At 32.7% G+C, this 57,671-nt stretch carries 48 protein-coding genes, 1 tRNA gene, 4 pseudogenes and 2 riboswitches (1 of these 55 only partly in view); of the genes and pseudogenes, 28 read left to right on the plus strand and 25 right to left on the minus strand.

What is annotated here, in order from left to right; translation table 11 throughout:
* Positions 1-256: 256 nt before the first annotated feature.
* From BST83_RS00395 to metK, 3 genes are all read right to left on the minus strand, one after another.
* The gene (locus BST83_RS00395) at positions 257-2,737 is read right to left on the minus strand and encodes a zinc-dependent metalloprotease (protein ID WP_437438447.1); all 2,481 of its coding nucleotides are present in this window, start codon (positions 2,735-2,737) and stop codon (positions 257-259) included.
* A 218-nt stretch (positions 2,738-2,955) separates the two neighbouring features.
* Complete coding sequence (locus tag BST83_RS19505) at positions 2,956-3,183, minus strand: hypothetical protein (RefSeq protein ID WP_146092075.1); 228 nt, start codon at positions 3,181-3,183, stop codon at positions 2,956-2,958.
* 234 nt (positions 3,184-3,417) lie between these two features.
* The gene (metK, locus tag BST83_RS00400; protein WP_104808089.1) at positions 3,418-4,707 is read right to left on the minus strand and encodes a methionine adenosyltransferase; all 1,290 of its coding nucleotides are present in this window, start codon (positions 4,705-4,707) and stop codon (positions 3,418-3,420) included.
* 356 nt (positions 4,708-5,063) lie between these two features.
* Positions 5,064-5,197: riboswitch (SAM riboswitch) on the plus strand.
* A gap of 120 nt (positions 5,198-5,317) precedes the next feature.
* On the opposite strand from metK, the gene BST83_RS00405 reads away from it, so the two are divergent.
* The 23 genes and pseudogenes from BST83_RS00405 (at position 5,318) to BST83_RS00520 (ending at position 30,725) form a co-directional block, all read left to right on the plus strand.
* Positions 5,318-6,592, plus strand: a complete 1,275-nt coding sequence (locus tag BST83_RS00405) for an O-acetylhomoserine aminocarboxypropyltransferase/cysteine synthase family protein (protein ID WP_104808090.1) — start codon at positions 5,318-5,320, stop codon at positions 6,590-6,592.
* Between the two features lie 108 nt (positions 6,593-6,700).
* The gene (thrA, locus tag BST83_RS00410) at positions 6,701-10,102 is read left to right on the plus strand and encodes a bifunctional aspartate kinase/homoserine dehydrogenase I (RefSeq protein ID WP_104808091.1); all 3,402 of its coding nucleotides are present in this window, start codon (positions 6,701-6,703) and stop codon (positions 10,100-10,102) included.
* A 74-nt stretch (positions 10,103-10,176) separates the two neighbouring features.
* Positions 10,177-11,346: a trans-sulfuration enzyme family protein gene (locus BST83_RS00415; protein ID WP_104808092.1), complete on the plus strand. Its 1,170-nt coding sequence runs from the start codon at positions 10,177-10,179 to the stop codon at positions 11,344-11,346.
* Positions 11,347-11,373: 27 nt separating this feature from the next.
* Positions 11,374-11,793 (plus strand): RrF2 family transcriptional regulator, encoded by a 420-nt coding sequence (locus BST83_RS00420; protein ID WP_104808093.1) that lies wholly within the window; start codon positions 11,374-11,376, stop codon positions 11,791-11,793.
* A 114-nt stretch (positions 11,794-11,907) separates the two neighbouring features.
* A complete protein-coding gene (locus BST83_RS20225; RefSeq protein ID WP_240614577.1) occupies positions 11,908-13,044 on the plus strand; it encodes an acyloxyacyl hydrolase in 1,137 nt (378 codons plus the stop codon).
* A 215-nt stretch (positions 13,045-13,259) separates the two neighbouring features.
* Positions 13,260-13,523, plus strand: a complete 264-nt coding sequence (locus BST83_RS00435; RefSeq protein ID WP_104808094.1) for a DUF2061 domain-containing protein — start codon at positions 13,260-13,262, stop codon at positions 13,521-13,523.
* A complete protein-coding gene (locus tag BST83_RS00440; RefSeq protein ID WP_205853526.1) occupies positions 13,523-14,137 on the plus strand; it encodes a phosphoadenosine phosphosulfate reductase domain-containing protein in 615 nt (204 codons plus the stop codon). The genes BST83_RS00435 and BST83_RS00440 overlap by 1 nt, the downstream gene beginning before the upstream one ends.
* Positions 14,138-14,148: 11 nt before the next feature.
* Positions 14,149-15,054: a sulfate adenylyltransferase subunit CysD gene (cysD, locus tag BST83_RS00445; protein ID WP_104808288.1), complete on the plus strand. Its 906-nt coding sequence runs from the start codon at positions 14,149-14,151 to the stop codon at positions 15,052-15,054.
* 84 nt (positions 15,055-15,138) lie between these two features.
* Positions 15,139-16,386, plus strand: coding sequence for a sulfate adenylyltransferase subunit 1 (locus BST83_RS00450; RefSeq protein WP_104808290.1), 1,248 nt, complete (start codon positions 15,139-15,141; stop codon positions 16,384-16,386).
* Positions 16,387-16,543: 157 nt separating this feature from the next.
* The gene (locus tag BST83_RS00455; protein WP_104808095.1) at positions 16,544-18,646 is read left to right on the plus strand and encodes a ferredoxin-like domain-containing protein; all 2,103 of its coding nucleotides are present in this window, start codon (positions 16,544-16,546) and stop codon (positions 18,644-18,646) included.
* A gap of 7 nt (positions 18,647-18,653) precedes the next feature.
* Positions 18,654-19,424, plus strand: a complete 771-nt coding sequence (gene cobA, locus BST83_RS00460) for a uroporphyrinogen-III C-methyltransferase (RefSeq protein WP_104808096.1) — start codon at positions 18,654-18,656, stop codon at positions 19,422-19,424.
* 6 nt (positions 19,425-19,430) lie between these two features.
* A complete protein-coding gene (locus tag BST83_RS00465; protein ID WP_104808097.1) occupies positions 19,431-20,006 on the plus strand; it encodes a precorrin-2 dehydrogenase/sirohydrochlorin ferrochelatase family protein in 576 nt (191 codons plus the stop codon).
* A 93-nt stretch (positions 20,007-20,099) separates the two neighbouring features.
* Positions 20,100-21,155, plus strand: coding sequence for an NAD(P)/FAD-dependent oxidoreductase (locus BST83_RS00470; protein ID WP_104808098.1), 1,056 nt, complete (start codon positions 20,100-20,102; stop codon positions 21,153-21,155).
* A 161-nt stretch (positions 21,156-21,316) separates the two neighbouring features.
* On the plus strand, positions 21,317-21,649 hold the full coding sequence (locus tag BST83_RS00475) for a 2Fe-2S iron-sulfur cluster-binding protein (protein ID WP_104808099.1): 333 nt from the start codon (positions 21,317-21,319) through the stop codon (positions 21,647-21,649).
* A gap of 8 nt (positions 21,650-21,657) precedes the next feature.
* Positions 21,658-22,416 carry a serine O-acetyltransferase EpsC gene (gene epsC, locus BST83_RS00480; RefSeq protein ID WP_104808100.1) on the plus strand — a complete coding sequence of 253 codons (759 nt, stop codon included), beginning with the start codon at positions 21,658-21,660 and terminating at the stop codon, positions 22,414-22,416.
* 1 nt (position 22,417) lies between these two features.
* Entirely contained in the window at positions 22,418-23,311 is an 894-nt protein-coding gene (gene cysM / locus BST83_RS00485) for a cysteine synthase CysM (protein WP_104808101.1), read from the plus strand.
* 254 nt (positions 23,312-23,565) lie between these two features.
* Positions 23,566-23,689: riboswitch (SAM riboswitch) on the plus strand.
* Positions 23,690-23,740: 51 nt separating this feature from the next.
* Entirely contained in the window at positions 23,741-24,739 is a 999-nt protein-coding gene (locus BST83_RS00490) for a homocysteine S-methyltransferase family protein (RefSeq protein WP_104808102.1), read from the plus strand.
* Between the two features lie 101 nt (positions 24,740-24,840).
* Positions 24,841-25,161, plus strand: a complete 321-nt coding sequence (locus tag BST83_RS00495; RefSeq protein ID WP_240614578.1) for a four helix bundle protein — start codon at positions 24,841-24,843, stop codon at positions 25,159-25,161.
* 28 nt (positions 25,162-25,189) lie between these two features.
* Positions 25,190-27,892 carry a methionine synthase gene (gene metH, locus BST83_RS00500; protein ID WP_104808103.1) on the plus strand — a complete coding sequence of 901 codons (2,703 nt, stop codon included), beginning with the start codon at positions 25,190-25,192 and terminating at the stop codon, positions 27,890-27,892.
* A gap of 270 nt (positions 27,893-28,162) precedes the next feature.
* A complete protein-coding gene (gene metF / locus BST83_RS00505; protein WP_104808104.1) occupies positions 28,163-29,119 on the plus strand; it encodes a methylenetetrahydrofolate reductase [NAD(P)H] in 957 nt (318 codons plus the stop codon).
* Positions 29,120-29,294: 175 nt separating this feature from the next.
* Positions 29,295-29,612 (plus strand): thioredoxin, encoded by a 318-nt coding sequence (gene trxA / locus BST83_RS00510; protein ID WP_104808105.1) that lies wholly within the window; start codon positions 29,295-29,297, stop codon positions 29,610-29,612.
* Positions 29,613-29,677: 65 nt separating this feature from the next.
* Positions 29,678-30,594, plus strand: a pseudogene (locus tag BST83_RS00515) (DUF58 domain-containing protein).
* A gap of 57 nt (positions 30,595-30,651) precedes the next feature.
* Positions 30,652-30,725, plus strand: a tRNA-Asp gene (locus BST83_RS00520).
* A 1,668-nt stretch (positions 30,726-32,393) separates the two neighbouring features.
* On the opposite strand, the gene BST83_RS00525 is transcribed toward BST83_RS00520, so the two are convergent.
* The 15 genes and pseudogenes from BST83_RS00525 to BST83_RS00580 form a co-directional block, all read right to left on the minus strand.
* The gene (locus tag BST83_RS00525) at positions 32,394-33,815 is read right to left on the minus strand and encodes a T9SS type A sorting domain-containing protein (protein WP_104808106.1); all 1,422 of its coding nucleotides are present in this window, start codon (positions 33,813-33,815) and stop codon (positions 32,394-32,396) included.
* A 135-nt stretch (positions 33,816-33,950) separates the two neighbouring features.
* Positions 33,951-34,295: a hypothetical protein gene (locus BST83_RS00530; RefSeq protein ID WP_146092076.1), complete on the minus strand. Its 345-nt coding sequence runs from the start codon at positions 34,293-34,295 to the stop codon at positions 33,951-33,953.
* A 589-nt stretch (positions 34,296-34,884) separates the two neighbouring features.
* The gene (locus tag BST83_RS20230) at positions 34,885-36,189 is read right to left on the minus strand and encodes a phage tail-like protein (protein ID WP_240614579.1); all 1,305 of its coding nucleotides are present in this window, start codon (positions 36,187-36,189) and stop codon (positions 34,885-34,887) included.
* A complete protein-coding gene (locus tag BST83_RS00540; RefSeq protein ID WP_104808108.1) occupies positions 36,186-36,902 on the minus strand; it encodes a T9SS type A sorting domain-containing protein in 717 nt (238 codons plus the stop codon). The genes BST83_RS20230 and BST83_RS00540 overlap by 4 nt, the downstream gene beginning before the upstream one ends.
* Positions 36,903-37,328: 426 nt before the next feature.
* Positions 37,329-37,601 carry an integrase core domain-containing protein gene (locus BST83_RS00545; RefSeq protein WP_170062696.1) on the minus strand — a complete coding sequence of 91 codons (273 nt, stop codon included), beginning with the start codon at positions 37,599-37,601 and terminating at the stop codon, positions 37,329-37,331.
* Positions 37,602-38,399: 798 nt separating this feature from the next.
* Positions 38,400-38,561 (minus strand): hypothetical protein, encoded by a 162-nt coding sequence (locus BST83_RS20075; RefSeq protein ID WP_205853527.1) that lies wholly within the window; start codon positions 38,559-38,561, stop codon positions 38,400-38,402.
* Positions 38,562-38,567: 6 nt separating this feature from the next.
* Positions 38,568-39,515, minus strand: a pseudogene (locus tag BST83_RS00550) (alpha/beta hydrolase); the annotation flags it as partial.
* A 12-nt stretch (positions 39,516-39,527) separates the two neighbouring features.
* Positions 39,528-39,692, minus strand: coding sequence for a hypothetical protein (locus BST83_RS20080; protein WP_205853528.1), 165 nt, complete (start codon positions 39,690-39,692; stop codon positions 39,528-39,530).
* Positions 39,693-39,963: 271 nt separating this feature from the next.
* A complete protein-coding gene (locus BST83_RS00555; protein WP_104808110.1) occupies positions 39,964-41,481 on the minus strand; it encodes an amidohydrolase family protein in 1,518 nt (505 codons plus the stop codon).
* A 2-nt stretch (positions 41,482-41,483) separates the two neighbouring features.
* Positions 41,484-41,921 (minus strand): MarR family winged helix-turn-helix transcriptional regulator, encoded by a 438-nt coding sequence (locus BST83_RS00560; RefSeq protein ID WP_104808111.1) that lies wholly within the window; start codon positions 41,919-41,921, stop codon positions 41,484-41,486.
* 822 nt (positions 41,922-42,743) lie between these two features.
* A complete protein-coding gene (locus BST83_RS00565) occupies positions 42,744-43,937 on the minus strand; it encodes an alpha/beta hydrolase-fold protein (protein WP_104808112.1) in 1,194 nt (397 codons plus the stop codon).
* A 109-nt stretch (positions 43,938-44,046) separates the two neighbouring features.
* Positions 44,047-44,181 (minus strand): hypothetical protein, encoded by a 135-nt coding sequence (locus tag BST83_RS21120; RefSeq protein WP_302849436.1) that lies wholly within the window; start codon positions 44,179-44,181, stop codon positions 44,047-44,049.
* 46 nt (positions 44,182-44,227) lie between these two features.
* Positions 44,228-44,530, minus strand: a pseudogene (locus BST83_RS00570) (transposase); the annotation flags it as partial.
* Between the two features lie 133 nt (positions 44,531-44,663).
* Positions 44,664-45,707, minus strand: a complete 1,044-nt coding sequence (locus BST83_RS00575; protein ID WP_104808113.1) for an IS5 family transposase — start codon at positions 45,705-45,707, stop codon at positions 44,664-44,666.
* Positions 45,708-46,169: 462 nt separating this feature from the next.
* Positions 46,170-47,207 carry a LacI family DNA-binding transcriptional regulator gene (locus BST83_RS00580; RefSeq protein ID WP_104808292.1) on the minus strand — a complete coding sequence of 346 codons (1,038 nt, stop codon included), beginning with the start codon at positions 47,205-47,207 and terminating at the stop codon, positions 46,170-46,172.
* 153 nt (positions 47,208-47,360) lie between these two features.
* Between BST83_RS00580 and BST83_RS00585 the strand changes: the two genes are divergently transcribed.
* From BST83_RS00585 to BST83_RS00605, 5 genes are all read left to right on the plus strand, one after another.
* Positions 47,361-48,407 (plus strand): sugar kinase, encoded by a 1,047-nt coding sequence (locus BST83_RS00585; RefSeq protein ID WP_104808114.1) that lies wholly within the window; start codon positions 47,361-47,363, stop codon positions 48,405-48,407.
* Between the two features lie 63 nt (positions 48,408-48,470).
* Positions 48,471-49,688, plus strand: a complete 1,218-nt coding sequence (locus BST83_RS00590) for a 6-phosphofructokinase (RefSeq protein ID WP_104808115.1) — start codon at positions 48,471-48,473, stop codon at positions 49,686-49,688.
* Between the two features lie 18 nt (positions 49,689-49,706).
* Positions 49,707-50,375, plus strand: a complete 669-nt coding sequence (locus BST83_RS00595; protein WP_104808116.1) for a bifunctional 4-hydroxy-2-oxoglutarate aldolase/2-dehydro-3-deoxy-phosphogluconate aldolase — start codon at positions 49,707-49,709, stop codon at positions 50,373-50,375.
* Between the two features lie 128 nt (positions 50,376-50,503).
* Positions 50,504-51,907: a glucuronate isomerase gene (gene uxaC, locus BST83_RS00600; RefSeq protein WP_104808117.1), complete on the plus strand. Its 1,404-nt coding sequence runs from the start codon at positions 50,504-50,506 to the stop codon at positions 51,905-51,907.
* A gap of 9 nt (positions 51,908-51,916) precedes the next feature.
* On the plus strand, positions 51,917-52,150 hold the full coding sequence (locus tag BST83_RS00605; RefSeq protein WP_205853529.1) for a Gfo/Idh/MocA family oxidoreductase: 234 nt from the start codon (positions 51,917-51,919) through the stop codon (positions 52,148-52,150).
* Here BST83_RS00605 and BST83_RS21750 read toward each other — a convergent pair.
* The 7 genes and pseudogenes from BST83_RS21750 to aldA form a co-directional block, all read right to left on the minus strand.
* A pseudogene (locus tag BST83_RS21750) lies at positions 52,095-52,238 on the minus strand (hypothetical protein); the annotation flags it as partial. The gene BST83_RS00605 and the pseudogene BST83_RS21750 overlap by 56 nt on opposite strands.
* Before the next feature lie 56 nt (positions 52,239-52,294).
* Positions 52,295-52,615, minus strand: coding sequence for a glycoside hydrolase family 97 N-terminal domain-containing protein (locus BST83_RS20235; RefSeq protein WP_104808118.1), 321 nt, complete (start codon positions 52,613-52,615; stop codon positions 52,295-52,297).
* A gap of 450 nt (positions 52,616-53,065) precedes the next feature.
* Entirely contained in the window at positions 53,066-54,262 is a 1,197-nt protein-coding gene (locus BST83_RS00615; RefSeq protein WP_104808119.1) for an IS4 family transposase, read from the minus strand.
* A gap of 344 nt (positions 54,263-54,606) precedes the next feature.
* Positions 54,607-55,773: an alpha-hydroxy acid oxidase gene (locus tag BST83_RS00620; RefSeq protein ID WP_104808120.1), complete on the minus strand. Its 1,167-nt coding sequence runs from the start codon at positions 55,771-55,773 to the stop codon at positions 54,607-54,609.
* Between the two features lie 136 nt (positions 55,774-55,909).
* Positions 55,910-56,020: a hypothetical protein gene (locus BST83_RS21755; RefSeq protein WP_496559615.1), complete on the minus strand. Its 111-nt coding sequence runs from the start codon at positions 56,018-56,020 to the stop codon at positions 55,910-55,912.
* 94 nt (positions 56,021-56,114) lie between these two features.
* Positions 56,115-57,413 (minus strand): L-fucose:H+ symporter permease, encoded by a 1,299-nt coding sequence (gene fucP, locus BST83_RS00630; protein WP_104808121.1) that lies wholly within the window; start codon positions 57,411-57,413, stop codon positions 56,115-56,117.
* A gap of 118 nt (positions 57,414-57,531) precedes the next feature.
* Positions 57,532-57,671: the final stretch of an aldehyde dehydrogenase gene (gene aldA, locus BST83_RS00635; RefSeq protein WP_104808122.1), read on the minus strand. It continues 1,300 nt past the right edge of the window; only the last 140 of its 1,440 coding nucleotides appear in the window; its start codon lies beyond the right edge, outside the window — the gene reads right to left on this strand; it ends in the stop codon at positions 57,532-57,534.

Here is a 57,671-nt window from a genome sequence, read left to right on the forward strand (position 1 = left end):
CTTCATTCCATATACAGGTCTAAAGAAGGAATCAATTTCTAAATATATCGATAACTTAGGTTTTCTAAAAGTCTTTCTAGTTTTACGTAATATTAACTCTGTCTTTGTCATAAAAAGTGTGTAAATTATGTCTATTCTGTTTTTTAAGGGCATAGATAACTTTAATTATATGGCAATTTTTAATTTTCGATATAAGACAAAAAAAACCTCATCAATTAAGACGAGGTTTTATTATATAGTAAAATAAGATTTCTAATTATTTAGGATCTAAAGCAACATTAATTCTAGCTACAACATCCTCCAAATGATAACGAGAAGTAGTATCCGAAGTTCTCGAAGCTGCAGATTTTACATCACTTCTCAATTTGTTTAACTCTCCTCGTGCAAAAGACTTAATATCAGACTGACCAACGTTTACAGAAGCAGAACCATAACGACCCGCTTGATCTGGCGCCTTGTTTAATAAGTAATCTAAACGCTCAATATGCGCTTTCTGTAAATTTCTTCTATAGGTGTCAATACTCTTTCTAGTGTATAGTTCAGACCAAACACCTTTTCTTAATTCAGAAAACATAGAAACTAAAGTGTAGGCATTCGAACCATTTAAAGTTTCATTTTCAATCATTCTTGCCATTCTATCTGTACTTAAAACGCCGTATAAAGTTCTAACTTGTAGTGCTCTAATATCTTCAATTGCACCACTAGATTGCACTTTAGAGAAAAGATCTTTATCTAACATCCAAGTTGGTGTTACAAACAATTGTTCAATTACAAACTGTAAAGATTCTTTTTGACGCTCTTTATCTACATGCGTATAAACAGCTCCTTCTTGATCTGTTGTTTTGTAATTTTCGTAAATACCACCAACATTAGAAGAAACATGTCCCATATATCTTGCAAACTGAGTTGTAATTTGTCCATACATTGTTGCTAAATCATCATAAGTTTCCCCTTTTTCTGATGTCCATTTTTCTAAGTTTGGTAAAATTCTTTGTAAGTTTTTAATTCCGTACATAGAAGCCTTTACGGCATCATCACCTAAATCTTCTGTTTGAGAACTAGGGTCTATAACACCTCTTTGTTGGCGACCAAAACGATAAACTGGGTCACCAGCTTTTGCTAAAATCCAAGAATCTAAAGTTTCTTTTTCTTCTTTAGCGTCTTTATCTAAAATAGGACGATAACCCCAAGAGATCGCGTACATATCATATACCCCAATGTTTGGCATTAATGCAACACCCTTATCTTCTGGTTGCGCAACATAATTAAAACGAGCATAATCCATAATAGAAGGTGCCGTTCCGTATTTTTTAGTAAAACTTGCCGAACGCAAAGAATCTACAGGAATTGCTGATGAACTACCCATATTATGAGGCAATCCTAAGGTATGACCAAGCTCATGAGAAGACACAAACTTGATTAACGCTCCCATCGTTTCTGTTTTAAAGTTGTTTCCTCTTGCATCAGGGTTAATAGCGGCCGTTTGTATAAAAAACCAGTTATGCAATAAAGACATTACGTTGTGATACCAGTTAATATCCGACTCTAAGATTTCTCCAGAACGTGGATCGCTAACATGAGGTCCGTTTGCATTAGGGATCGGCGACGCTAAATAACGAATTACCGAATAACGTATATCTTCTGGGCTATAATCTGGGTCTTCTTCTGCAGTTGGCGCTCTTTTACCAACAATTGCATTCTTAAATCCTGCTGCTTCAAAAGCAACTTGCCAATCATTTACACCTTGTATAATATAAGGCACCCATTCTTCTGGCGTAGCTCTGTCTACATAGTACACAATTTGTTCTTTAGGTTCAACCAATTCTCCCGCATTAAATTTTGCAATGTCTTCGTCTTTTACTTCTAAACGGTATCTATCTAAATATGCAACGGTTTTACTCTTTTGCGCATCTAAACCATAATCTGTTTGTCTGCTTGTAAACCAACCAACTCTTTCATCAAAATATCGACGCTTCATCGGTATTTTAGGCAATAAAACCATAGAGTTGCTCATTTCTAAAGTAATAGATCCTAAATCAGTATTAGACGGTGCTTTGCTTGCAAAATAGGTTTTTACATGTCTAATTTCTATGTTCTTAGGATAACTATTAATTCGGTCTATATACGAACGGTCTGCATCTATTCTTGTAACTTGATATTCTTTTCTGTAATATTCAGGAAAACCTAAAGGTTTTATATCAGTCGCAAATAAAGCACTGGCATCGATTACTGTTGCAGTAGAATCTTTGCTAAACGCTTTTATCGGGAATGAAAATAGAATAGGCTCTAAGTTAGAGTTTAGCACCGCTTCATGAACTGGTAAAAGAGTATCAGCAACAATATTATGAGAAACAATACGTACTAAAATTTGTTTGTTCTTCTTTTCCCATCGCAGTACTTGTTCGTTGGTTTTTCCTCCTCCAAAGCCAATTCCGCTTGCAGTTTTGGCAATTCTTGTTACCATTAACATTTCTCTTTTTAAAAGAGAATCCGGAATTTCAAATAAAAAGGTGTCTTCATTCTGATGTACTTTAAACAAACCTTCATCTGTTTTAAATTCTTTTGTAACCACTTTACCATAAGGCAGAATTTCGTCCTTTTTAGATTTTGCTGGTGGTTTAGGGGTTTCTTTAGAAGCTGGTTTCTTCTTTTTCCAGAATTGCGCATCGGCTTCTAAAGAAAAACCAAAAATGAAGGCAACTACAAACAGCTGCAAAAGTGTTTTTTTAGTGATCATAAATATTTGATTTGAATTTTTCCGAAATTACATATTGTATAAAAGATGAACTCTTAATTTTTTGTTAAAGAGAAGCAATGCATATCCTTTTTAAGGAGCTCCTGATAAAAAAGCGGTTTATCCTTCTTTTTGGTCGGTAACTGTAAACAATTCTTATAGAAAAGTTAGCAATAAGACACTTATGATCTTAATTTTCTTCGAATGTTGAAACGGATAAACTAAAAAATCTCATACTTTACATAAGGTGTCGCATCAACAATTGTTAATGTTACGGCTCTTTCTGTTTCAAAATTAAAGTTATTTGGTATGGATATGATCTCTAAAACTTTTATTGCGTCTATTGGGACCTTTCCTGTTTCCGGTTGTTGTAAATCGCCCTCTCTTGGCACACAGGAACTAAAAATTACAAAGAAAATTACTGGAAAGTATCGGTTAAAAGTTTTCATCTTATAGGGATCAATGTATTATTTAAACTGCTTTAAAGATATGCGCATAAACATGCTCATTGTTAAAATAAAGATGAATACAGTTTTAGTTGCAATACATAGCAAATAGGTGACGATAAGCGGTATTTGCAAGCATAAACGTGACCGTAATTGATGCTTTCATAAAAGGAAACGACAAAAAAAAAGACTGTCTTTTCAAACAGTCTTATAGCGGTAATTATCTTGTAAGGTTTCTTATAATTTAAAAGCCTTTTTTATAGCATCCACATAATCCAACTTCTCCCAAGTAAATGTTTCTACTTCTTCGGTCGCAGTCTGACCCATCGGGTTTGTAAAGGTTACTGTTTTTATTTCCGGCGTTCTTCCCATGTGACCATAGGCAGCAGTTTCAGAATAAATTGGCGCTCTTAGCTTTAAACGTTTCTCAATAAAATACGGACGCATATCAAACAGCGTTTCTACAACTTTACTGATCTCTCCATCCGTTAAATTTACGGTGGATGTTCTATACGTATCCACATTAATACTTGTTGGTTTAGCAACACCAATGGCATACGAAACTTGCACTAAAACCTCTTTACAAAGACCTGCAGCAACTAAGTTTTTAGCAATGTGTCTGGTTGCGTAGGCTCCAGATCTGTCTACTTTACTTGGGTCTTTTCCAGAAAATGCGCCTCCACCATGTGCGCCTTTTCCTCCGTACGTGTCTACAATAATTTTACGTCCTGTTAAACCCGTATCCCCATGAGGACCACCAATTACAAAAACCCCTGTTGGGTTTATGTGATACGTAATGTCATCCGTAAATAACTTCTTAATATTAGCAGGCAAATCGGCAACAACTCTCGATATTAAAATAGATTTCATGTCAGAAGCAATTCTATCTAACATTGCATCATTGGCAATCTTCTTATCTTCTTTACTTGCGGATGAAGGTTTTATAAAATCATCATGTTGCGTAGAGATTACAATTGCATCAATTCTTTGCGGCACATTGTCATCAGAATACTCGATAGTCACTTGACTTTTTGCATCGGGTCTTAAATACGTAATCTCTTTATGTTCTCTTCGTATTTTAGCCAACTCGATCAACAATCTGTGCGAAATTTCTAAAGCCAAAGGCATATAGTTGTCCGTTTCATCCGTTGCGTAGCCAAACATCATTCCTTGGTCTCCAGCACCTTGATCTTCGGGGTTTGCTCTGTCAACTCCTTGGTTAATGTCTGGTGATTGCTCGTGAATTGCAGATAAAATTCCGCAAGAGTTGCCATCAAACATATAGGCGCTTTGGTTGTAACCAATTTTATTGATCACTTCTCTTGCAATCTGTTGCACGTCTAAATACGTGTTCGATTTTACTTCTCCAGCCAAAATAACTTGACCCGTAGTTACTAAAGTTTCACAAGCAACTTTACTGTTTTTATCAAAAGCTAAAAAATTATCTATTAAAGCATCAGAAATTTGATCTGCAACTTTATCTGGATGTCCTTCAGAAACACTTTCTGAGGTAAATAAATATGACATATAAATCTTCTTTTTATGGATTAATGAAAAATGAAAAGAGATTGCTTGGTCGCTAAAAGTAGTATATTATTACTGCTTTAGCTTTTTTTAATGAGGTTGCAATCAGTTCAAATTTTTCCTCTAAATTCTAATGCAAAGTTACGTTTTAAATCGAGAAAACATAATTTATACGAATAATATTTGATTATAGTATCATTAGTAAAAACAAAACTGTCCAATTTTATATTTCACGATTCTAAAAAATACAACTGTAAAAATGTGATATGTATAATAAATAAAAATAAATCTATTTTTATTTGGTTATTAAATTTTTCTAAGCATATCTTTGCACTCACAAAGTTCAATAATTTATTGAAATGTTATCAAGAAAGGTGGAGGGATTAGACCCTTTGAAACCTTAGCAACCCTTTAGTAATAAAGAAGGTGCTACATTCTACCCTTGTGCTGAACCAGTTTCAGTTCGTCAGAAATGAAAAAGGATAGATAACAAAAAAAGAATTTTCCTTTCTGGATTATTTAATTTTTCTTAATAACATTTTTCTAATAGGAGCATCAATAAAGAATTGATGCACTTGAATTAATTAATTATTAACTCAAAAAAAATAGAAAAATGAGTACACACAAATTCGCAACAAACGCATTACATGCAGGGCATGATGTAAAAGCAAATGGAGGAACAAGAGCCGTTCCTATTTATCAAACAACTTCGTATGTTTTTAACAGTGCAGATCATGCTGCTAATCTTTTTTCATTAAAAGAATTAGGGTTTATTTACACACGTTTAAACAATCCTACGAATCAAATTTTACAAGACCGTTTGGCGGCTATTGAAGGCGGAATCGGAGCAGTCGTTTTTGCTTCTGGAACGGGAGCAATTGCTACAGGTTTATTGACACTTTTAAAAGCAGGCGATCACATTGTGGCTTCAAGTAGTTTGTATGGTGGTACTTACAACTTATTAAGCGTTACTTTGCCTAGATTAGGCATTACAACAACGTTTGTGGATGCTTCAAATCCTGATAATTTTGCTGCTGCTGTGCAGGATAATACAAGAGCCTTTTTTGTAGAATCTTTAGGAAACCCTAAGTTAGATGTGTTAGATTTAGACGCAATTTCTGTACATTCAAGAGCTGCGGAAGTTCCTTTTATTGTTGATAATACAGTAGCAACACCTGCGTTGTTAAATCCTATAAAGCATGGTGCAAATATTGTAATTCATTCACTTACCAAATATATTGGTGGTCAAGGAAACTCTTTAGGAGGCGCAATTATTGATGCTGGAACCTTTAACTGGGCAAACGGGAAATTTCCTGAATTTACAGAACCTTCTGCGGGGTATCATGGTTTAGTATATCATGAAGCTTTAGGCGCAGCGGCGTTTACCTTTAAGTTAATTTTAGAAGGATTGCGTGATTTTGGAGCTGCAATCAGTCCAACAAACGCGTTTAATATTATTCAAGGTCTAGAAACGTTATCAATCCGAATTAAACAACATTCAGAAAATGCATTGGCATTGGCAAAATGGTTGGAGCAACAAGAAGAGGTTGCCTGGGTAAATTATCCTGGTTTAGAAAGTAGTGAATATAAAAAGTTAGCAGATAAATACTTGCCAAAAGGGCAAAGTGGAATCGTTACTTTCGGCGCAAAAGGCGGATTTGAAGCTGCAAAAACAGTATCAAACGAAACAAAGATTTTCTCATTATTGGCGAATATTGGCGATACAAAATCATTAATTATTCATCCTGCAAGTACTACACATCAGCAATTAAATGACGAACAACAGGCGAGCGCTGGTGTTACTCAAGATTTAATTAGATTGTCTGTTGGTATTGAAGATTTAGAAGATTTAAAAGCCGATTTAAAAGCAGCTTTTTCTAAAATATAATAACAATGTGTCATTGAGCGCAGTCGAAAGGTTCTTTTTACCTTTTAAGTTTATGAGTTCTCGACTGCGCTCAAACAGACATACATTTTTTAATAAAATATTTTATACTTGAAAAACCAATTAAAACATATTATCATAAACAATTTCACTACAGAAAGTGGTGTACAATTTAATGACATTCAATTAAGTTATCAATTGTTTGGACAAGAATTAGGCGCTGCACCTATTGTTTTGGTTAATCATGCGTTAACAGGAAATAGCGATGTTGCAGGTGAAAATGGTTGGTGGAAAGATATTATTGGTACTAAAAAAACCATTGATACAAACAATTACACCATTTTAGCCTTTAACATTCCGGGAAATGGTTTCGACGGATTTGTAATTGAGAATTACAAAAGTTTTATTGCAAGAGATGTTGCAAACCTGTTTTTAATCGGATTAAAAGAATTAAAAATTGATGCTATTTTTGCATTCATTGGTGGTTCATTAGGAGGCGGAATTGCCTGGGAAATGATGTTGTTAAACACAAAATTAACCCAACATTTTATCCCGGTTGCAACCGATTGGAAATCTACAGATTGGTTGATTGCCAATTGCCAAATTCAAGAACAATTTTTGGTAAATTCTAGCAATCCTGTGCACGACGCGCGCATGCATGCGATGTTGTGCTACAGAACTCCGGAATCTTTTAAAGAACGTTTTCATCGCTCTAAAAAAGATAATTCAGATATTTTTGATGTAGAAAGTTGGTTGTTGCACCACGGAAATAAATTGCAAGAACGCTATCAATTATCGTCTTATAAATTGATGAATCAGTTACTTAAGACAATTGATGTTACAAATAACGGTAAGAAAAATATAGAAATTTTAGATTCAATTACTGCGGATATTCACATTATTGGCGTCAATTCTGATTTGTTTTTTACTGCGGAAGAAAACAGACAAACGCATAAAAAATTAGCATTAACGAAAGAAAATGTCACCTATAATGAAATAAATTCTGTGCACGGTCATGATGCGTTTTTAATTGAATATGAACAATTACAAACTATTATTGAACCGATTTTCAATAAAGATTATAGAAAGAAAAAAATGAAAGTAGTTAAGTTTGGAGGAAAATCTTTAGCTAACGGAAAAGGAATAAAGAATGCCATTGAAATTATTTTAGATAAATATAACAATGACGAAAAAATTACGGTTGTTGCTTCTGCAAGAGGAAATTCGACAAATGATTTAGAATTGATTTTACAAAAATCAGCCGCTAAAAAGGAGTATAAATCGAAGTTTAAAAAATTTAAAGAATATCAATTAGAACCTAATAGTTCAGTTGATTTTTCTCAAGAATTTTCAAAACTAGAAACCATTTTTGAAGGCGTTTCCTTGTTAGGCGATTATAGTCAGAAAATTAAAGATGAGGTTTTAGCCCAAGGCGAATTGTTGTCCGTAAAATTACTGGCAAGTTTACTAGAAAAAGAAAACATTTCTGCAAATGCAACAGACGCAAGAACGCTAATTATTACGGATGAAAATTTTGGAAATGCACATCCAATCACATCGATTTCTAAAGAGAATGTAATCAATTATTACAAGAAAAATAAAGATACAATTAACATTGTAACTGGTTTTATATCTTCAAACAAAAAAGGAGAAACAACCACTTTAGGCAGAAATGGAAGTAATTACACGGCAGCTTTATTGGCGAATTTTTTAGATGCGGATGAGTTACAAAATTACACACACGTTAGCGGAATTTTCACTGCAAATCCTGATTTAGTAGCAGACGCAAAAAAAATTGAACAATTGTCCTATTCTGAGGCGAATGAATTAGCCAATTTAGGAACCACAATTTTACATGCAAAAACCATTATTCCGTTATTAGAAAAGAACATCAACCTTCGGATTTTAAATACGTTTAACAAAGAAGATAAAGGAACTTTAATTACTGCAGAGTCTTCTATAAAAGGGATTAAATCAATCTCAACAATTGATAATGTTGCACTTCTAAATTTTGAGGGTAGAGGTTTATTGGGTAAAGTTGGTGTTGATGCGCGGATTTTTAAAACTTTAAGCGATCGAAATATTAGTATCAGTATTATTTCTCAAGGTTCATCAGAAAGAGGAATTGGTTTAATTATTGAAGCTGATAGAGCGCAAGAAGCGGTTGCTGCTTTGGAAAAAGAATTCGAAAATGATTTTTATTTGCAAGACGTAAATCAGATTTCTATTTTACATAATGTAGCCGTTATTTCTATTATTGGTCAAGATTTAAGTGAATTTCATCTACCTTATAATGCCTTAATCAAAAACCAAATTGTGCCCGTTTTATTCAATAATACGGTTACTGGAAAAAATGTGAGTTTGGTGGTTAAAAAAGACCAATTACACAAAGCGGTTAATGTAATTCATGGTCAAGTTTTTGGAGTAACCAAGAAAATAAACATATCCATTTTCGGAAAAGGTTTAGTTGGCGGAACGCTGATAGATCAAATTATTGAAAACACGCAATCTGTTTTAGAAAGGAGAAAAATTCAGTTGAATGTTTTTGCTGTTGCAAACTCTAAAAAAGTGTTGTTATCTAAAAACGGAGTGTCTAAAAACTGGAAGCAAGATTTATTAGAAAATGGCGATGAGAATGTTTCTGTGGAGGATGTTATTGAATTTTCAAAAGCGCATCATTTTGAGAATTTAATAGTTGTTGATAATACTGCAAGCGTGGCTTTTGTAAGTAATTATATACCTTTTATTGAAGCTGGTTTCGATTTGGTTTCTTGTAATAAAATTGCGAACACCTTGTCTTTTGATTTTTATAAAGAAATAAGAGCAAAATTAAAAGAATACAAAAAACAATATTTATACGAAACCAATGTTGGTGCAGGTTTACCTCTGATTGATACAATACGGTTATTGCATGAATCAGGAGAGAATATCACCAAAATTAGAGGTGTTTTTTCTGGAACTTTAAGTTATTTATTTAATAACTTTTCTTCGGATAATGTTTCGTTTTCGAAAGTATTAAAAGAAGCGATTGACAAAGGTTTTACAGAACCAGATCCACGGGAAGATTTAGGCGGAAATGATGTTGCTAGGAAATTACTAATTTTAGCAAGGGAATTAGAATTAGAAAATGAATTGAAAGAAGTGGAAATTAAAAATTTAATTCCCCAAAATTTAAGAAGTGGTTCTGCTGACGATTTTTTAGCTAATTTAGAATTGCTGAATGATGAATATCAAACCTTAAAAGACAATCAGAAACCAAATCACGTTTTACGTTATATAGGCGAATTAGGCGGAGATTTATCCAAAGAAAAAGGAAATTTAGAAGTAAAATTAGTTTCAGTCCCTGTAAATACACCTTTAGGTTCTTTAAAAGGATCAGATGCAATTTTTGAAATTTATACAGAATCTTATGGAGAGCAACCTATTGTAATTCAGGGGGCAGGAGCAGGAGCAAGTGTAACTGCAAGAGGCGTTTTTGGTGATATTTTAAGATTGGCGAAACATAATAATTAAATTAGTTGATGGTTTATAGTTTTTGGTTAATAGTCTAAACCACAAACCATTTACCACAAACCAACAACCAACATATGAGCAAACATTTCGAAACACAAGCAATTAGAAATCAGACTGATAGATCACAGTTTTCAGAACATTCTACACCTTTATATTTAACTTCAAGTTTTGTTTTTGAGGATGCAGAAGAAATGCGTGCATCCTTCGCAGAAGAAAAAGAACGAAACTTATACAGTCGATTTACAAACCCGAATACTACAGAGTTTGTAGATAAAATTGTTGCGATGGAAGGTGCAGAAACGGGTTATGCTTTTGCAACCGGAATGTCTGCAATCTTTTCAACATTTGCCGCTTTGTTAAATGCTGGAGATCATATTGTTTCTTGTCGTTCGGTTTTTGGCTCAACACACAGTATGTTTACCAAATATTTACCAAAATGGAATATTGAAACTTCTTATTTTAAGGTGGATGAAGTTCATTTGGTCGAAAGTTTAATTAAAGAAAATACGAAGATTTTATATATTGAAACGCCAACAAATCCGGCAGTAGATATTTTAGATTTAGAGGTAATTGGTGAAATCGCTAAAAAACACAATCTTATTTTTATAGTAGACAACTGTTTTGCAACGCCATATGTGCAACAACCTATTAAATTTGGCGCAGATTTGGTTATTCATTCGGCAACAAAATTAATTGATGGTCAAGGTAGAGTTTTAGGCGGCGTAACAGTTGGTAGAGAAGATTTGATGCGGGAAATTTATCTTTTTGCAAGAAATACAGGACCTGCAATGTCTCCTTTTAATGCGTGGGTTTTATCAAAAAGTTTAGAGACTTTATCAATCCGAGTAGAAAAACATGCAGAAAATGCCTTAAAAGTAGCAATTTTTTTAGAAGGAAATAAAAATGTTGAATTTGTAAAGTATCCGTTTTTAAAAACGCATCCTCAATATGAAGTGGCAAAAAAACAAATGTCACTAGGGGGAAATATTGTTGCTTTCGAAATTAAAGGCGGAATTGACGCAGGAAGAAAGTTTTTAGACAGTATTAAAATGTGTTCTTTATCTGCAAATTTGGGCGATACTAGAACAATTGTTACACATCCATCGTCTACAACACACGGGCGTTTGTCTGAAGAAGATAGATTAGAAGTTGGGATAACAGATGGTTTAGTTCGAATTTCTGTTGGCTTAGAAAATGTTTTAGATATTATTGAAGACATTGAGCAAGCTTTGAATGCTAAATAATAGCATTTATTTATGTAGTTTTGTTTTATGCTCTCAAAGAAAACAAAATACGGAATTAAAGCACTTACTTATTTAGCAAGGCAGGAAAATAAAACACCTGTTCAAATTGCTACGATATCTAAAAGTGAAAATATTTCTTTGAAGTTTTTAGAAAGCATCTTATTAACGCTTCGTAAAAACGGCTTTTTGGGCTCTAAAAAAGGAAAAGGTGGAGGTTATTATTTACTCAAAGAACCTTGTGAAATAGAAATGACAGCGATTATGAGAATTTTAGAAGGACCAATTTCTATGGTTCCTTGTGTGAGTTTAAATTTTTATGAAAAGTGTGATGACTGTCCGGATGAAAATGCTTGTGCTGTTCATAATTTAATGCTGCAAGTAAGAGATAGTACACTTCAAATTTTTAGAAACACCACATTGGCAGATTTAACCAGCAATAAACCGTAGTATTTTTTGATAAAAATCGTGTTACTTCGGATGAAAAAAAACTTGCTACTTCTGCTAATTTTGCTGATTTCCTTCACAAACTTTAGTAAGGATAAAAATGAATCAAAAACGAAGTTGACCAACTTTTTATCAAAATCGTATTATAGTATTAATTTAGGAGGTGTTTTTTATCCTTTTTCAAATGATAATTTAATTGATGGATATCAAACAGAAACTTTTAGCAAAAATTGGTTTTCTGGAAGATTGTTGCTAGGACATAAATTAACGGATGACCTGGCAGTGCAATTCGGAACCATGAGACCCGCTTCTTGGTTTAAATACGACAATGTAAATAACATTGGTTATGATAGAAGTGTTTGGATAAATGCATGGTCGTTATCACTTAAAAAAGATTTTAAATTACATAAAAACACTTCTTTTTATGCAGAAGCAGGGATTGTAAATTTAACAAGATTTGGTTTTTTAATAGGAGATAAAGAAATCTATGAAGATGCGCATTATGGAAGTTTGTTATATGGTTTTGGAGTGCAACATCGTTTAACTGATACATGGAGATTGTCTTTAAATGGAACATTTTTGCCGAAATCAGCAAAACATAATCAGCCTCCGATATCTCAATTTTCTTTGGGTTTTGAGTATCATTTACAACAACTTGATGATAAAAAATCGCAAGAATTTGCTAGTAATGAACATTTTTTTTCAACCAATATTTTACAGGTTAGTTATGGCACAAGTGCGATTGGTTTTGGAGTAAATCGTTTTTTTGGGATGAGTTTAAAAGTGGGTAGTTTTGAGAGTTTTGGGATTCCTGTTTTTTGGGTAGGAGAAGTAAAAGCAAAACATGCTTTTTCGGTAACTTATCAAAGATTGATTTTTAGAACAGAAAAGATTTTTTCTTTAGATTGGGGTACAAGTGTTACTGCTTTTCAGTCTGAACTAATAGGCGAAAATATATTTGCATTTTCAATATTTCCGGTTTTACGCTTTTATCTATTAAGAAAAAAAGACTTCGATTTTTACACAAACTATTCTATAATTGGCCCTACTTTTTTAACAAAAAGTAATATTGATAGCTTAGAAACTGGGCCAAAAATCACCTACCAAGATACGATGGGTTTTGGTGTTTTCTTCGGAAAAGAAAGAAAGTATAACTTCGAATTACGCATTATGCATTATTCAAATGGGAATATTTTTACAGGAAATGATGGTGTTGCAGTTCCGCTTCAATTTACTTTAGGTAAAACATTTTAAGTATCTCAATTATTTTTTTATCAGCATAATATATTCTTAAGCTACAACCTTATAGTACTAAGATATTCCTAAAATAAAGCTCTTTTTTTTGATAATCTACTAAATCTATAGGGTTTATAGTTATTTTAAGTATTTGAATACTAATTTTTATAAAAATAAGCTGTAGGTTTGCATATCCTATTAATTTAGTAGGGTAATACAAATGCTTAATTTTTATGATTGCAGCGCAAATGATTTTTAGTAAAAAAATTGCAGAACACAGTTTTGAAGAAGATAAAGTTTCTGAAAAACCATTAAGAAGTATTGCGAAGGCTTTAAGTTGGAGAGTTATTGGAACCCTAGACACATTAGTCGTTTCGTATGTTTTAACAGGTAAAATAACTTTAGCAGCATCCATAGCATCAGTAGATTTTATAACCAAATTAGTCTTGTATTTCTTTCACGAGAGAGCTTGGAATAAATTAAAATGGGGGAAATAATGAGTTTGAATTTAGAAGAAATCAATAAAAAATTAAAAGATAAAAGTCCGATAGAAATTATTTCTTGGGCAATCTCCTTTGCGAAAAACCCGTTAATTACAACCAACTTTAGACCTTATGAAGTAGCGATTTTAAAAGCAGTTACAGAGGTTCAAAAAGACATTAAAGTAATTTGGTGCGACACGGGTTATAATACTTTGCAGACTTATAAACACGCAGAGGAAATTATCAAAAAACTGAATTTAAACGTTCATTTGTATACGCCAAAACAGACAGTTGCACATAGAAATGTGGTTTTAGGAGTTCCATCTATCGAAGATCCAAAACATACACTGTTTACAGAACAAGTAAAATTGGAACCATTTGCTAGAGCAATGAAAGACCATCAGCCAGATGTGTGGTTTACAAACTTAAGAAAAGGTCAAACGGCATTTAGAAATAGTATTGATGTTGTTTCTCAAAGCAAAGACGGAATTGTAAAAGTAAGTCCGTTTTACAACTGGACCGATGAACAATTAGATACTTATTTAGTTGAAAAAAATTTACCAAATGAGTTTGTTTATTTCGATCCAACAAAAGTAGAAAGCAACAGAGAATGTGGTTTGCATATTTAAAAGACATGATTATGAATCAAAGAACAATACAAGTAGATGCTTTAGAAAGCGAAGCAATTTACATTTTTAGAGAAGTAGTTGCTCAGTTTGAAAAACCGGTGTTATTATTTTCTGGAGGAAAAGACAGTATTACATTAGTACGTTTAGCACAAAAAGCATTTTATCCAGCGAAAATTCCTTTTCCATTAATGCATATTGATACAGGTCATAATTTTCCTGAAACGATTGAATTTAGAGACCGATTAGTGAAAGAATTAGGTGCGGAATTAATTGTTAGAAACGTTCAAGATAATATCGATTCTGGAAGAGTAAAAGAAGAAACGGGCAGGTATGCAAGCAGAAATATGTTGCAAACAGAAACCCTTTTAGATGCTATTGAAGAGTTTGGTTTTGATGCTTGTATTGGCGGAGCAAGAAGAGATGAAGAAAAAGCGAGAGCTAAAGAAAGAATTTTTTCTGTAAGAGATGATTTTGGGCAATGGGATGAAAAAAACCAACGTCCAGAAGTATTTGATATGTTAAACGGAAAAATTGATTTAGGACAAAATGTTCGTGTTTTTCCTATTTCTAATTGGACAGAATTAGATGTTTGGTCTTATATAAAAGCAGAAAATATAGAAATTCCTTCTATTTATTTTGCGCACATCAGACCTACTTTTTTGAGAGATGGAATGATCTGGTCTTCTGATGACGAAATTGTTTTTCGAGAAGAAAGTGAACTGATAGCGCATAGATTAGTTAGATTCAGAACCGTTGGAGACATGAGTTGCACTGCAGCCGTGCTTTCTAAAGCAGCTACTATTGATGCAGTTGTGAAAGAAATTAGAGCATCGACCATTTCAGAAAGAGGCGCACGAATTGATGATAAACGCTCTGAGGCTGCCATGGAAAAGAGAAAACAACAGGGGTATTTTTAAAATTAGTTGTTAGTAATTAGTTTTTAGTTGCTGGTTTCAGTGAGAACTAAAAACGAAAAACGATCACCCAAAAACCAAAACAAAATGAAAGTACTAAAAATAGCAACAGCAGGAAGTGTAGATGACGGTAAAAGCACCTTAATCGGTCGTATTTTATATGATACAAAATCACTCACGGATGATAAATTAGCAGCGATTGAAGAAAAAAGTAGACAACGTGGTTTTGACTATTTAGATTTTTCTTTGGCAACGGATGGTTTAATTGCCGAGCGGGAACAAGGAATTACCATTGATGTAGCTCATATTTATTTTTCAACACCATCAAAAAGTTTCATTATAGCAGATACTCCTGGTCATATAGAATACACAAGAAATATGGTTACAGGAGCTTCAACTGCGCAGGCTTCCATTGTTTTAATTGATGCTAGAAACGGAGTCGTAGAGCAAACCTATCGTCATTTTTTTATCAATAATTTATTGAGAATTAAAGAGGTTGTAATTGCGATTAATAAAATGGATTTGGTTGATTTTTCCGAAGAAAAATACAACATTATTAAAGGAGAAATTGAATATTTAGCTAGTAAAAGTGAGTATAAAGGTCAGAACTTAACGTTCATTCCTTTGTCTGCTTTGCAAGGCGATAATGTGGTTGAGAAATCAGAAAACACCCCTTGGTACAAAGGTGAAACTTTACTACATCATTTAGAAAATTTAGATTCAGAAGATATTTCTGAGGTTTCTCAAGTTCGTTTTCCTGTACAAACAGTTATCAGACCAAAAACTGAAAAATTTCATGATTTTAGAGGATACGCTGGTAAAATCTATGGTGGAGATTTAGAAATAGGGGATGAAGTTTTGGTATTGCCATCTTTAACAAAATCGAGAATTAAAGGCATTCATTTTTTTGATAAAGAATATGCACGAGCAAAAACCGGAAGTTCTGTAACGATTACGCTAGAAGATAATGTAAATGTGAGTAGAGGCGATATGTTGGTAAAAGTAAATGAAGCGCCAAAAATTTCGAAAGAACTAGAAGCTACAATTTGTTGGATGGATAAAGAACCTTTACAAGCATCACAAAAATATTTTATCAAACATGGAGTAAATGATGCACAAGCAAAAATTACGCAATTATCAAGCATTATAAGAACAGATTTTTCAGGAATAGAAGAAAATCCGTCCCAATTAGTATTGAATCAAATTGGGGATATTCAATTAAAATTGAGCAAACCATTGTTATTCGATACCTATAAAGATAATAAATCGAATGGATCTTTTATACTAATCAATCCAAAAACAAACAATACAGTTGGTGTGGGTTTTATCAAATAAAAAGCTCTCTTTTAATCCCCTGAAGGTTGAATTTAGCGGGTTTGTGAATACAAAAATAAAAAATAATTAACAAATATTCTTACCGCCCCAGTAAGAGTCCCTTCCTAGGCCTGCATTGAGCGCAGTCGAAAAGGGAAGGTTAGGATGGGCTTTTTATATGCAAAGTTTTAGAACAGAAATAGAAAATCCAATTGTAGAAAAAGATATTATTGAATTAGCAGATAAAATTGCACAATTCAATAATCTACAAATAGATGAAGAAAAATTTAGAAGTTTACGTTTAGCAAGAGGAGTTTACGGTCAGCGCCAAGCGGGCGTGCAAATGATTCGTATTAAATTACCTTTTGGTAAAGTCGTGAGCAATCAATTAAGAAGAATTGCTGGTGTTTCTGATGAATATTCAAGAGGTAGATTGCACATTACAACGCGTCAAGATATTCAAATTCACTATGTAGATTTGCAAAGAACTCCAGAATTGTGGGCAGAATTAGAACGTGACGACGTTACAATGCGAGAAGCTTGCGGAAATGTGGTAAGAAATGTTACCGCATCAGAAACTGCTGGTATTGATGTTAAGGAACCTTTTGACGTTTCACCGTATGCAGATGCCTTATTTAAATTCTTTTTACGAAACCCAATTTGCCAGGAAATGGGACGTAAATTCAAGGTTTCTTTTTCTGCTACGGATGAAGATACAGGTTTGTCGTATTTGCATGATTTAGGATATATCGCTAAAATAGAAAACGGAATTAGAGGTTTTAAAGTAATGGTTGCCGGCGGATTAGGTTCTCAACCAAGACACGCAGAAGTGCTCTATGATTTTCTACCTTCGGATAAAATTATTCCGGTGATGGAAGGAGTTTTAAGAGTTTTTGATCGTTTTGGAGAACGTAAAAGTCGCGCCAAAGCAAGAATGAAATTCTTATTAAAAGATATCGGATTAGAAGCTTTTAGAGATTTAATTGAAGAAGAACAAAAAGCAATTGAGTTTAAAACAGTTGTTATTGATTCGGATTCTTATGTTCCTTCAAAACCAATTAGTGTTAAAGCGCCACAAGTAGAAATAAAAGATCAAGTTGCGTTCGATTTATGGAAATCAACAAATTTAATTCCACAAAAACAAGAAGGCTATGTTGCTATCGGAATTAAAGTTTTATTGGGTGATTTTTATACAGACAAAGCAAGATTATTAGCCGATTTAGTCGATAATTATGCCGCTAAAGAAATCCGTTTAACATTAAGGCAAAATATTGTAATTCCGTTTGTAAAGTTAGATTTAGTGCCGCTTTTTTACATTGAACTAGAAAAATTAGGTTTTGTAGCAGCAGGTTATAACAAAGCGGTAGATATTACGGCATGTCCAGGAACAGATACTTGTAATTTAGGAATTGCAAGTAGCACAGGAATTGCGGTAGAATTAGAAAAAGTGATTGCAGCAGAGTATCCGCAGTATTTAGAAAACTCAGATTTAGTCATTAAAATTAGTGGTTGTATGAATGCTTGTGGACAGCATAATATGGCAAATATTGGTTTTCAAGGAATGACGGTACGAACGCCAGAAAAACTAATTGCGCCAGCATTACAAGTTTTATTAGGCGGTGGAAATTTCGGAAACGGAAATGGAGCTTTTGCAGATAAAGTAGTAAAAGTACCAAGTAAAAGAGGACCAGAAGCGTTGCGTAGAATTTTAAATGATTTTGAAGCCAATGCAAACGGAAAGCAGTTTGTCGAATATTATAAGGTAACAGGTGAACGTTACTTTTACGATCTTTTAAATGATTTACAAGATGTTACCAATTTAAAACAAGAAGATTTTATTGATTGGGGCGAAGAAGATAAATATGTAAAAGAAATAGGAATTGGAGAATGTGCCGGAGTTGTGATTGATTTAATTGCCACTTTATTTTTAGAAAGCGAAGAAAAAATTGACAATGCAAAAGAAGCTTTTGAAAACGGGGTCTATTCGGGCGCTATTTATTACGCGTATCAGTCTTTAGTAAATTCGGCAAAAGCATCTTTATTGGCAGAGGATGAAAAAACAAATAACCAAGCAACCATTATTTCTCAATTTGATGAAGTATTTATTTTATCCAAAAAAATAGCCTTGGAAACTTCTTTTTCAGAATTGATTTATCAAATTAATAAAAATGCGCCAACTAAAGAATTTGCTAAAAGATATATAGAAAATTCAACTGTTTTTTTGCAAAAAGTAAGAGCATATAGAAATGCTGAGATTTCGATTTTAGAAAAATCTAATTAAAGAAAAGATGAATTTAAAGAAACCAAAATTAACTGTTGTAGGTGCGGGTCCAGGAGATATTGATTTAATCACTGTAAAAGCACTCAAAGTTTTAAAAACTGCGGATGTTGTCTTATATGACGCTTTGGTAAATCAAGAACTGTTAGCGTTTATTAACCCAAAAGCAGCACTTATTTTTGTTGGTAAACGCAGAGGTTGTTACAAATATCAACAAGAACAAATTAATGAATTAATTGTTGCTCGGGCAAATTCTCACGGACATGTAGTTCGTTTAAAAGGAGGTGATCCATTTATTTTTGGCAGAGGAGCAGAAGAAATGGAATATGCCGCAAATTATGGGATAGAAGTAGCAGTTGTTCCTGGAATTTCATCCTCATTAGCAGTGCCAGCTTCTCAAAATATTCCCTTAACAAAACGCGGAAGTGCAGAAAGTTTCTGGGTAATTACAGGCACTACAAAAGAGCATCAAATATCTTCTGATATTAAATTAGCAGCGAAATCAAATGCTACGGTCGTAATTTTAATGGGAATGAGCAAATTGCCGCAAATTGTAAAATTATTTCAAGCGGAAGGTAAAAATGATTTACCGATTGCTATTATTCAAGACGGAACAACATCCAAAGAAAAAACAGGAATCGGAACAGTGGATACTATCGAACAAATTGTTGCTGAAAAGGAATTAAGAAATCCTGCGATTATTGTTTTAGGGGAAGTGGTAAAACATCGTCAAACAATTTTAGAAATTCAGGCAGAGTATTCAACCGAATTAATAGGATAATTTGATATGGAAAGAAATAATTTATATCCTATTTTTTTAAAAGCTAAAAATCTAAATTTTTTAATTATTGGCGGCGGCTTTGTAGCCGAAGAAAAATTGACATTTCTTTTAAAATCGAGTCCACACGCAAAAGTAACAATGGTTTCGCCAATGTTTAGAGAAGGTACAATTGCCTTGGCAAAAAAAGGATGTGTTACGTTAGTTAAAGATAGTTATCAAAAAAAATATTTACAAGGAAGACATATCGTAATTGCAACAACAGATATTCAAGAAATAAATATTCAGGTTTGGAAAGACTGCAGAGCAGAAGCAAAATTAGTAAATGTTGCTGACAATCCTCCCTATTGCGATTTTTATATGGGCGGAATTGTAACGAAAGGAAATGTGAAAATAGCAATTTCTACTAATGGAAAATCGCCAACTACAGCCAAGAGATTGCGTCAGTTTTTTGAAGATGTTATTCCGGATAATATTGATGATTTGGTAAAGAATTTGAATGAATACAGAAAAACCATCAAAGGAAATTTTGAGGAAAAAGTAGAAAAGTTAAATGAGTTTACAAAAAGTTTGGTTGAAAAATAAAATTAACATCATTGCGAATAAAGTGAAGCAATCTTAATAAGAGAAACGGATTGCCTCGTTGTTTTTTCTCGTAAGGATAAATAAATTGAAATAATGATTACAACAGATATACTAATTATTGGCGCAGGACCAACAGGATTATTTACAGTTTTTGAAGCAGGTTTATTAAAATTAAAATGTCATTTAATTGATGCCTTACCGCAACCTGGCGGGCAATGTTCAGAAATTTATCCAAAGAAACCAATTTATGATATTCCTGCATATCCAGAAATTTTAGCAGGCGATTTAACGCATAAATTAATAGAGCAAAGCAAGCAATTTAAACCTGGTTTTACTTTAGGTGAACGCGCGGAAACAATTGACAAACAGGGTGACGGAACGTTTATTGTCACTACGAATAAGGGTACAAAACATCATGCTAAAATTGTTGCAATTGCGGGAGGTTTAGGGTCTTTTGAGCCAAGAAAACCATTAATTTTTAATATTCAAAAATTTGAAGACAAAGGTGTTGAGTATATTATTAAAGAGCCAGAATTGTATCGAGATAAAAAAGTTGTGATTTCTGGAGGTGGAGATTCGGCTTTAGATTGGGCTGTTTTTTTGTCTGATGTGGCATCCGAAGTAACTTTAATCCACAGAAGAAACGAATTTAGAGGCGCGTTAGATTCCGTTGAAAAAGTACAAGAATTAAAGAATTTAGGAAAAATAAGATTAATTACTCCTGCAGAAGTAAAAGGTATTTTAGGTACTGATAAAGTAACTGGTGTTGCTGTAGAAAAAGAGGGCGAAGATGCTTTTATTGTAGATGCAGATCATTTTATTCCGTTATTTGGTTTATCTCCAAAATTAGGTCCAATTGGCAATTGGGGTTTAGATATCGAGAAAAATGCCATCAAAGTAAACAACGCTTTAGATTATCAAACAAACATTCCGGGTGTATATGCAATTGGCGATGTAAATACGTATCCAGGAAAATTAAAATTGATTTTATGCGGATTTCATGAAGCTACTTTAATGTGTCAAAGTGCTTATAAAAGAATCTTTCCGGATAAAAAATATGTAATGAAATATACCACGGTTGGCGGTGTAGATGGTTTTGACGGAACTAGAAAAGAAGCGCCAAAAGCAGTTGTAAAGGCGATACAGTAATTTTTTTATAGCGTTTTGAAAAACTTTTAAGAATACTAAATGTTAGGTTTACATTACTTTGTAGACAGAACAAATAGAGAGAAAAGACGGTATAGGTTTTTAAAACTTGTGCGGTCTAACCAATCAAATTTCTTACTTTTGATCTTTCATAATAATATATAATGAGTTTAGATATTAATATAAAAATTACAGACAGAAACGGAGTAACTCATGAAGTTGTTGCGCCAACAGACATGGCAATGAATTTGATGGAAATTGTTCGTTCTTATGAATTAGCAGAAGAAGGAACCATCGGAATTTGTGGTGGAATGGCAATGTGTGCTTCATGTCAATGTTATGTGAATTCAGATCACAAACTGCCAGAAATTACGGATGATGAAGATGCCATGTTAGCAGAAGCTTTCAATGTAAAAGACAACAGCAGATTAGGTTGTCAAATACAAATGACATCAGAAATGGATGGATTAGAAGTTGAATTAGCTCCAGAAATTTAACGCGATAAATGAAAGAAGCAGAAGAAATAGTTGCGGTTAAAAATTACAGAATGTGTCTAAAAGATGCTGTTGGCGTATTTACAAAAGAATTGATTAATAACTTATTTGATGTAAATCATTTAGGTGATAATGAATCGAAAACCAAACATAAATTTTTAAAAATTTTAGAAAGATTATCTGTAGAAAATGGAGAAAAATTGTGGAACAATTTTGAAAACTCTTTTACCTACATCAGAAAAAAATTAGATCTGGATGCAATTGCTGCCGAAAAAAATGATCCAGCGGCTAAAAGTTTAGAAGAGGTTTATTTAGCGTATCCAGGTTTCTATGCAATTGCGGTTCATAGATTAAGTCATCAATTATTGCAATTAGGAATTCCGGTTTTTCCAAGAGTGATGAGCGAATATGCTCATAGTATCACAGGCACAGATATTCATCCAGGAGCAAAAATTGGAGATTCATTTTTTATAGACCATGCAACGGGAATTGTAATTGGCGAAACGACAATTATCAAAAATAATGTGCAAATTTTTCAGGGAGTTACTTTAGGCGGAATTCAAGTTAAAAAGAGTTTGGGATCCATTAAAAGGCATCCAACAATAGAAAATAATGTAATTATTTATGCAAATGCAACCATTTTAGGTGGCGATGTTGTTATTGGAGAAAATTCGGTAATTGGCGCAAATGTTTGTATTACAGAATCCATACCTGAAAATTCGTTAGTTACCGTTCGATCAGAAAATAAAATAGTCCAAAAAAGAAATTAATATGCAAACAAAAAGTATCATAGATTTCATAGGAAATACACCTTTGGTAGAAGCGCAACATATTTTTAAAAAAGAAGGCGTTACATTATTGCTCAAATTAGAAGGAAATAATCCTGGTGGAAGTGTAAAAGATAGAGCTGCTTATAATATGATTTTCGAGGCCCTCAATAAAAAGAACATAAAAAAAGGAGATACTTTAGTTGAAGCAACAAGCGGAAATACCGGAATTGCGTTGGCTTTAATGGCAAAGGTTTTAGGTGTTAATATGGTATTGGTAATGCCGGAAAACTCAACTATAGAAAGAGTTAAGACAATGCGTGCTTATGGTGCAAAAGTTATTTTAACTTCAAAAGAATTGGGTATAGAAGGTTCTAGAGATCATGCTTTAAAGTTGAAATACAAAAAAGGCTATTTTAGATTGAATCAGTTTGATAATCCAGACAATTCGAAAGCCCATTTTAAAACTACAGGTCCAGAAATTTGGAGAGATACAGAAGGACAAGTAACCCATTTTATTGCGGCAATGGGAACTACTGGAACTATTATGGGAGTTTCTGATTATTTAAAAGGGAAAAATAAAGAAATCAAAATAATTGGTGCACAGCCAAAAGATGGTGCTAAAATACCAGGAATTAGAAAATGGCCTCAAGAATATTTGCCAGCCATTTTTAATGCAGCTAAAGTAGATGAAGTTATAGAGGTTAGTGAAGAAGAAGCAAAAGCGATGACACAAAGATTAGCTTCTGAAGAAGGAATTTTTGCAGGAATGAGCAGCGGAGGTTCTGTATTAGTAGCTATAAAAGTAGCAGAGAAATTAGAAAAAGGAGTTGTTGTTGCTATTGTTTGCGATAGAGGCGACCGATATTTATCATCAACATTATTCGAGAAAGATTAGAAATAAATAAGACGCGAATTTCACTAATTAAGAAGGGCTTATAAAATCAGTATAAATTTGATAAGTGAATTTGTGTAATTGTCAAGTGCTATTTATGCTGTTTAATATTTGTGAAAATCCGTAAAATCTGTATCAAGTAATTTTAGAAAACAAATCATTATTAGAAAAGAAATGATCAAATATTTATAGTATAAAATTCTGCAAATAAAAAAATAATCCTTTTCTTTGCAGTAAAGTTCATAAACTTATTGATTACGTTATCACGAAAGGCAGAGGGATTAGACCCATTGAAGCCTTGGCAACCTCTCATTTTGAGAAAGGTGCTACATTCTACAAGAAAAACCTGAATTAATTTCAGTATTTCTTGACAGATAACAGCGAAAAAATTACCTTTCCTGATGACATATTGATACTAATTATCAAAAAAAAATGTCAAATATATACAAAGCTTTACAAGAACGAATTTTGGTTTTAGACGGTGCCATGGGCACGATGCTACAAGCCTATAAATTCACCGAAGAAGATTTTAGAGGAGAGCGCTTTAAAGAGTACCCAACACCTTTGCAAGGTAACAACGATTTGTTGTCAATTACTCAGCCAGAAGCGATTAAAACCATTCATGGTAAGTATTTTGAAGCAGGTGCAGATATTATAGAAACCAATACTTTTTCGGGGACAACCATTGCAATGGCAGATTATCAATTAGAAGATTTAGTGTATGAATTAAATTTTCAATCAGCAAAAATTGCCAAAGAAGTTGCTGATGAATTTACAGCAAAAAATCCTCAGAAACCAAGATTTGTAGCAGGTTCAATTGGCCCAACAAACAGAACTGCAAGTATGTCTCCAGATGTAAATGATCCGGGATATAGAGCGGTTACTTTTGATGAATTAAGAATTGCCTACAAACAACAAACAGAAGCTTTAATTGAGGGCGGAGTCGATTTGCTATTAGTAGAAACGGTCTTTGATACGTTAAATGCAAAAGCGGCTTTATTTGCGATTGAGGAAGTAAAAGAAGAAAGAAATATTGATATTCCTATTATGCTTTCGGGTACGATTACGGATGCATCAGGTAGAACTTTATCTGGTCAAACAGCAGAGGCTTTTTTAATTTCTGTTTCTCACATTCCACTTTTATCTGTGGGGTTCAATTGTGCTTTAGGCGCTAATTTATTACAACCACATTTAGAGGCGATTGCTAACAAAACAGACTTTGCAATTTCTGCGCATCCAAATGCTGGCTTGCCTAATGCATTTGGAGAATATGACGAAACTCCGGAAGAAATGGGTGAGCAAATTGAAGAATATTTAAAGAAAGATTTAATAAATATTATTGGCGGATGCTGTGGCACAACTCCGGAGCATATTAGAGTTATTGCTAGTATTGCTAAAAAATATAAACCTAGGTTGGTTGGTGGTTTTTAGTTGTTGGTTGATGTTGTTTATGGAGAACTAGGAGAACATCATGTAGAAATAATTTAAGAATAAAACTAATAACGATCAATTAAAAACAACTAATCAAAATTATGAATTATACAGAATTAGAGGTTTGGAAATACGCTAGAGGATTGGTGAAGTTGGTTTATTTGCTTACAAAATCATTCCCAAAAGAAGAAATCTATGGTTTGACAAATCAGATAAGAAGAAGTGTTGTTTCTGTGCCTTCGAATATAGCTGAAGGAATAGGTAGACCATCTAATAAAGAAACCATTCATTTTTTATACATAGCAAAAGGTTCTTTGCAAGAAGTAGAAACCCAATTATATTTATCTTTTGATCTAGAATATATTTTAAATGATGAATTAAAAAATATTTTAGAAAAAGTGATTTCATGTAAAAATTGTTGAACGGTTTTATTAATTACTACAAAAAATTATGATTGACGAAATAAACCAAAAACCATCAACCAAAAACCAAAAACGATTTATGCGTTTATCAGGATTAGAACCTCTAATCTTGAATGAAAACAGCAATTTTATCAATGTTGGTGAACGAACTAATGTAGCTGGTTCTCGTAAGTTTTTAAGGCTTATAAAAGAAGAACGATTTGATGAAGCATTAGATGTTGCAAGACATCAAGTGGATGGTGGTGCACAAATTATAGACATTAATTTTGATGATGGATTAATTGACGGTAAACAAGCAATGGTTCGTTTTCTAAATTTAATTGCAGCAGAACCAGATATTTGCAGAGTACCAATTATGATTGATAGCTCAAAATGGGAAATCATTGAAGCGGGTTTGAAAGTAGTGCAGGGAAAATGTATTGTAAATTCAATTTCTTTAAAGGAAGGAGAAGAAAAATTTATTTGGGAAGCAAAACAAATAAAACGCTACGGAGCTGCAGTAATTGTGATGGCTTTTGATGAAAACGGACAAGCAGATAATTATGAACGAAGATTAGAAATAGCAAAACGATCATATGATATTTTAGTGAATGTTGTTCACTTTGCATCCGAAGATATTATTTTCGATTTAAATATTTTTCCTGTAGCCACAGGAATGGATGAACATAAAAAAAATGCCATCGATTTTATTGAAGCAACGAGATGGGTGAGACAAAATTTACCCAATGTTTCTGTAAGTGGCGGCGTGAGTAATGTTTCTTTTTCTTTTAGAGGAAATGACGGCGTTCGTGAAGCAATGCATTCTGTGTTTTTGTATCACGCAATTCAGGCTGGTATGAACATCGGAATTGTAAATCCTGCTTTGTTAGAAATTTATGATGACATTTCGAAAGATTTATTAGAACGTGTAGAAGATGTAATTCTTGATCGAAGAGAAGACGCAACCGAGCGTTTGTTAGATTTTGCAGAAACTGTAAAAGGTTCTAAAGTAGAAAAAGGATTGGATTTATCTTGGAGAGAAAATTCGTTACAAGATAGAATTACACATGCATTGGTAAAAGGAATTGATGCTTTTATAATTGAAGATGTTGAAATTGCAAGACAAGAAGCAGAAAAAACAATAGAAGTGATAGAAGGTCATTTAATGATTGGTATGAATGTGGTTGGTGATTTATTTGGAGCCGGAAAAATGTTTTTGCCTCAAGTTGTAAAATCTGCACGAGTAATGAAAAAAGCAGTAGGTTATTTAAATCCGTTTATTGAAGCAGAAAAAGGCGACAAACAAGAACCCGTTGGTAAAATTTTAATGGCAACCGTAAAAGGAGATGTCCATGACATTGGTAAAAATATTGTAAGTGTTGTTTTGGCATGTAACAATTATGAAATTATAGATTTAGGGGTGATGGTTCCGCCAGAAAAAATTATCCAAATGGCCATAAGCGAGCGAGTTGATGCTATTGGTTTGTCTGGTTTAATAACACCTTCTTTAGATGAAATGGTTTATTTAGCAAAAGAAATGCAGCGTCAAAATTTTGTATTGCCTTTGCTAATTGGTGGCGCAACAACATCTAAAGCGCACACGGCGGTAAAGATTGATACACAATATAAAAATGCGGTTGTACATGTAAATGATGCATCAAGAGCTGTAACTGTTGTTGGGGATTTATTAAATAAGAAAACGAGTCATTTATACACGGCAAAATTAAAGAAGGATTATGATGAATTTAGAACCAAGTTTTTAAAACGAGGAAAAGAAAAATCATATGTTTCTATAAAAGAAGCGCGTAGAAGAAAATATAAGATTGATTGGAATACATCAGAAATTGTAAAACCAAAAGAAGTAGGAATTCAGATTTTAGAGCAATTGAGTTTAAAAGAATTAGTTCCGTTTATCGATTGGAGTCCATTTTTTAGAAGCTGGGATTTGCATGGTAAATTTCCAAACATTTTAACAGATGAAGTTGTTGGTGAACAAGCAACAATAATGTTTGATGAAGCGCAAGCAATGATAAAAGAAATTATTGCAAAACAATTGTTAAAACCAAAAGCAATTTTTGGTCTGTTTGAAGCAAATACTATAAATGATGATGATATTTCTGTTACCAAAAAAGGTAAACAAATTGCTGTTTTTAGAACCTTACGTCAGCAATTAAAAAAACGTGAAGGGATTCCGAATATTGCTTTATCAGATTTTATTGCTCCGAAAGAAACTAATAAAACAGATTATATGGGTGTTTTTTGTGTGGCTATTTTTGGTGCGCAAGAATTAGCGGATAGTTATAGAGCAAAAGAAGACGATTATAATGGAATTATGGCGCAAGCAATTGCAGACCGTTTTGCAGAGGCTATGGCCGAATATTTACACAAGCAAATAAGAATTAAACATTGGGGTTATGATGCTGATGAAGGCTTAACGAATGATGATTTAATTAAAGAAACTTACAAGGGAATTCGTCCTGCACCAGGATATCCGGCCTGTCCAGATCATTTAGAAAAAGAAACGATTTGGGAGTTGCTTGATGTTGAAAATCAAATAGGCGTAAAGCTAACAGAAAGTATGGCAATGTGGCCAGCGGCAGCGGTATCTGGATATTATTTTGCAAATAAAGAAGCAAAGTATTTTGGTTTAGGTAAAATTACGGATGATCAAGTTACCGATTATTCAGAAAGAAAAGGAATTACAAAACAGAAAGCAAGAAAGTGGTTGCATCCATCGCTTGCAGAAGAATAAATTTAAAACCTTTAAGGTCTGTTTTTTAAACAAGGGTAAGTTTGCGTTAGCGATTGAAACGGCATCCTTTTTATGCTGAACTTATTTAAATATCGTTAGGATTTTAAATTGCGATAGATAGAAAGAAACGGAAGGAACATTTAATTATGCATAAAAAGATATAGTGAAAAGCGCGACCCTTGTGGTAACGCCCAAAAAGATAAAATAAGATTAATAACATAAAATTACCCGCAACAGTTGCTCTTTTTGGAGAGAAATTAAGGGAGGCCTATGAAAGTTACAGAACACATTAAAAAAGCAAACGGAAAAACATTATTTTCTTTTGAAATTATTCCGCCTAAAAAAGGAAATAATATTCAAGATTTATATAATAACATAGATCCTTTAATGGAGTTTAAGCCACCTTTTATAGATGTTACAACTTCTAGAGAAGAGTATGTTTATATTGATAAAGGCAATGGTTTATTAGATCGAAAAATAACAAGAATGCGTCCAGGAACTGTTGGTATTTGTGCTGCAATTAAGCATAAATACGATATAGATACTGTTCCGCATGTTTTGTGTGGAGGTTTTTCTAAAGAAGAAACAGAATATTTATTGATTGATTGTCATTATCTGGGAATCCAAAATGTGATGGCACTGAGAGGTGATGCCATGAGCCATCAAAAATATTTTGAGCCAAGTAAAAACGGTAATCATTTTGCAAAAGATTTGGTGGCGCAAATTAATGATTTAAATTGTGGTAAATATTTACATGATGTTATGGAAGCGGACCATAAAGCTGATTTTTGTATTGGAGTTGCGGGGTATCCTGAGAAACATTTAGAAGCACCCTCATTACAAACCGATTTGAAACGTTTAAAAGAAAAAGTGGATGCTGGGGCAGATTATGTCGTTACACAAATGTTTTTTGATAATAAAAAGTATTTTAAGTTTGTAGAAGCTGCTAAAAAAGCAGGAATCAATATACCTATTATCCCAGGAATAAAACCAATTGCAGTAAAACGTCATTTACAACTATTGCCACAAGTTTTTAAAATTGATTTACCAGAAGCTTTAATTAACTCAGTAGAAAGTTGTAAATCAAACACAGATGTTCGTCAAGTTGGAATTGAATGGACCATTCAGCAATCTAAAGAGTTATTAGCGGCAGGAGTGCCTGTTTTACACTATTATTCTATGGGAAAAAGTGATAATATTGAAGCGATAGCAAAAGAGTTATTTTAAGTAATTCATCAAAAAAAACCAGCTATTTTGAAGTTTTTTAATAAATCTTTTTTTTGTAAGCATAAATACTATTGATAGACAAATAGTAAAAAGTAATTTTTTAAAATATCGAAAGCAAATAAAATGATTACTTTTGTTTAACGAAAATCAAACAGGATCTTAAAAATAAAATAAAATGGCATTAGAAATAACAGACGCAAATTTTGACGAATTAGTATTAAAATCAGACAAACCAGTATTAGTAGATTTCTGGGCAGCTTGGTGTGGACCATGCAGAATGGTTGGGCCAATTGTTGATGAAATTTATGCAGAATATGAAGGTAAAGCTATTGTAGGTAAAGTAGATGTAGATGCTAATCAAGAGTTTGCAGCCAAATACGGAGTGCGTAATATACCAACTGTTTTAATTTTTAAGAATGGAGAAGTAGTTGACAAACAAGTAGGCGTTGCTCCAAAAAATGTGTACACGGGTAAAATTGATGCTGCTATGTAGTAGCTTATAAATTTATATATTTAAAAAGGTTTGGCTAACGTCAAACCTTTTTTTATTTTGGTAACATGGTAAACTTATCAGAAATACAATCATCAGAAATAAAAAACCTAGACATACTTGCAAAACAGGTTGTAGAAGGTTTTATAACAGGGATGCATAAAAGTCCGTTTCACGGATTTTCTGTAGAATTTTCTGAACATAAATTATACAATAATGGCGAAAGTACCCGTCATATAGATTGGAAATTATTTGCTAAAACTGAAAAGTTATACATCAAAAAATACGAAGAAGAAACCAACCTAAGATGTCATATTATAATAGATAATTCTGCATCGATGCATTATCCAGTTGTAAAAAAACAATCTTTTGATAATTTAACTAAAGTTGGATTTGCTGCAGTTGCAGCTGCATCTTTAATGGAAATACTAAAAAGACAAAGAGATGCCGTAGGATTAAGTATTTATTCGGATTCGTATGAATATTATGCTCCAGAAAAAGGAAGCGAGCGTCACAGAAAAATGTTGTTGCATCAATTAGAGCAATTATTAGCTTCTAGTTCTTCTAAAACTACAGAGACCTATCAATATTTACATGAAATAGCAGAAAAGATGCATAGACGCTCTTTAATTTTTTTATTTACGGATATGTTTCAGACAAATAAAGAGAATGAAGCGCTTTTTGAAGCCTTACGTCATCTAAAATATAACAAGCATGAAGTGGTTTTGTTCCATGTTTTTGACGGAAAAACCGAATTTAACTTCAATTTTGACAATTCGCCAAAGAAATTTGTAGATGTTGAGACCGGAGAAGAAATAAATATTTATGCTGAGAATATTCAGGATAAATATAAAACCTTATTGAAGATTTCTTTAAAGAATTGAAAAATAAATGCTTACAATATAAAATAGATTATGTTCCTGTAGACATACATTCTGGTTTTGATCAGGTTCTGATAAATTATTTAACCAGTAGAAAAAAATAGTATAATTTCATTGCATAATTAAAAAACAGAGTTATATTTGCAACCGCTAACAGCAACGGTTTGGTAGTTCAGTTGGTTAGAATACCTGCCTGTCACGCAGGGGGTCGCGGGTTCGAGTCCCGTCCAGACCGCTAAAAGCATCTCATTTGAGATGCTTTTTTCGTTTTTATAAACCTGTAACTTATTGTTTTTTAATTATTTATAGGGTAAAATTTCACTATTTTTTAGCAGTCTCAAAAACCGCTCGGGGACTAAACCGGAACTCTTTTTTTCTTGTAACCCAAAATAATTTTTATTTTTAAAATAAAGCAATGGGCTTTTTTAAAATAATTTTAGCACAAGTAAGTTGGCTTATAAATATACGAAAAAGAGTGCTGTTTTGTATTTTATAAAATAATTTTTATTTTTTTAAATAAAGCGATTTTGAAAGAATTGAGGGAGCGTTTTAATTTTTTGCTCTAAAAAAACCAACAGGTACCTCGGTTTTTAAAACAGCTAAAAAAACAACTTATTGTAACGGATGCATTTCAAAGTAAATACGCATTGATTTTTCATTGTTTTTCAGCTCTTTTAAAACCCACTGCGCAATTGATTTTACTGGGGTTTTCCTTTGGTTGTATGTGCTTATCATTTTTGATGATTTTTAATAAAATTAAATGATCAAACCCATTGAAAGTTCAATTGAAAACAATGAAAATCATTGTCAAAAAAAGAATTGAATTTTTAAAAATTATTCTAGGAGATAATTTTTAAGTTTTTAATACCTTTTTCACTCCTTTTTTCCATTAAAAACAAGCGTTTGCTCCTTTGTGAATTTTAGCATCCTTAAAATCGATTAAAGTCAATGAATTTTAAGCATTGGTTACCTTGAAAACCTTGCATATTATCGTCAAGTGGCATGCTGATTTTATTGGAAAAACGATGGATTGTAATTTTTATACTATTTTATCGCAATAGCTTGACTTTTCATTGTTTTTTAGTTTATATAAAAACTGCTCCGCAATTGATTTTACTGAGGTTTTCCTTTGGTTGTATGTTCTTATCGTTTTTGATAAAATTTAAGGATCAAACCCATTAAAAGTTCAATAGAAAACAATGAAAATCATTGTGAATAAAAGAATTGAATTTTTAAAAATTATTCTAGCGGATAATTTTTAAGTTTTTAATACCTTTTTCACCCCTTTTTTCCATTAAAAACAACCATTCGTTACTTTGTTAATTTTAGCATCCTTAAAATCGATTAAAATCAATGAATTTTAAGCATTGGGTACATTGAAAACCTTGCATATTATCGTCAAGTGGCATGCTGATTTTATTGGAAAAACGATGGATTGTAATTTTTGTACTATTTTATTGAAATCGCTTGACTTTTCATTGTTTTTTAGTTTATTTAAAAACTCGCTTCGCAATTGATTTTACTGAGGTTTTCCTTTGGTTGTATGTGCTTATCATTTTTGATGATTTTTAATAAAATTTAAGGATCAAACCCATTGAAAGCTCCATTGAAAACAATGAAAATTATAGTCAAAAAAAAAATTGAATTTTTTTTAAAATTATTCTAGGAGATAATATTTTAGTTTTTAATACCTTTTTCACCCCTTTTTTCCATTGAAAATAAGCATTTGTTCCTTTGTGAATTTGAGCATCCGTAAAATCAATGAAAAATCAATGAATTTTAAGCATTAGTTGCATAGAAAACCTTGCATATTATCGTCAAGTGGCACAATGGTTTTATTGGGGAAACGGTGGATTGTCCTTAAATGCTATTTATTATTAACTTTATTAGCAAGCGGGGTGTTCTATTCTTTTAAAAATTTAATTGTATTTCCGTTTTCAAATTTTAAGAAGTAAAATCCTTTAGAATAGTTTTTAAGGTCAATTTTTTCATCAACAGAAATACTTCCTTTTGAAACCTCTGAACCAATAGCATTATAGATGCTATAATTTTCTGTATTTTTAAGTCCTGATATTTGAATAAACTTTGAAGTTGGATTCGGATAGATCTCTAATGAATTTAGTACTGCTATATTATCTAACGATAATGTTGTTGTATTGAACTTAGAAATTTTGCTACCATAATATTCAGCGATATACAAGTCATTTCCATTAAGAGCCAACCCAGAAGGACCACTTACTCCGTTAACAACATCAGTTAAAGTTGGGGTAGCAGCCGTAATATCTATTTTTGAAATTTTGTTACCACCAAATTCCGCGATATACAAATCATTTCCAATAAGAATAAGGTTATCAGGTTGATTTAATCCTGCAAAAACCTCAATTGTAGTTGGGATAGTAGCAGTAACATCTATTTTTAAAATTCTGCCAGCATCATATTCCGTGATGTACAAATCATTTCCATTAAGAAAAAGGTCACCGGGGCCTATTAATCCTGTAACAACATCAATTGCAGTTGGATTGGTAGCAGTAATATCTATTTTTGAAATTTTGTTGTCAGAATATTCAGAGATATACAAATCATTTCCATGAAGAGCAAACCCACTAGGACCATTTAATTCAGTAACAACATGAGTTGGGGTCGCAGGAGTAATATCTATTTTTGAAATTTTGTTCCTATTAGATTCAGCGATATACAAATCATTTCCATTAAGAATAAGGCTATAAGGAATATTTAGCCCTGTAACAACGTCAATTGCCGCTGGGTTCGTAGCAGTAATATCTATTTTTGAAATTTTGTTTCCATTACGTTCTGAGATATACAAATCATTTCCATTAAGAGCAAGTCTAGTTGGGGTGTCTAATCCTGTTATTACATCAATTGCAGTTGGATTGTTAGCAGTGATATCTATTTTTGAAATTTTGTTCCCATTAGATTCAGCGATATACAAATCATTTCCATTAAGAGCAAACCCAGCAGGTAAATCTACACCTGTAACAACATCAGTTGGGGTAGCAGGAGTAAGGTCTATTTTTGAAATTTTACCCGAAAGAGTTTCCGCGATATACAAATCATTTCCATTAAAAATAAGCCCATAAGGACGATCTATCCCTGTAACAACATTAGTTGCCGTTGGGTTCGTAGCAGTAATATCTATTTTTGAAATTTTATTCGAAAGAATTTCCGCGATATACAAATCATTGCCATTAAGAGCAAGTCTAACGGGGCGGTTTACTAATGTTGTTACATCTGTTGCTTGTGTAAAAGAAGAATTGGAATAAAATAGCGTTAAAAAAAATGTGGTTAAAATGTAAATTTGTTTCATAAGTAAAGTTTTAAATTAATGAATGTTTGTTAAAGATTTATAGGTCTTTTCTTCCAGATAATAGAAACTTTTTGTTCATTATTATTATTTTATAAATACAAAGCAATACAACTACTTGTTTTGCTACTCGCTATTTTAATACCACTCAATAGCTAGATTGTCCAATGCTGCATTCAATGCTGTTAGTGAATTCGGTGCAATTATTGTGGTATCAATTGTTAGTTTTTTGGTGTCGGTTTTTAGGATATAATTTCCTGCGTATTTTTCGATCGTTTTTATTTCAGACAACTGCACTTCTTTTTGAAAGAAATTGTTTGTTCGAATGCTCCCATGTTCAATTGTTATGTATTGGTATTTCTTTTGATAGCCACATCTTAAAACACAGCTAATTGGAAGTAATATGGCAAGTACAAACATCCAAATGTCGGCGTCTCTAAATAGTTCCGGCAACCCAATTATTAAAAAAAGAAGGGCATACATAAGATTCAAGTTCAACTGTTTTTTTGTAAAATCAATTTTCATTTTTCATGTGTTTTATAAGGCGTGCTATCAAAACGACCTGTTTTGAATTGGTATTCCTATTTTTAGATTCCTAAACTTTTTTCGATACAAGGTTACATACCCAAACCTAATTATATCGGTTGTTTTAAAATTGTTTATTGTAAGCTGTTGGTATTCAAAGCTGTTTACTCTACATGCGCAGAATATTTTAGCATTTTTTTACTAAGATACCTATAAGTGAAATACAAATAGTATTGTTGTTCTCTTTTTTTTATCGGTTCATTTCAGAGCGCTTAGAACAAGCGATACCCTGCTTATTTTTAAGAAGAGGCAACTAGATGCGCACGCATGTGCTGCAAGAGCTCCCAAACGCCAGATTACAGTTGTTTTACAAAAGCTGGGTGATTTTTAGGAGTTTGTGAATGCCTTTGTTTCGAAAATAATGCAGCGGCGAAGGCATTTTTGTTTTTTGGATTCAGGGATCTTAAACCCACGTCTTTAATACAAATAAAAAAAACCACTCCATTGGAGTGGTTTTTTTTTATGATGTAATAATTGAATAAGCTTTTTATTCTTTAATTAAACGGACTGAACAAGCTCTGTCAATATTGTAAGCGCCATTTTGCATAGCATTTGTACTGGCATGCAATAAATTCATATATGCTAGTGTACTCGTTTGAGCTTCTGAAGACCAAAAAATGGATGCATCATGAACTTGCATAAAAACTCCTCCATTTCGTATTCCTGATGGAAGTCCCGTCCATCCAGATTCATTTGTGGCAGGTTGAGATCCTGACCAGAGCCCTGTGCCGTCAGAAGTATTCCCTGTAGATTTTAGCTTATAGCCTATATTTGCCCCATTTATATCACTCCCTAAATGAACTTTTAAATCTGTCTGCTCTTGGTTCGTTGGCACGTGATATCCCTCAGGTGCAAACTCTTTTCGCAATGTGTCATCGTTAAGTGAGGCTTCGTCATAGATTCCAGCAATGGCATACCAGTTATATAGTTTTCCATAAGTATCTCCAAAAGCGGAATCATTATTGTAATAACACCAAGCTCCCGTCGTTAAATTATTCCACGCTGTCTGGTCTGTAACTTGAGGGATGGCAGTGCCGTCTCTATAAGTTACATGCTCTGCATTACGTAATGTCCATTCTTGAGCCCCAATAACAACTGTTTCTGGGCCTGCAACTATATTAACCGTTAAAGTCTGTTCTTGAGCTGCATTGCCAGAAGCATCAGACACATTATAAGTTACTGGATAGGCACCATAAGTAGTGGTATCTACAGCTCCGGCAACCACAATAGCGCTAGAAATATCTCCATCAACATTATCCATAGCGGTTGCTGATGGATTTAGATATGACCCATTAATAACTACGTCCATTGAGTTTCCTACCGAAATTGTAATAACAGGCAGAACATTGTCATAAATAGCGGCAACTGATCCAGAAATATTTGTCCAAGCTAGGCCGTTATAAACTTGCATTTCGCCATTTGGTCCGCAGTCAGCACACCACACTGTTAAACCCGCTACTGGACTGTCAATAACATCCCGCTCTGATTCGAGCATACTAGCAGCTCCAACAGCAGCCGCAGGCGCTCCCAGTTGTGCCCAAGCCGTTCCATCATAAAAATAAAAACCAGCTGTTTGGTCTGTTTGAAAGATCATCAGGCCGGTTGCTGGCAATGTAATTGCATCACGCTGGGTTTCTGTTAATCGTGGAATTAAAATTCCGCCTTCTGTTGAAGTCACATCCAAGGCTGCAGAAGCCGCTGGCGTATTGTTATTTATACCTACCTGAGCAAATGCCGTTAGATTAACGGCAATAAATAATATAAAAATTATTGATTTTAATATCGTTTTCATTTTTGGTTATTTTTAATGATTTTAAAAGTATTGGTTTGTTGGTTGTTTCGTTTTGTAACATTGATAAAGTAAACGCCCTTGGGAAATGAATTCATATCAATGCGTTTCGCAGTAGTTTCAAACAATTTTGCGCCTGTTACAGAATACAATACAGACTTCAGTTCGCCCTCGCATTTTATCTCTAAATGTGATTGTACAGGGTTTGGATATAATAGGATTTCAAAAACAGAAGTTATAGGCTTGACGGTTAGTGTGCCGCTCGTTGCTGCCGTAATCTCCCCAAGGGTCACATCCGCTAGGGCTACTTCTGCAACTAAATTCTCAGTAGCGTTAACAGATCCTACATGCTCAATCCATTCGGAAACGCTGCTGTCTGGTCTTGAGAATACAGCAAGCGCCTCTCCTGTATTGCCATTCAACTCAGTATCCTCATAACGGAACTCAATGGTTCCAGAGAAGTTTGGCTGAGGAATTGAGAACGCATAAACCCTACTAATGCTTTCTTTCGTTCCTAGAGTGGCTGCCGTATTGCTTTTGCTAAGCTCAGTCTCCGTTATCGTATAGTCAAAAGATGGTGCTAAACTCACCCCTCCAACATTTATTTGACTGTCACTACTGATTGTTACAGAAGACCCACTAGAAACTGTTATAAGTGAGGTTTGTGCAAACAAGCTGGAGGACACGAGAACTATTAGTAGTGTAATTTTTTTCATGTTGATAATTAAATTGGTTTCAGTGTGCAAGATTAGTCGCAATATAGTGCTTTTTTTTTAAAACATAAATGAAGGTCATAAAGTACATTTTGAAATTTCAAAACACATATAATGATGTATATTTGATTCTTTAATGTAATAAATGACACTTTCGCTTTCTTTTTTGCTTGTATTGTATATTGTCAAATAAAATTGAACTTTTTCACTCAAAATTTAAGAAAGCTTTCCACTAATATAGTTTAAAATTTTGATATTGTTTTTTTTAGCTTTCAAAGTTCTGTTTTTTGTCATTTTTCGTTTTCCTAATTTCTTTCGGCCGCGTATTATACTGATATAGGTTGACCTTTTTTAGGTTTAATTTATACCGTTCAAAGTATTTTTTTAAGGTGTTTAGAATGCAAAAAATATCTTGAACAAGTTTTAGTTTTAAATTTTTAGTTCAGTCAAATTTACATTATTTCTTCGATATGATTTGTATTTGATGTTCGGATTCAAATGGACTTCGGCAGGTTTTCTTAAACCGAGGCTGAAATGGATTCTTAAATTATTGTAAATAGATACTGCTTGTTTCGTGACTTCTTGAGCAATGTTAGTGTTTTTAATGCAGTTTCTAAGTCCACATTCATATTTTAAAGTTCCATTAATCCTTTCTGCAATGGCATTTTCGTATGGGTCGTATTGTTCTGTCATAATCATCATGATGCCATTACTTTCGGCAAATTCTGTATATTTAAGGTTACAGTATTGAAAACCTCTATCTGAATGATGAATGAGTTTTTTAGTAGGGTATTTCCCTTAAATTAGCTACAACGTTTGGTATATGAAAAGTAGGCGATTTAGAAGCACAAAACTTTCAGTTAAGTACTTACTTTGACACGAGCTAGAATGCTTGAATTAACTACTATTCCGCCTATTTTTTATATACTTTGTGTGTGCCCAGTATGGGCATCTTTAACTTATCGCAAGATAAGTTATTCATCTAGAGGGTGCAAGTCCCTTATGGGTTTGGGTAACTCCAATAACCATTAGTAAGTCGCGAGGGTGTTAACTGCGAAGTTACATCTGAAGAAAGCGAGACTACAAAACTCGGTACTGACGAACAGAAATCGTATACAGCGGCATATTTACTTGGGTAAGCAAGCACATCATTGTAACGCCCAAAAGAGTAACAAAAGGGTAAGTATGTAGATACGGCAGGAATTGAGTGAAAGAAGATGCCATTACCTGGGGAGGTCTCTAGAGCCACGAGTTGGCTGTATAGAGAAGTCAGCAGAGGTCATAGTAACTATAGGAAACGAGCAGAGGCAATACCTCTGATGGACTCACAAGTAGGGAAGGACTGAACGTAATTCTCTTCAAAATTCGCATAGGAGCACTAGTGGTAGCCTATGTCTAAACTAGAAGATAGTGCCAAGGGTGAAAAGAGCTTTGGTGTGATGATTTACGAACCGCCGTATACGAGACCCGTATGCACGGTGGTGTGAGGGGTGCACTCCGTCATTTGATGGCGGAGCCACCCACTCGATTAGCCTCTGTTAATTTTTTCTTTAGTGCCTCAATTCTTTCTTTATAGGAATCATCTCCACTTATTTCATATGCTTTAGTTACAAATTTTATAGCCTTGTCATTATCCCCATTTCTTTCATAATAATCGGCCATAGAATCTTAGCTATTTGGGCTATTTGGGTAATACTCAATGGTAAGTTCAAAGAACATCTTAGCTCTTTCCATTTGGCCCATATCCATACTCATGTAACCCTGCATATTTATTAAGAATTCAGGAAAAGGAGGTACAGCGTAGCCGAAATGCGTTTCAAGTTTATGTTGGCGATACCTAACAATCTTATTAATTTCATCTGCGGTGGTAGTTGGCATATTATGTTTGTCAATATTTTCCGTTTGGTACCATTCAAAAACAGAAATTAAACCATCCATAATGGAAGGAAAGGTAATAGTACCATGTAAATCTCTTGGATAATACTTCCATTCAAAAGCTAATTCATTTTGCTTATTTTGATTTAATACTTCAGAAAAAGCAATATTAGATCGTGAAAATATGGTAAAGTCCGTTGTGTCTTTTTTTATTTCATTTAAGGTCATTCCCGTTTTCTGCATATTTACATGTCCTGCCAGCGACATAAATAATGACTTCCCTTTGTAATCAGCACTTGAAACTTTATCTCTTGCTTCCTTAAATAATTGTTGATTATCCCAATCCAAGCTAGGGTCAATCGCCAAATAATTGGAAAACAACTCTGGGTGATGAACTAGCGAATAAAGAGTAAATAAGCCTCCATAAGAATGACCAATTAACGTTCTAAAATTAGTAACAGGATATTTATTTTCTACAAATGGAATTAGTTCAGTTTCTATAAACTTACTAAAATTGACAGCCTCTCCGTTTTCTTGTTTAAAAGGACTTCTATACATCTCAGTTACTTTTGAAGTTGTTAAGTCACGCATTCTGTTTTTATCGTTTGAAATGCCAATAATAACCATTTCGGGTGCAAAGCCTCCACTATAGTAGTTTTGTACATCATTCACTGTAGGGAGAAATACTTCACCATCTAAAACAAAAACTACTGGGTATTTTATGTTTTCATCGGGTTTGTAATCTGCAGGGAGTTATACATAAATTTTTCTAGTTTCTTTTAGCGTATTAGAGTAAAGACTATCTAAAGTGCCTACCTTTTGTAAAAACTGTTGGTTTTGATTTGTTTGTGAGTTTGCAAATTGTTGTAAGAAGATAAAAAGTCCTGTAATTAATACTGTTTTAATGCTATTTTTCATTTGTTTGTTTTTAATTGAGGCTAACGGTTAGTATAACAAACGTAGGGCAGGTGATAAGCATTTTCGTTTCGGTTTATTACTTAGCTAAATATAAATATTTTTCTTTTATCTTTTTTGTTGAAAAAGCTAAATTTTATATTTGCTGGATTTCCTTAATATTCACATACCTTTCGGTTTAGCACAAACGCCCTATGTTTTTTATACATTGTTAGCTATAGTTTTTATTGTTCGTAATTTTCAATTAAAGTAGTAGATTTTTTATTCATTCTTTTTAATGTCTATTATCTTTCATTAACCTAATGAACATTTTTACGGAAATAGATAGTCCATTTATTCCCGATGAATTGTCTTCAACATACTTTTTCATAGTATCGATATCTTCTTTAGTATATATATTCCCATTGAAAAAGAGCGATTCAATTGAAGTCGTATTTTTAATATCTAATAATGGATTTTTATTTAAAATCAATATATCAGCTATTTTTTCTTCTTCTATAGTTCCATAATTTTTAGAAACTTGAAAATATTTTGATGGATTTATAGTTGCACAAACTAAGGCTTCCGCAGGAGATAAACCTGCTTTAACTAACTCTTCAAGTTCACTATGTAAACTAATTCCTGGGAATGAATATGGGTCATATGAATCTGTTCCTGCTAAAATTTTTACTCCTTTTTTATGAGCCAATCCAGTTAGCTCTAATCCTTTTGCGTAAAAGTTGTTTAAATGATTTTGGTTTCCTTCTTTTTTTGTAAACTCTTTCATTCCGCTCACGTCGTCTTTCCAAATAAAAGACACTAAATGTGGAATGTATTTTAAATTCTCATCATTCAAAAAATCTTCATTATTAGTTAGTGCTTCATATTTTCGAGTAATATGCGTTGGGCAGAAATAAGTTTCGTTTTTTACCATTACATCAACTAATTCATAGAATTTTGCATAGTCAAAACTTTTCAACATTTCGATTGATGAAGGTTTATTCTTTTCATCTAATTCTTCATCTGCATACATAGCACGATAGTATTCACGAAGTTTCTCGGCATCAGGATTCGAATGCTTCAAGAATAAATGTGCATGTTCAAAACTACGTTGCCCTGCATTTGATGCATCTATTGGATTTATAGCATTTGGATAATGACCTGCGAAGACAACACCTTTACTTTTGGCAACTTTCGCTAATTCAAAATATCTTTTAGATAGGATTCCTGAATAAATTTTTATGAAAGTCCGTTTATCATTCGCTGTTTTATTTATTACGTCTAAAACGTTCTGTTCGTCATAATTTGCGCCAACAATTTCATCAGCAAAACCAATTAATCTTGGACCTAATAATGTTTCAGATTCTATTTCTTTTCGCCATTTAATACGTTCTTCATTTATATTGACAACGCCTTGCATATCTCTAATATTAGTAATACCATTTGCAATATGTAAAGGCATAATGACTTGGGGTGCAATTTGAAATGCTAAATGAGAATGCATATCCCACAAACCTGCTAGTGCATATTTCCCTGTTCCATCAATAATTTTAGTGTTTTTGTCTTTTGAAATAGAATCATTTAAAGTAATTTTTATTATTCTGTTATTTTTAATAACAATAGTTTGATTTTTTAGGATTGAGTCATTCGCAACATCTACAATATTAATGTTGGAAATAGTATAACTGTTGTTGTCTGCCTTTTGACTTAAAGGTTCTGGAATCGGATATATAAATAGAAGAAGAACAATAAATAATACGAATCCAATTAGTATTAATCCGTATTTTAGTGTCTTTAAAATTATTTTTTTCATTATTATTTTGAGTTGCAGTTGTTTATTATTTTGTTTAAAGTATTCTTTAATTGGGCTATTTCATTGTCTGTAATCCCTTCGAGAGCGGATTTTCTGTATGATGAAATTACCGTATTTAAATCAGTGAGTAAATTTTGCCCTTTGTCCGTTATCGACAAATTATATTTTCTTCGGTCAGCGTTATTTATAGACCTTTTTATATAATCCTTTTTTGCCATTAATTCAATCATTCTGGTTACCGAAGCATTATCTTTAAAGACCAATTCACCAATTTTATTTTGTGAGAGTTTAGGATAATTATTTAGGAAAATCAGTAACAAAGCTTGGTCAATTGTTATATTTTCAATCGTTTCATTAAGATTTCGTTGAGCAAATCGTCTGTATTCTTTAATTCCTTTTTCAATGGTGTAGAAAATGGTCTGTGATGGAAGTTCAATCATTTTATTTTTATTTGATGCAAATATAATTGATATATCAATTAAAATTTAATTTAAAAACTGTAATCTGATTTTTTTTCAAATTACAGCTAACGGTTTGTATATGAAAAGTAGCAGATTAAATGGCTATACATTTCCCAAAGACGAAAGATAATAAAAAAGCGCAAACCAAATGGCTTGCGCAAATCCTGCTATTTTTTATATACTTTGTGTGTGCCCAGTATGGGCATCTTTAACTTATCGCAAGATAAGTTATTCATCTAGAGGGTGCAAGTCCCTTATGCACAGGAGTAACGTATTGAAGCATTAGTAAGTCGCAAGGGTGGTAACTGCGAAGTTACATCTGAAGAAAGCGAGACTACAAAACTCGTTACTGACGAACAGAAATCGTATACAGCGGCATATTTACTTGGGTAAGCAAGCACATCATTGTAACGCCCAAAAGAGTAACAAAAGGGTAAGTATGTAGATACGGCAGGAATTGAGTGAAAGAAGATGCCATTACCTGGGGAGGTCTCTAGAGCCACGAGTTGGCTGTATAGAGAAGTCAGCAGAGGTCATAGTAACTATAGGAAACGAGCAGAGGCAATACCTCTGATGGACTCACAAGTAGGGAAGGACTGAACGTAATTCTCTTCAAAATTCGCATAGGAGCACTAGTGGTAGCCTATGTCTAAACTAGAAGATAGTGCCAAGGATGAAAAGAGCTTTGGTGTGATGATTTACGAACCGCCGTATATGAGACCCCTATGTACATTGGTGTGAGGGGTAGACTCCGTCATTTGATGGCGGAGCCATCCACTCGATTAGCAAACGTTTTTATTCTTATTCAATATTCTTTAATAGTTTAGTTTTTTGACGTTCACTAATATCCCTTCTTGACATAACTTTATTTCTATATTCAGTTTTATAATATTTTGACATTTTGAGGTTGTTGAGCAGTTTATAGTATTCAATAAGTTCTAAGTCAAAATCAGGATAATTAGGGTAATACTTTTGCCCTAGTTTAATAAAGTCAATAGCTGTTTGAAGGTCTTTTTTTTCATATCCAAAAGAACTAGCTAATGAAAATATATGGGTTAGGTTAGGATTTACCTCAACCCCTAAATTTTTACTTGTTTGTTCTAAATCAGATTTAAATTCCTCAATTGGTTTTTCGATAGTATCTTTTTTCAGCTTAATGTAAAACCAGTTATTTAGGATTGAATTATAATTAGCGTAAGCGTCCATAAAAATAGCAGGTGCTGAAACCCAGTAGTTGGTCATATGGTTAGCATTTTTGTTTTCGGAAAAATTTCCTACAAAGTTTTTTGGCATTTCGGTTTTGAAAATATAATCAGATACATCTTTACATTCAGTTAGATATGTTTCTTCTTCCAAAGTGCTTCCAGCTGTAAAATAATAACGAAACTTATTTGGAAAATTAGAAGAGTCTGAAATGTAAGATTTGAAATTCTCAATAGACAAAGGTTTATTATTGTAAAATCCACTTAACGCAATTGCGATATCAATTTTTTCACTTTGTTTTGTGGTTAAATAATTGACTAAAAAAGCAGTCCTTGAATGTCCAACAAGAGTTATATAGTCGTTTGCTTTAAACTCTTTTTGAAGTTTTGGAATAAGTTCATTAAAAAGAAACCTTTCCATTCTTTCAATACCTGATAAAGAATCGTTTTTATTTTTCTGACTAGAAGTTAAGTAATACCTATTATTGCGATTAAAAGGCACTCCAATTATAATTGTTTCTGGTATTTGAGATTCATTAGTCAATAAATCAATTGAATTTATTATTTGAGGATACGTTCTTTCGTGTTGACTATCAAAAATTATTGTGATTGGATATTTTGTTGATTTTGCTGAAAAGTTAAATGTTTCCGGAATATGTAGGTTAAGACTTACTGTTTCTTTTAGAAAAACGGATTTAATTTTTAAGCTATCATTGGAATAACCTAAATAGTTTTGACCAAGTGTAATGTTTGTAAAAAACAAAACAATTATTATAAGTTTTACTATTTTCATTTTAATGTTTGCTAACGGTTTTGTATTAGATTAGATTCTGTGTTAACTTACAACAAAAAATTGATATTTTTTTATATTTTTGTTTTTCAAAACGGCTTCGAGCTAGTTTCTAAAGGGCAGTTTCCATTTCTAATGGAGTTGCTCTTTTTTGTTGCTCATAATTTTGAATAAAACCTTTTTTATTTTTATAAACGACATAAATTAATTCTAATAGTTTTCTTTGAACAGCAATCAACCCTTTCATTTTTATACCACTTTTAGCAGTTAATCTTACATATAATTCTTTTGAGTTATACGCTTAGCATCTGTTTTATTTGATTTTGATATATTGGTTTACTTTCTACCATTCTATTAATCGTTTTATGAAATATGCTGGTTTTAAATTGAGAGCGATTAATTCTAAAACAAAACTCATCAAAGTATGCTTGAATATGCCATTTACTTACATGAGTTGGTATTGCTCTCAACCATGACTTAACTTGCATAATCACAATGTGTAATTGTTTGAAATTAGCACCATTATTACTATATATTTGGTCAATGTCATACATCTCTTTTAAAGGTTGGTAACCTCTCCATTTATCAGTTACTATTTAAGACCGTTGCAAAAAGCGAACTTAATTATTTTTACTTTTTAGAGTTCCCTTTTTTTTAGCTACAACATCGATTATGCTATTTTTTTTCTATTTTAAGTGAGTAAATGCCTTTTTTAGGCTTCATTTTTCCTTAATTTTTACAATTAGACGCAAATATCCCTGGACTTCGATATAAATTATAGCACATTGCCTCCATCAAATTTTGTGTATGCATTTTTTTCATCCCTCTGTATCTTGCAATTCCACCTTTAAACCATAATTTTATTCCTCCAAAAGTACGTTCTACTTTAAACCTTGTTTTTCCTATTAATTTATTGAATCTAGTTTCCCATTTTGTTAACGGTTTATTTTTTACCGCCTTTTTAAGGATATGATTCTTTAAATTACGCTTCTTTAAAATCGCAACATTTTTCTTTGATTGGTACCCTTTATCTGCCTTTAGAGGGATGTCTTTTGGCAATGCTACATTTACAGTTTCTAGAACTTCCTCCAAATTTGCAATCTCATTTTTGCTCGCAGTTGTGGTTAGTACTCCTAGAACAAGTCCTTCGTTATCCGTTACATGATGCTTTTTAAACCCAAAATGGTACTTTCCTCTTTTCTTTAACCAAGTACCCTCTTTATCGACACTATCTGGATATTCTTTGTGTACTTCTACTTGGTCTGCACAGCGGTCTTCGGTTACCTTAAAATTTGTTTTTCCTTTTGGTCTAAGTGGCGTATCTATTACACTAGCGTCTATTATTAAACCTGTTTTTACAATGATATTATGTGCATCTAGCTGTTTGTTTATGGAGGTAAATAATTTTTCGAAGGTTTGTGTTTTGGTTAATGCGGTTCTAAACCTACTTAAAGTACTATGATCTGGAGCAACCTGTTCAATGGTCATCCCACAAAAATAACTAAAGGAAAGACTGTCATTTATTCGGTCTTCAACTTCATAATCGCTTAAACCATACCAACTTTGTAAAAGACACATTTTAAAAAGTAATGTCCCATCATAAGAAGGCTTGCCAGTGGCACTTTTTCCTTTTAAATAATCATTATTTATTAGGATAGAGATCGTATCCCAATCGATAAGGGTGTTTATTTGGGTGAAAAATGTCTTTTTAATTTTTCTTGCTCGTAAATCACAAATGCTATCGGCTAAAGTTGGTTGTTTTTGTATTTTCATACACTAAATTTACAGATTAATATACTTACAATCATATATTTAACATAAATAATAACGTGTTATTTTTGTGCTTTTTATTAGGTACTTCCTTGCAACGGTCTTAATTCAGAAGATAAACGAAGCTAGTTTTTACCTTCGTGATTCATTTGGTAATTAAACATTTGAAAGTATAAGTTATGATTCGAACTCAACATAGTATTTGGAAACGAGTGTCAATAGTTTGAAAATGCTTTAAAAATAAAAGCTGTTTGAATGCAGTGAGTCCTTTTATTTTTAGCATTAAAAACGTAATTGACCATTGAAAATTCAAGTCTATATTTTTTTGTAATTTTTTTGATCAATACAAAAAAGTAAATTCTTTTAAGAGTTTGGCGGATACTTTATGTATAGCCCCTAAATGCTTGAAGAGAGGGAAAAAATATTTTGTTTAAGTCGATTATAAACCCTCTCTAAAATTTACTTTTAGAAAGGGTCTGTTTTTTTGTTAGAAGAAGCTCTTACAATTAATTCGGCATCTAAAATTTGCTTCTTTAATTCTTGTGTTATTGGTTCCTTTTTAGTGTAATTTAAAAAAGTTTCAGCGGCCAATCTCCCTATTTCTGGACTATGTTGATTTACACTTGTAATACCAGGAGTTACCATATTTGTAAAAGGTTCATTACCAAAACCAACCAATGCCATCTCATCTGGTACTTTTATATTGTTTTCATTTAAAACTTGCAACGCACCTAATGCGGCATAATCTCCAGCAACATATACAGCGTCTGGTCTTATTTTTAAATTCAATAATTCTTGCATTTTCTCTCTTCCGTTTTCGGTAGAAAGGTTGGTTTCTATTAATAACTCTTCATCTAAAGGCAAATGATGCTTTTTTAAGGCATCTAAATACCCTTTAATTCTGTTGTTATAAATTCTTGTTCGTTTGTAACCACCAATATGAGCAATTCTTTTACAACCTTGTGCAACTAAGTGCTCTACAATTATGTGGCTACTATGATAATCATCAATCCCAATATAATCAACATTTAAATCGTTTTCACCTCTGTCAAATAAAATCAACGGAATTCCTTTCGATTTTATTTTCTCATAATATTGTAAATCTATAGTTTCATTAGCCATAGAAGCAATAATTCCATCCACCTGTGTAAATAATAAGGTATTTATATTAGCACATTCTTTCTTATAAGATTCATTAGATTGTGTGATAATGATATTATATCCTTTTTTATTTAAAACTTCTTCTATATTTTGAATTACTGAGGAAAAAAAGTGACTGTTTGTTCTTGGCACAATTACCCCAACCAACTTACTCTTTCCACTTCTTAGCGCACTTGCCAAGTGATTTGGTTGATAATTTAATTTTTTAGCAACCTCCTTTACCGCTTTTTTTGTTTTATCGCTAATTCTAGAATTATTATGAAGTGCTTTAGAAACAGCAGCAGCAGAGATGTTTAGAACATTCGCAATATCTTTTATTGTAGTTCTCTTTTTTGTATTCAAATTTTTTATATATTTGTTTAATCGATTAACCAAATATATAACGATAATATCAATAATCAAAATAGAAGCGTATAATAATCTGTTTTGATTTTATTTTAAAATTTTGGTTAAACGTTTAACCGGTTAATTATATATTTAAAAAAAAATAGTAAAATGGGTAAAGTAGTAACATTTGGAGAAATCATGTTAAGATTAGCTCCGCAAGGATTTTTAAGATTTTCACAAGCAAATAATTTTGATATTGTTTATGGTGGTGGAGAATCTAATGTAGCAGTTTCATTAGCAAATTACGGTGTAGATGTAGATTTTGTAACACGTTTACCAAAGAATGATATTGGTGAATGTGCGATGATGGAAATGAGAAAACGTGGAGTTGGAGTTGATAAAATTGTTTGGGGTGGAGATCGTTTAGGTATTTATTTTTTAGAAACAGGCGCTGTATCTCGAGGCTCTAAAGTGGTTTATGACAGAGCACATTCTGCAATTGCAGAAATTGAATCTGGAATGATTGATTGGGACGCTGTTTTTGATGGTGTTGAATGGTTTCATTGGACAGGTATTACACCAGCAATCTCACAAGGTGCTGCAGATGTTTGTTTAGAAGCTGTAAAAGCTGCAAGTTTAAAAGGAATTACGATTTCTACAGACTTAAATTATAGAGCAAAACTTTGGAATTTTTGTAATGATGCTCATAGAGAATCTATCATGACAGAATTAACATCTTACTGTGATATTGTTTTAGGAAATGAAGAAGATGCAGAAATGCATTTCGGAATTAAGCCAGATGGAGTAGCAGTTCAAACTGCGGGACATGATGTAAAAGCCGAAGCCTTTTTATCAGTTTGTAAGCAAATGACAGAAAAATTTCCAAGAGCTAAAAAAGTAATTACAACTTTAAGAGGTTCTATTTCGGCTTCTCATAATACTTGGGCGGGAGTTTTATATGATGGAAAAACAATGTTACAAACGCGTCAATATCAAATTACAGATATCGTAGATAGAGTTGGTGGGGGAGATTCATTTATGGGTGGTTTAATTTACGGATTATTAAAGTATCCAGATAACGACCAAAATGCATTAGACTTTGCAGTTGCGGCGTCTTGTTTAAAACACACAATTAAAGGAGATGCGAACTTAGTAACCGTAGCTGAAGTAGAAAAATTAATGGGAGGTGATGCTTCTGGTAGAGTTGCTAGATAATATATTTATAAAACTTACAAAGTTTTTTTAAAGCCTTGTAAGTTTTAAAATCAACAATTTTCTATGAAAAAATCGATTGCAATAATGTGTGGTGGTGGCCCTGCTCCTGGTATTAATACAGTTATAAGTACTGTTGCTAAGACCTTTATGAAAGATGGTTATCAAGTAATTGGTGTTCATCATGGATATCAAGGATTACTTTCGGAAAACCCTGTAGTAAAAATTTTCGATTTTCATCATGCAGATCGTATTTTTAGTCGTGGAGGCTCTACTTTAATTATGAGTAGATTCAAACCAAAAGACTGTGATTTTAAAGTAGATTTTTTCAAAAAAAATAATGTAAAACTATTGGTTACGATTGGCGGTGATGATACAGCTTCAACAGCAAATAGGTTAACCAAATATCTTCAATCTCAAGATTTATCGGTTGCCCACATTCATGTTCCTAAAACTATTGATAACGATTTACCTTTGCCAGATAGAAATCCAACATTTGGTTTTCATACAGCTAAAGATGAAGGAGTTCGTATTGGTAATACAGTTTATGAAGATGCCAGAACTAGTGAAAACTGGTTTGTAATGGCAGCAATGGGGCGTTCTGCAGGTCATTTAGCTTTTGGCATAGCTTCTGCTTGCCATTTTCAAATGATGATTATTCCCGAAATGTTCGATAAAACTGCCATTACATTCGAAAAAATAATCAGTATGATTATTTCTTCAATTGTTAAATGTAAGATTGAAGGTATAGAATATGGTGTGGCTTTAGTAAGTGAAGGTGTTTTTCATTTCATGGAAGAAGAAGAAATTATCAACTCGGGTATAAATTTCACCTATGATAATCATGGACACCCAGAATTAGGTAATGTGAGTAAATCTCATATTTTTAATTATCTATTACAAGTAAAGCTCAAAGAGATTGGATTATCTGTGAAATCAAGACCTGTTGAATTGGGATATGAATTAAGATGTTGTAATCCTATTGCATTCGATTTAACGTTGTGTACTTTATTAGGTGTAGGAGTTAAAAAATTATTTAACCAAGGAATATCTGGTTGTATTGTAAGTGCAAATTCTAAAGGAGATATTACGCCTTTATTTTTGAAAGATTTTGAAGATGAAAACGGTAAAATTCCTCCAAGATTAGTAGATATTAATTCAGATATGGCACAATTGTTTATTAATAATCTTTTCTACATCAAAGAAAAGGATTATGAAAAAGCAAAAGAATATTTACCAAACCCAGAAGCATACGATTTTAAGAAAATATTAAACTGGAATTAAAAATTAAATAACAATATAATGGCACAATTTTCAAGATTAGAAGTAGCACAAGTAATGAAAGAAACAGGATTAGTTCCTTTGTTTTTTCATAACGATATAGAAGTAAGTAAAAAGGTATTAAAAGCATGTTATGATGGTGGTGCAAGACTCATGGAGTTTACAGCACGTGGAGATTTTGCTCACGAAGTTTTTGGAGAATTAACGAAGTACGCCATCAAAGAATTACCAGGAATGGTAATGGGAGTAGGTTCTGTTACAGATGCAGCTGCTGCTTCAAGATTTATGTCTTTAGGTGCAAATTTTATTGTAACACCTGTTTTAAGAGAAGACATTGCAATTGTTTGTAACAGACGTAAAGTTTTATGGTCTCCAGGATGCGGAACGCTTACAGAAATTGCAAGAGCAGAAGAACTAGGTTGTGAGATTGTTAAATTATTTCCAGGTGGTACTTATGGTCCAGAGTTCGTAAAAGCCATTCTTGGACCACAACCATGGACAAGTATTATGCCAACAGGCGGAGTATCACCAACTAGAGAAAATTTAGAAGGCTGGTTTAAAGCAGGTGTAACTTGTGTAGGTATGGGATCACAATTAATGATTAAAGATGCTGATGGTAATTTTGATTTGGCAGAAATTGAATCGAAAACTAGACTAGCCATAGAAATTATTAAAAACTTAGGAAAGTAATTTAGATTAATTAATGTGATTATTAATATAATTTAGTTTTAAATTGTACTTCTATTGACTTTTTTTCATAATTAAGAAAAAAAGCTATAGCATCTTACTACTCACCTTTACAATGCAAAATAATAGTTATGAATTCTTTTATTACACACGATTTTTTATTACAAACCGACTTTGCTAAAACGATGTATCATGATTATGCAAAGTCACTTCCTATTATAGATTACCATAATCATTTATCACCACAACAGATCGATGAAGACCATCAATTCGAAAATATAACCCAAGTCTGGTTAGCTGGTGATCATTATAAGTGGAGAGCAATGCGAGCCTATGGCATTAACGAAAAATATATTACAGGAGCGGCTTCAGATAAAGAAAAATTTTTAAAATGGGCAGAAGTTGTACCTTATACAATTCGTAACCCATTATACCATTGGACACATTTAGAACTTCAGCGTTACTTTGGAATAAATGATTTATTATCGCCAGACACAGCAGAAGCCATTTGGAAAAAAACGTTAAAATTGCTTACACTAGAAGGATATTCAGCTAATGGTTTATTAAAATTGATGAATGTTGAATCATTATGCACGACTGATGATCCCACCGATAATCTGGAACACCATATTTCAATTCAAAACAATAAAGATAGAATAAAGACACTTCCTACCTTTAGACCTGATAAAGCCTATGCTGTTGAAAATATTGAATCATACAATGACTACCTTCAAAAGTTAGAATTGATATCCTCTATTTCGATTAAAACGTATTCTGACTTGTTATCAGCTTTAGAAAGTAGAGTGAATTATTTTCATGACAATGGAGGACGGTTAGCGGATCATGGCTTAGAGCAATTATACCATTTTGAGGCAAGTAGATTTAATATAGAATCCCTTTTCGATATGATAAAGTCTCATCAAAAGCTTAGTACGGAGGAAGTTCAGTTTTTTAAAACAGAAACTATGATTCATTTAGGTAAAATGTATTACGCAAAAGGTTGGATACAACAATTACACTTGGGCGCCATTAGAAATAATAATAAGCGCTTACTAGATAGTTTAGGTTCGGATACTGGCTTTGATTCTATTGGTGATTTTTCTCAAGCAAGAGGGTTAAGTGGTTTTTTAAATAAACTCGATAGTACAAACCAATTAGCACAAACTATTGTTTACAATTTGAACCCTTCAGATAATGAAGTATTTGCGTCTATGGTTGGAAATTTTAATGATGGCAGTATTAGGGGAAAAGTGCAATTTGGTGCTGCTTGGTGGTTTTTAGATCAAAAAGATGGTATGGAAAAGCAAATAAACACACTTTCTAATCAAGGATTATTAAGTTGTTTTGTTGGCATGCTTACTGATTCTCGTAGCTTCTTGTCGTTTCCACGACATGAGTATTTCCGAAGAATTTTATGTAATCTTATTGGTAATGATGTAACGAATGGAGAACTTCCTAACGATGAAAAGCATCTCGGTAAAATAGTCAGTGATATCTCTTATTATAACGCTAAAAATTATTTCAAATTTAAATAATTAATCAAAATGAAAGAAGTTGTTTGGGGAATTATAGGTTGCGGTAATGTTACGGAGGTTAAAAGTGGACCAGCATTTAATTTAGCTAAAAACTCAACCTTATTAGCCGTAATGCGAAGAGATAAAGACAAAGCTAAAGATTATGCAGAAAGACATAATGTTGCCGAGTATTATGATTCTGCAGAGGCTATCTTACTTTTCCTTCTAATTTTTCAGTCTCTGCTAACGAAACTGTACCTGTAGGGGCTTTTTCTCCATTCGTATAATAAATCTTACTTGCTGTTGGGAGATTGTATTCGCAGGAATAAGTAACTTCCTTAATTGATTCGTTCTCGTCTAACTGAAACCTAAAAGCAACTCCCTTATCATAAGCACGACATAAAAGTTTTACTTCAACATCTCAAAAAAATCTAGGATAATAATCGTTTCATTAAAATGATCTCGAATCGTAATGGATTTCCCCCATACTGGGTTCCAACTTTCATCTGCACTTCGGGTAGATATATTTTTAACAGTAAATTCACGACTTGGAAGTAGGGATATGGCAGAACTACCCATCATCAATTCTCCATCCCATCTCAATTGATAGTTAATTACCTCATTTTTAATATGAAGTTCTAAAGTTACTTTTTCATTTGGCGAATTAACAACTATTGTATTATTTGAACCTGTATTACAAGCTTGAAGCGTTATAAAAACTGTAATAATTGTACTAGTATTTTCATATGTTTAGTTTTTTGTCGGTGACATGTAATATTGGCCTTTGCTCTTGAAAGAAAATAATCTGCTACTAATCTTTATTTCCAAAATCTTGATTTTGTGTACAAATTTGACCAAACAAACTAGTTAAAATTATAACTAGGATTTCATCCAAATCAAACTGTTTTTATTTATCATTCATGATTGAAATTTGATAAAAGTTTTTTCATTAAAAACTAAAATACTTCATCTAGCCCTATTGTAAACTTCCATTTAACTCAAATAGATGCCCTGATGTTGCAATTAACAAAAATGATGCAATATTTTCTACCTTGGTTCTTTCTCATCTGGTATAGTTTATTTATCATTAGTGTCCGATAAAACTACAAATTTTAATTAAACCCATTTTTGAGCCCAGTAAACACGTTCTATATTTTTCTTTTTGAGTTAGCAAGGTGTCTATTTAAAAAGTTGCAGTTGTATATCTGGAGGTTTTGATGTGAGTTCCCACCATTGTTTGTTTGGGTTTTCGAGAAATTTAAACAGATCAATGTAGGTCATCAGATGAAATCTCATCACAGAAACCATATTTGAATATGCCCATTTTCGTTTGATTTTTCTTTGTATCACAAGCATGATGAGTTGAATGATTAATGCTGACCATATCTGAATCTCTATTGCATTTTGATTATCTCCAAGAAAATATTTAAGGGGAAAGTTCTGCTTGAGTCTTTTAAACATCGTTTCAATCTGCCATCTGTGTTTGTATATATCTGCTACTTGGTCTGGAGATATTTCTGCATTATTGGTGATAAACTCATATACCTTTTCTTTTGTAGCATCCCAATAAGCAACTCTTCTTATTTGAATAGATTTATCGTCTTTTTCTATCAATATAAGTTCATCTTTTAGTATTGCATCACTTGTTTTGTCTGCTAAATCAAATTCTTTAATGCTTTTATAGACAGCATTGTCTTTTTGGCGAGTTACAAAGTAAATATCATTTAAAGTCCACTCTAAATATTGGAGATAATCATTGTATGCTTTATCAAAAACGACAAAAGAATCTTTCTCTAAATTTAACTCTTTTAAAAAAGTGTGGTCGTGAGTAGCAGCACTGCTAAAACGTATCAGACAAGGTACATCTTCCAAAGCATTTATCATTGTGTGCATCTTTATACCTCCTTTTTTCTTACCTGTAATAGGATTACGACCAACTCCTTTTAAAATATCACTAAATAGGCTGATTGTGGTAGAATCTACAATTTTTAAATTCTTTACAGGAGATTTTAATGGACTGCTGTCCGATAAAAATGGAGCGTAGCGTTTGTATAATTTTGAATAAATTGCTCCAAAGACTTCACTGGTTCTTTTCTTGTTAGCATCTGACAATGTACTTCGCTTAGGGAAATGTTTTAGATTTAAATGGCTGATACGCCCTTCACAAGCTAATAAAACGGTCGACAACTCTCTAAGTGAGGAAACTCCACTCATTGTGGCATAAAGCATCGTGACTAAATGGTCGTAGGTTTTAAACTTTTTGTAGTAGCGGTCACTGTTATAGATTTTGGCTGTCCGAGTAATATCTGCTTGTGGTATATATTTTAAAATCTGTTTAATTATTGGTGTTCCGCTAAAGTGTGTACTTTTGTTCATATCTCAATTTTGTGGTAAAAATCAAGATATAAATAAAGCAGGAAATCCAACTATGGAAATCCTGCTTTTAAAATTATTTATCGGACACTAATGTTTATTTATATAGAAAAATATCTTTACTCAAAAAAAAGATGTTTAAGTGTCATTGCTTACCAAAAGTTATCTACTACAAGTAGTAAATTAAAAATTAAGATTTGGATTATGTTATATAGACTTGCAAGAGCTCCTATTCTTAAGAGGAATTGATTAATTTTTTTGATTATTTTTAACAGATGCCAGAACTAATTATGATTAGTAATAGTACATATTGCCTATTCAAGTACATACCTATTTTTTTAAGACAATCATTTTCTGCTTATTATATGATTAGGAAAGTCTTTAGTCTTTTCGCAACATATCTGCTCCATCACTTGTTGGAGCTCTGTTTTTAAAAGCGAAATAGTATGGTCACCTCCAGTTTTACCCAACGCAGATACGCCATACATAAAAGAGCGTCCTAAAAAAGTAAACTCTGCGCCACTTGCTAAGGTTCTAGCAATATCTGGTCCTGAACGCAAACCGCTATCCATCATCACTTTTATATCTTTTCCATACTTTTCAGCAATTCTAGTTAATGGTTTTATAGCTGATTCGCCCGCATCTAATTGTCTTCCTCCGTGGTTTGAAACAATAATACCATCTAAACCTAAACGTATTGCTTTTTCTGCATCAATTTCATTTGCAACTCCTTTAAGTACTAATTTCCCTTTCCACATATCACGTATAGGCTTAATCTTCTCTTCATTTAATCTACCAGTAAACGTTTGATCCATAAATTTACCTAATTGTTTTAAGTCCAATCCTTTTGGCATGTATGGTTTTAAAACTTCAAAATTTGGAATTCCATGCTTTAAAGTTTGTAAACTCCAATTTGGTCTTCCAAAAGCTTGTAGAATATTTGTGAGATTCATTTTTGGTGGCATTGCCAATCCATTTCTGATATCTCTAGGACGAAACCCGAAAGTTGGTACATCAGAAAGAATAACCAGAACGGGACATTCAGCAGCTTCAGCTCTTTTTATAATATCATTTCTTAGTCTATTTTCAGTAGGATGATATAATTGAAACCATGCCCTTCCCTCAGTTAATTCTGCAGCTCTTTCAATGCTAGTTGTTGTTACAGTACTTAATATAAAAGGAATATTATGCTCAAAAGCTGCTTTAGCCAAAATTTCAGGAGAATTGGGCCATATTAAACCTTGCAAACCAACAGGAGCAATACCAAAAGGCGCATCATAAGTATGCCCAAACAGTTCCGTTTTCATACTAGAACCTTTATGTTTACTTAAATAATAAGGCAATAATTCTACATCTCTAATTTCTGAGGTATTCTTATGAAGATTTACATCTTCGTTACAGCCTCCATCTAAATATTCAAAAGCAAATTTTGGAATTTGTTTTTCAGCCTTTTTTCTTAAATCGTCAATTGAAGGATATTTGGTATTGATTTTGATTTCTTTTTTATTATTCATTGAAATTTATTTAGAGTTTAAAAATTCGATTCATTAAAACCTATTTTTCGCCTAGTTTTGCATTTGGCAATGCTTTTTGTTCTTTCCACATAATTGTTTCCCATTTTTGAACAATAGGATTTTCAGCATCTATTTTTCATTTTATCTCAAGTGAAAATTTTTCATTTGTATCAATTATTCTAGATTCTTTTAAACTTTCAATAATTTCTGGCCAAACTACTTTATGGTATTCAATATAATCATTTATTAATTTTGATCATTAATTAAATAAAGACCAAAGCAATATCTTTTCATTTTTTCTCAAATTTCACTTTTGAATATAAAACCAATTTAGTATAAAATTAATTGTAAACTTTAATAGTTCTATATCCATAAATAGCTATAAAACAGAAGCATATAAAAGGAAGTATAAAAGAAAAATTAACTGAAGCAAAAGAACCAATCGATTCCATATCGATAATTAAGCCTTGTAGTATAGGCATTAATGCACCTCCAACAATAGCCATAACTAAACCTGCTGCTCCTAGAGTGGTATCTTCTTCGCTTAAACCATGGAGTGCAATACCATATATTGTTGGAAACATTAAAGACATAAATGCAGAGGTTGCTATTAACATATACAATCCTAGCATGCCTTCAATAAATATCACGCCAAATGTTGTAATCATAGCGCCTATAGCAAATATAGTTAGCAGTTTTTTAGAATTTACATATTTCATTAAAAACGTACTAATAAATCTACTTGATAAGAAAATAGACATAGCAATAATATTATAATTCTGTGCAGTAGCTTTTGTAATCCCTAAATTGTCAGCATATTGAATAATAAATGTCCAACACATAATTTGCGCAGCTACATAAAATAATTGAGCAAATACCCCTTCACGATACTTTCCGTTTTTAACAAGTCTTCTAAAAGAATCTAAAGCACTTCCTTGATTGTCATTTTTAGCTTGCCTAGGCATTTTTGAAAATGAAATAACAATTAGCATTAAGAGAACAACAACTCCTAGAATAACATATGGGTTTCTAATAATAGCTAAATCGTGTGTTCTTATTAATGCTTTTTGAGCTTCATCTAAAGTGGTAAATATCAATTCCCCGATTTCATTTCTCTTATCAGAATCTAAAGCTGTTAAAATAAATTTAGAAGCGACAAACATGCCACATAAAGAGCCTATTGGATTAAAGGCTTGAGCTAAATTTAAACGCCGTGTAGCCGTTCTCTCATCACCCATTGATAATATATAAGGGTTTGCAGTAGTTTCTAAAAAGGCTAAGCCAAAAGTTAAAATGTATAGCGACCCTAAGAAAAATCCAAAAACCTCAAATTGAGCCGCTGGATAAAATAACAAAGCTCCAATTGCATAAAGCGTAAGCCCAAAAAGAATCCCCTTCTTATAACTATATTTTCTAACAAAAAGCGCTGCTGGAATAGCCATAGTGGCATAGCCTCCATAAAAGGCAAATTGAACTAATGCTGCTTTTGCTGTAGATATTTCCATAATAGTGCCAAATGCAGCAACCATGGGGTTCGTGATATCATTTGCAAAACCCCATAATGCAAACAACGAAGTAATTAAAATAAAAGGAATCAATACTTCTTTTGATACTACTGGGATTTTTTCAGCTTTATTCATTTTTATTATATAAGTTAAATGATAGATTTATCAATAAAAATAAAAAGCATATTATAAATAATTTAATATATAATACACTTTTTTAATTTAAAAAAAACTAATTCAAAATTTTAAAATATTATCTGTATTGTGCATAGATAACTTTAGTCTGTAAATACTCTTCCATACCGTGTTTTCCGTCGGCACCACCTATGCCTGATTTTTTCCAACCAGCATGGAATCCTTGAATCGCTTCAAAGTGTTCTCTGTTTACATAAG

Origin of the sequence: Polaribacter filamentus, from assembly GCF_002943715.1 — a bacterium.
GTDB lineage: Bacteria > Bacteroidota > Bacteroidia > Flavobacteriales > Flavobacteriaceae > Polaribacter > Polaribacter filamentus.

Bases quoted from the DNA above. Each gene is read 5' to 3' on its own strand.
- BST83_RS00395 (WP_437438447.1), bottom strand. From the start codon at position 2,737: ATGATCACTAAAAAAACACTTTTGCAGCTGTTTGTAGTTGCCTTCATT.
- BST83_RS19505 (WP_146092075.1), bottom strand. From the start codon at position 3,183: ATGAAAACTTTTAACCGATACTTTCCAGTAATTTTCTTTGTAATTTTT.
- metK (WP_104808089.1), bottom strand. From the start codon at position 4,707: ATGTCATATTTATTTACCTCAGAAAGTGTTTCTGAAGGACATCCAGAT.
- BST83_RS00405 (WP_104808090.1), top strand. From the start codon at position 5,318: ATGAGTACACACAAATTCGCAACAAACGCATTACATGCAGGGCATGAT.
- BST83_RS00415 (WP_104808092.1), top strand. From the start codon at position 10,177: ATGAGCAAACATTTCGAAACACAAGCAATTAGAAATCAGACTGATAGA.
- BST83_RS00420 (WP_104808093.1), top strand. From the start codon at position 11,374: ATGCTCTCAAAGAAAACAAAATACGGAATTAAAGCACTTACTTATTTA.
- BST83_RS00435 (WP_104808094.1), top strand. From the start codon at position 13,260: ATGATTGCAGCGCAAATGATTTTTAGTAAAAAAATTGCAGAACACAGT.
- BST83_RS00440 (WP_205853526.1), top strand. From the start codon at position 13,523: ATGAGTTTGAATTTAGAAGAAATCAATAAAAAATTAAAAGATAAAAGT.
- cysD (WP_104808288.1), top strand. From the start codon at position 14,149: ATGAATCAAAGAACAATACAAGTAGATGCTTTAGAAAGCGAAGCAATT.
- BST83_RS00450 (WP_104808290.1), top strand. From the start codon at position 15,139: ATGAAAGTACTAAAAATAGCAACAGCAGGAAGTGTAGATGACGGTAAA.
- BST83_RS00455 (WP_104808095.1), top strand. From the start codon at position 16,544: ATGCAAAGTTTTAGAACAGAAATAGAAAATCCAATTGTAGAAAAAGAT.
- cobA (WP_104808096.1), top strand. From the start codon at position 18,654: ATGAATTTAAAGAAACCAAAATTAACTGTTGTAGGTGCGGGTCCAGGA.
- BST83_RS00465 (WP_104808097.1), top strand. From the start codon at position 19,431: ATGGAAAGAAATAATTTATATCCTATTTTTTTAAAAGCTAAAAATCTA.
- BST83_RS00470 (WP_104808098.1), top strand. From the start codon at position 20,100: ATGATTACAACAGATATACTAATTATTGGCGCAGGACCAACAGGATTA.
- BST83_RS00475 (WP_104808099.1), top strand. From the start codon at position 21,317: ATGAGTTTAGATATTAATATAAAAATTACAGACAGAAACGGAGTAACT.
- epsC (WP_104808100.1), top strand. From the start codon at position 21,658: ATGAAAGAAGCAGAAGAAATAGTTGCGGTTAAAAATTACAGAATGTGT.
- cysM (WP_104808101.1), top strand. From the start codon at position 22,418: ATGCAAACAAAAAGTATCATAGATTTCATAGGAAATACACCTTTGGTA.
- BST83_RS00490 (WP_104808102.1), top strand. From the start codon at position 23,741: ATGTCAAATATATACAAAGCTTTACAAGAACGAATTTTGGTTTTAGAC.
- BST83_RS00495 (WP_240614578.1), top strand. From the start codon at position 24,841: ATGAATTATACAGAATTAGAGGTTTGGAAATACGCTAGAGGATTGGTG.
- metH (WP_104808103.1), top strand. From the start codon at position 25,190: ATGATTGACGAAATAAACCAAAAACCATCAACCAAAAACCAAAAACGA.
- metF (WP_104808104.1), top strand. From the start codon at position 28,163: ATGAAAGTTACAGAACACATTAAAAAAGCAAACGGAAAAACATTATTT.
- trxA (WP_104808105.1), top strand. From the start codon at position 29,295: ATGGCATTAGAAATAACAGACGCAAATTTTGACGAATTAGTATTAAAA.
- BST83_RS00525 (WP_104808106.1), bottom strand. From the start codon at position 33,815: ATGAAACAAATTTACATTTTAACCACATTTTTTTTAACGCTATTTTAT.
- BST83_RS00530 (WP_146092076.1), bottom strand. From the start codon at position 34,295: ATGTATGCCCTTCTTTTTTTAATAATTGGGTTGCCGGAACTATTTAGA.
- BST83_RS20230 (WP_240614579.1), bottom strand. From the start codon at position 36,189: ATGAAAACGATATTAAAATCAATAATTTTTATATTATTTATTGCCGTT.
- BST83_RS00540 (WP_104808108.1), bottom strand. From the start codon at position 36,902: ATGAAAAAAATTACACTACTAATAGTTCTCGTGTCCTCCAGCTTGTTT.
- BST83_RS00545 (WP_170062696.1), bottom strand. From the start codon at position 37,601: ATGATGATTATGACAGAACAATACGACCCATACGAAAATGCCATTGCA.
- BST83_RS20075 (WP_205853527.1), bottom strand. From the start codon at position 38,561: ATGGCCGATTATTATGAAAGAAATGGGGATAATGACAAGGCTATAAAA.
- BST83_RS20080 (WP_205853528.1), bottom strand. From the start codon at position 39,692: ATGAAAAATAGCATTAAAACAGTATTAATTACAGGACTTTTTATCTTC.
- BST83_RS00555 (WP_104808110.1), bottom strand. From the start codon at position 41,481: ATGAAAAAAATAATTTTAAAGACACTAAAATACGGATTAATACTAATT.
- BST83_RS00560 (WP_104808111.1), bottom strand. From the start codon at position 41,921: ATGATTGAACTTCCATCACAGACCATTTTCTACACCATTGAAAAAGGA.
- BST83_RS00565 (WP_104808112.1), bottom strand. From the start codon at position 43,937: ATGAAAATAGTAAAACTTATAATAATTGTTTTGTTTTTTACAAACATT.
- BST83_RS21120 (WP_302849436.1), bottom strand. From the start codon at position 44,181: ATGAAAGGGTTGATTGCTGTTCAAAGAAAACTATTAGAATTAATTTAT.
- BST83_RS00575 (WP_104808113.1), bottom strand. From the start codon at position 45,707: ATGAAAATACAAAAACAACCAACTTTAGCCGATAGCATTTGTGATTTA.
- BST83_RS00585 (WP_104808114.1), top strand. From the start codon at position 47,361: ATGGGTAAAGTAGTAACATTTGGAGAAATCATGTTAAGATTAGCTCCG.
- BST83_RS00590 (WP_104808115.1), top strand. From the start codon at position 48,471: ATGAAAAAATCGATTGCAATAATGTGTGGTGGTGGCCCTGCTCCTGGT.
- BST83_RS00595 (WP_104808116.1), top strand. From the start codon at position 49,707: ATGGCACAATTTTCAAGATTAGAAGTAGCACAAGTAATGAAAGAAACA.
- uxaC (WP_104808117.1), top strand. From the start codon at position 50,504: ATGAATTCTTTTATTACACACGATTTTTTATTACAAACCGACTTTGCT.
- BST83_RS00605 (WP_205853529.1), top strand. From the start codon at position 51,917: ATGAAAGAAGTTGTTTGGGGAATTATAGGTTGCGGTAATGTTACGGAG.
- BST83_RS00615 (WP_104808119.1), bottom strand. From the start codon at position 54,262: ATGAACAAAAGTACACACTTTAGCGGAACACCAATAATTAAACAGATT.
- BST83_RS00620 (WP_104808120.1), bottom strand. From the start codon at position 55,773: ATGAATAATAAAAAAGAAATCAAAATCAATACCAAATATCCTTCAATT.
- fucP (WP_104808121.1), bottom strand. From the start codon at position 57,413: ATGAATAAAGCTGAAAAAATCCCAGTAGTATCAAAAGAAGTATTGATT.